A 57,671-nucleotide genomic window follows, 5' to 3' on the forward strand; every position below is an offset into this window, starting at 1 on the left:
ATCCGTTGAACCTACCCCGCTTCAAGGCGAGGCTTACAGTGCGGCGCCCCGGGATGGTGCTGCCCTCAACGGACACAAGCCGCAACTCATGGACGCTGAACGGTTCCACGATGCCAGCGAACGCATCCTCAACTCCATCAACACAGTGATTGACGGCAAAGCCGATGCCGCCAAGCTGGCCCTCACGGTGTTGCTGGCCCAAGGACACCTTCTGCTGGAAGATGTACCCGGCGTCGGCAAGACGCTGCTGGCAAAGACGCTGGCACGTACCGTGGACTGCACTGTCTCCCGCATCCAGTTCACTCCCGATCTCCTTCCATCCGACGTCACAGGCGTCTCCATCTACAACCAGTCGTCCCGCCAGTTCGAATTCCGGCCCGGCGCGGTATTTGCCAACATCGTGATCGGCGACGAAATCAACCGGGCATCTGCCAAAACCCAGTCCGCACTCCTGGAATGCATGGAAGAGCACCAAGTCACGGTGGACGGCCATTCGTACCAGCTGGGATTGCCTTTTATGGTGGTAGCCACCCAGAACCCCATCGAGATGGAGGGCACATACCCGTTGCCCGAGGCCCAGCGCGACCGATTCATGGCCAGGATTTCCATGGGCTACCCGGACAAGGAAGCCGAGATCGAGATGTTGGAGACGCATCAGGCGTCCTCGCCGCTGGTCAAGGTGACGCCTGTGGTCACGGCCAGTGATGTGGCTGCCATGATCGCCACTGTGCAGCAGGTTTATGTGTCCACGGCGATCAAGGAATACACGGTGGCCATAGGACGCGCTACCCGTGACAGCGCGCGCCTTCGCCTTGGCGCGAGCCCGCGGTCGTTGCTGCAGTTGTTGCGCGCGGCCAAAGCGACGGCCGCACTGGATGGCCGCGACTTCGTTCTTCCGGACGACGTCGTGGACGTGGCGGAATCCGTGCTGGCACACCGGATCATCCTGGACCGCAAAGCGGCGAGCTCAGGTGATACGCCGCAGAGCATCCTCCGTGGCATCCTTGCCTCCCTGCCGGTAGCCCAGGAACCGCCTGGCGCCTGGCGCAGGGACAGGCACACCGCATAGGAGGCAGGCAGTCATGGCGCTGGTGGATCGGCTCCCCAAGCATCTGTTTACTACCCGCGGCTGGGGATTGCTGGCGGCGGGGGCGATCTCCCTCGGATGCGCCTACGTCACGGGAAGGCGGGATCTCCTCAGCTTGGCCGTGCTGTTGCTGGTCCTCCCGTTGGTGGCCCTGGCTGGAGTCCGGGTGCTCAAGCCCAAGTTCCAGGTGTACCGGGAGTTCAATCCCTCAACAGTGGAAACGGCCAGTACCACCACTGTCCGGCTCGCCGTGGCGCGCTCTTCCTACTCCACCGGCCACGTGATCATGGAGGAGCAGTTGCCTCCACGCTTCGGGGAGCCTCCCGCTTTCCGTTTCCCGGCCAGGTCGGCATCCGGAGGCACCAGCCGCTATGAGTACCATTTGCGGTCCGGCAAGCGCGGGCAGTTCCGGATCGGTCCGGTCACAGCGGAGTTCAGTGACCCTTTCGGCTTGTCGCTGCGGCGGCATTCAATCGACGACGGCGACATCCTCACCGTGACGCCGGCCGCCGTCGAGCTTCCCGTCACTGGACTGGCCGGCGCGCGCGGCAACGACGGCGTGACAGCGACACGTATCCGCGCCAACCCCAGCGACGACGACATCATGACCCGCGAGTACCGGCACGGCGATCCCATGCGCCGGGTTCATTGGGCGGCCACTGCGCGCCACGGGCAGCTCATGGTGCGCCAGGAGGAATCCGTCACCACGCCGGAGGCCACCCTGGTCCTTGACCAGCGTTTCACCGCCTTCGCCGGCGGAACGGGGTCCGTGTTCGGCGGCCATGACGAAGACTCGGACCTTGTGACCAGTCCTTCGTTTGAGTGGATTGTCACGGCAGCCATGTCCATCACGTCCCATCTGGCAGAACGCAATTATTCGTTGCGGGTCCTGGACGCTTTTGGCAGCCCGGCGTTCAGCCGTTCCCGCTCGGCACCCGAGCCGGATGCGGAGGAATTCGCGGGCGCTGGTGGTCTGCAGGTCATTGCGGAGGGACTGGCGGCCATTGAACTCAGCGGCCCCAGGCATGCCCGGGGTGAGCACCACCGCACTGACCACGGCACCGAGCACCGGGAGACCGGAACCGGAACGTCCACCGCGGACTCTGCCGATTCTGCCTTTGACGACCGGCTCATGGACAAGCTCGCAGCACACCGGCTCCGCGGCCCGCTCCTTGCCTTGCTGGGATCCTTGACGCCCGCAGAAGCCAGGGCTCTGGCCCCTGCCGCCGCGTACGGAGCCAATGCTTTTGCCCTTGTGGTTGCCGATGCTTCACGGAACAACGAGGAAGTGCTGGAAATTCTCCGCCTGGCCGGGTGGCGCGTGGCCGCAGTGACCCCCAAGACCCACCTGACGGCTGCCTGGTCTTCCTTTGATGAAGGTGGAATCGTGGCCGCTGCCGGAGCAGCCATGGATGTCCGTCGTGGAGCGGCGGTACCACGATGACCGCAACGTCCCACCGTGGCTCCCCCGGTGCCCCCAGCCAATCCGGTGGAACGCCGGGCCACAAGCAGGCCACCGGATCAGTGCGGTCCCAGGCTCCCGGGCCGGGTCCCTATCCGTGGGCCATGGCAGGGTCCATCACGGTGGCCGTCCTCGGTTCCGCTCTGTCCTTGAACGGTGTCCTCAGGGGCTGGGCCTGGTTCATGCCGCTGATCACCACTGTGGTGGTGGTTGCGCTGACGTTGGCTGTCCTGCGCGCACTGCGTGCCCAGCCGCTGATTGCTACCCTCGGGTCCTTCGCCGCTCTGGCCGGCGTGCTCAGCTTCATCTTCTGCCGCCAGGACAGCCTGGCGGGTTTCATCCCCACCACCGGAACCTTTACCGCCGTCGGGCGCCTCATCAAACGTGCCGCCGAGACAGTGGTGTCGGAGAGCGCGCCAGTGGCGCCCAACGCCGGGATCGTTTTCGTCGTGTGCGCCTGCCTGGGTTTGCTGGTGATTCTGATCGATGCCTTGGCCGTCCCCCTGTCCATGCCCGCCGCCAGCGGCATTGGACTCCTGGCGGTCATGGTGGTTCCGGCCACCATCAAACCCCAGAGCGTGGGAGTGGCCGGATTCATCGGTGCCGCGGTGGGCTATCTGCTCATTCTGGGCTGCAGCCACTGGTTTGCACCCGATGCCCGGCTGCAATCCGGGGCAGCGCGGGGCGTCGGCCAGTTCAGGCGGTCAGTGGTCACAGGTGGGCTGGCACTGGCCCTGACCATGGTGGTCCCGTTGGCAATCCCCGGTTTCGAGACCGGGACTTTCCCCCAAGGTTCACGGCTGAGTCCGTGGGGCACCTCCAACGGACTCAATCCCATGATCACCCTGGGCAACAGCCTCCGGAGTCCCGTCGGCTCGGGCCGCATCACCTACGCCACCAGTTCCAGCTCTCCCCTGTATCTACGATCCGTCACCATCGATCATTTTGACGGCGAAACCTGGGCCCCGGACGATCGCGCGGCAGAGCGGCGCGTCGGTGCCGACAGGATAGAGACGGGCTACGCCGTGCAAGGCGAGGTGGTCAACGCCGTGACGTCCGTCAACGCCGGCCTGTTCACCAGCCCCTATCTCCCCGCGCCGTTCGCGCCGGCGTCGGTGAACGGCCTCAACGGCCGCTGGACCTGGGATCCGGCCACGCTGAGCATTATGAGCACCGAAACAACCACGCGCGCCCAGCGGTATGTGGTGTTCTCCGCCGCGCCCAAGGTGACGGCGCAGTCCCTGGCACAGGCCACAGCGGTTCCGCAGGGCATCCCGGAAGACTTCCTGCGCATTCCCGGCAACCTGCCGGATATCGTGCGGCAAACCGCGGATTCCGTCACGGCGTCGGCGAACACCAACTACGGCAAGGCCCTGGCACTCCAGAAGTACCTGCGCTCCGGCGAGTTTACGTACTCCCTGCAAGCGCCGGTCCAGAACGGCTATGACGGCAACGGCCTCTCTGTCCTGGCCGATTTCCTTGCCGTCAAGAGCGGCTACTGTGTCCATTTCTCCTCGGCGATGGCCGTCATGGCCCGGGCTGAGGGCATTCCCAGCCGTATCGCTGTGGGCTACGCGCCGGGCCGCCTCACGGGTGAGTCAGTGGCCTTGGTGGGTCAGGGATCGTTCCCGGAGTACGAGGTAGATGCACGCGATGCCCATGCTTGGCCGGAGCTCTATTTCGAGGGCCTCGGCTGGGTTCCGTTTGAGCCCACGCCTTCGCGCGGCGTGGTTCCCGAGTACGCGACGGAATCTTCTGTTCCCGGCAATCTGAGCACCAACGCCGATGAGAAAGAGGTGCTGACCACTCCGGCGCCGGCAACCCCCGCTCCTGTCCCGCTCCCAGGTGTGGACACACCGGCCGGAGGGTCCGCCAGCGTGAACCCCCTCCCCGCCATCGGTGCCGCCGCGGGTGGCGTGCTTCTCCTGGTGGGCTTCCTGTGGTCCCCACGGCTGAGCCGGTCCGTCCTTCGTCGGCGCCGCCTGAACCGCAAGCCCGTTGACGACGCCGAAACAATCCTGCCCGGCTACAAGGATCCCGCCCCCGAACTGGCCTGGGCTGAGTTGCAGGACCTCGCCACCGATTACGGGCTGCCGTCGACGCCCAGCGAAACTCCGCGGCACTTCTCGGCCAGGCTCCGTTCCAGTACCGCCCTGGGCGATGCCAACGGAATCGACGACGCCGCCCACAACGCCGTGGCGTCCCTCACCTCGGACTTCGAACGCCAGCGCTATGGCCGCCCGGCGGTGGCGTCCCAAGCAGCGGCGTCGCGCATCGCCGTCGTGCGTGAAGCGTTGCGGAACAACGCCCGCTGGTTGGTCCGCTTCCGCGCGGACTGGCTGCCGCCGTCGATGATGCACCGTTGGGTCCATGCCCTCGGCGCGCCGTTCCGGGCTCTGGGAGCGTTCATGAAATCAGTCGGATGGGCTGTGGCAAGGGTGTGGCGAACCGTCCGTGGTCTGCTACCGCAGCGCCGCTGACCATCCGCAAACGTTGCTAACCATCCCCCAGCGCAGAAAGCAAAGGGCCCGACGCCGGAACTTGTGGTTCCGGAGCCGGGCCCCTGCATGTGTCAACCGTTCTTGTTGCGAGAGCGGTGGACCGGATCCTGCGCAGCCTAGTCGGCGTACGGGTCCGCGATACCTACGTACTGGGTGTACAGGTACTCTTCGATGCCTTCGGAGCCGCCTTCGCGGCCCAGGCCGGACTGCTTGACGCCACCGAACGGGGCGGCCGCGTTGGAGATCACTCCGGCGTTCAGGCCCAGCATGCCGGTCTCGATCCGCTCGCTGATGCGCAGGCCACGGTTGAGGTCCTTGGTGAAGACGTAGGCAACCAGGCCGTATTCGGTGTTGTTGGCCAGGCGAACGGCGTCGTCTTCCGTGGAGAAGGTGATGATCGGCGCTACCGGTCCGAAGATTTCTTCCTGCAGGATACGGGCGTCGGCGGCGACGTTCTTCAGCACGGTGGGCTGGTAGAAGTAGCCGGGGCCATCCACGTGGGCACCGCCGGTGACGGCGGTCGCGCCACCCTCCACAGCTTCGGTGACCAGGGCGTGCACGCCGTCGCGGGCCTTGCCGTCGATCAGCGGTCCAACCTTGGACTCAGGCTCGGTGCCACGGCCAGTGGTCAGTGCACCGATCTTGGCGGCGAACTTCTCTGCGAAGGAGTCGGCGATGGACTCGTGCACAATGAAGCGGTTGGCTGCGGTGCAGGCCTCGCCCATGTTGCGCATCTTCGCCGCGATGGCGCCTTCAACAGCCTTGTCCAGGTCAGCGTCTTCGAAGACGACGAACGGGGCGTTGCCACCGAGTTCCATGGAGGTGCGAAGGACCTTATCCGCCGCTTCACGGATCAGAGCCTGGCCCACCGGGGTGGAGCCCGTGAAGGAGATCTTGCGGAGGCGGTCGTCCTTGATCAGCGGACCGGTGACAGCGCCGGCCGTGGAGGTCTGGATGACGTTCAGTACACCGGCGGGGAGGCCGGCTTCCTGCATGACCTGGGCGAACAGCAGGCTGGTCAGCGGGGTCAGGTTGGCGGGCTTGAGAACCATGGTGCAACCGGCGGCGACGGCGGGGGCTACCTTGCGGGTGGCCATGGCCAGCGGGAAGTTCCACGGGGTGATCAAGAGGCAGGGACCAACCGGCTTCTTCTGCACGAGCAGGCGGTTCTTGCCGTCGGGTGCTGCGGAGTAGCGGCCCGAAACGCGGACGGCTTCCTCGGAGAACCAGCGCAGGAACTCGGCACCGTACGCGACTTCGCCGCGGGCTTCGGCCAGGGGCTTACCCATTTCCAGGGTCATCAGCAGGGCGAAGTCTTCGGCGCGCTCGGTGACCAGCTCAAAGGCACGGCGCAGGATCTCGCCGCGTTCGCGCGGCGCGGTGCGGGCCCAGTCGGCCTGGGCCGCGGCAGCGGCATCCAGGGCTGCGGCGCCGTCTTCAGCACCGGCGTCGGAGATGCTGAGCAGGACCTTGCCCGTAGCGGGGTCCTCAACATCAAAGGTCTTTCCGGATCCGGCCGGGCGCCACTGACCGTTGATCAGCAGGCCGGTGGGGACGGAAGCCAGCAGTTCGCTTTCGCGTTCAACCGTGACAGTCATGGCGACTCCTTCGTCTTGGGTGCTTTGGAGAATTGCACCACTGGGGTTCGTTGCCGGAAGTGGCTTGAATTACTGCCACGGTACTGCCACGCGAGAAGCAGTGTCTACGCCTTCACGCACTGCCAAGCAGACGCCAATTTGTGCAGCTGCACAGCGCCGGTCAACGGGCCGCAAGAACCGCCGAGTACAGCTCACGCTTGCTGACCCTGGCGTCCTCGGCCACGGCTGCCACGGCTTCCTTAAGGCGGATACCTTGTGAAATAAGCTCGTTCACCGCTGCGACGTGGTCTTCGGGCTTGCCGGGCTCCTGTTCAGGCGCACCGCCAACCACCACGGCGATTTCGCCCCGGACCTCGTTGTTCTCTGCCCACTCGAGCAGTTCACGCAACGTGCCGCGAATGACTTCTTCGTAGGTCTTGGTCAGTTCACGGCAAACGGCCACGCGACGGTCGGCCCCGAAGCGCTCATGCAGTGCACGCAACATCACTTCGAGCCGGTGAGGGGCCTCGAAAAAGACCATGGTGCGGCGCTCGTCGGCAAGATCGGACAAACGGGAGTTCCGATCCCCTGACTTACGCGGCAGGAAACCCTCAAAGCAAAAGCGGTCAGTTGGCAGGCCGGACAGGGCAAGCGCCGTCAGCACAGCGGACGGCCCGGGAACAGCAGTGACTGTCAGACCTGCAGCGACGGCCCCCTCCACCAAGCGGAAACCTGGGTCCGAGACCGCAGGCATCCCGGCATCGCTCACCATGAGGATGGTCTTGCCCGCACGCACATGGTCAAGGAGTTCCCCGGTCTTGGCCACTTCATTGTGTTCGTGATAGCTGATGACGCGGCCGGAGACCTCAACACCCAGGGCCGTGACCAGCCGGTGCAGGCGACGGGTATCCTCGGCTGCAACGATGTCCGAGGTAGCCAGGAGTTCAATCAAACGCGAGGAAGCATCCCCTACGTTTCCGATGGGAGTCGCTGCCAGCACAATCCTGCCAATGCCCGGGGTTGCGCCGGCACCAGCGGCAGGAGTTTCCTGGTACAGGTCATCGCTGAAGGAAGTCTGGTCCGGGGTGCTGCGTTGTTCGTCCACCTGCCAAGCCTAATGCCGCGCCGCCTTCAGCGCCGCACCTCAACGCTGCAGCAAGGATGGAAAGGTAGCATGGGCGGGTGAACCAGTCGCCCGTTCCTGCCACCACTTCCGGAACTCCTGTGGCGTCCCCTGCACCCACCGGAGCCGGTGATACTGTGCCGGGCAACAACACACCAGAGTCTGAACTACGGAGAGCAAGTGGCTCGCCGCAGGCCCGGCAGACCACGCTCGTGGACGATGACGCGCCCTTGCCTGGCCGGGGACTGGAGCGCCATGGGTGGGTGGCCAGGCCTGCCGAGGCATACACCGCCCAGGCGTTGAAGGAACGCCTGATTGGCAGCGTGCAAAGCTGGCGCGACTATCCACCCACTTTGCGTTTGTGGTTCTGGCTGATCCCCACCATAACGGCAGTCCTTGGCGGGATTCTCCGGTTCTTCCGGCTGGAGGCCCCCCACAGCCTGGTTTTCGACGAAACCTACTACGTCAAGGATGCCTATTCCTACCTGGTAAGCGGCTACGAACGCAGCTGGCCCGCCAACGCCAACGACTCCTTCAACGCCGGAAACCCGGACATCCTCCTGAACACTCCGGAGTATGTGGTCCATCCTCCGGTGGGTAAGTGGATGATCGCCTTCGGAATGTGGCTGTTCGGGGCTGACAACCCCTTTGGCTGGCGCTTCGGGGCCGCACTCATAGGCACGCTGTCCGTCTTCCTTGTCTCGCTCATTGCACTGAAACTGTTCCGCTCACACACTCTTGGTGCTGTTGCCGGGCTCCTGCTCGCCATCGACGGCCACCACTTGGTGCTGTCCCGGACTTCACTGCTGGATATCTTCCTGGCGTTCTGGATCCTCGCGGCTTTCGGTGCCCTGCTGATGGACCGCGACGACGGCCGTCGTCGTCTTGCTTCCAGGCTCGCCGCGCAAGCGGCTTCGTCGCCACGAGGCGTCCCCTCGCCCACGCAGCTGGTGGCCGGTCCCTGGCTTGGAATGCGTTGGTGGCGCCTGGTAGCCGGACTCTGCCTGGGCCTGGCCGTGGGAACCAAATGGTCCGCGCTGTTCTTCGTGGCTGCCTTTGGCCTGATGACCGTCCTGTGGGACCTGAGCGCACGGCGCATTGCCGGCATCCGCAGTTGGTTCAGCGCCGGCGTCATCAAGGACGGGCTGCCGGCATTCGTGACCATCATCCCTGTCGCTGCCGTCACCTACGTGGCCACGTGGACCGGCTGGTTCCTGTCCAAGGACGCCTATTACCGCCAATGGGCCGCCACCAATCCCGCCCCGGGGTGGGATTGGCTACCGAACTCCGTGCGGTCCCTGGCGCATTACCACTTTGAAGCGTTCAAGTTCCATCAAGGCCTGAGCTCCGACCATCCATACGAGTCAAGCCCCTGGACGTGGCTGGTCATGGGGCGCCCGACGTCGTTCTTCTATCAGTCCCCCAAGCAAGGCACCCCGGGCTGCGTCGTGGAGACTTGTTCCTCCGCCATCCTGCCGGTGGGAAATCCGGTGGTCTGGTGGGGTGGGACCATCGCCCTGGTCATCCTGTTGTTCTGGTGGGCAGGCCGCCGCGATTGGCGCGCGGGCGCCATCCTTGCCGGTGTCGCGGCCGGTTACCTACCGTGGTTCATGTATCCGGAACGCACCATGTTCATCTTCTACGCCGTATCCTTTGAGCCCTTCCTGGTGCTGGGCCTGACGTACGTGCTGGGGTTGGTCCTGGGCCGCAGCAGCGATCCCCCATGGCGGCGGCGGTCCGGGCTCTACGTTGTGGGCCTGGTCCTGGTGCTGGCTGTCCTCGCAACCGCATTCTTCTATCCGGTACTTACCGCTGAAGTGATCAGCTACCAGGAGTGGCGAATGAGAATGTGGATGCCATCGTGGATCTAGGAGGCAAGCAGTGAGGGAAGCGAGCACGGAGCTTCTGGTCGAGGCTGACCCCGATACCAACGTGACGGACCTCCTCTTGGAACGCTGTGCCAAGGATCCGTTCGGCACCCTGTACGCCCACAAGACGGCTAACGGATGGCTGAACGTTTCGGCTGCCAGGTTCCTTGCCGACGTCACGGCGCTGGCCAAAGGGCTGATTGCCGGCGGCCTTAATCCAGGCGACCCTGTGGCTGTGCTCTCCCGGTCAAGCTTCGAATGGACGCTGGTGGACTTCGCCATCTGGATGGCGGGCGGAGTAACCGTGCCCATCTACGAGACGTCGTCTGCAAGCCAAATCGAATGGATCCTGGCCGATTCAGGTGCCCGGCGCATCTTTGTGGAGGACACCGCTAAAGCGAGCCTCGTCCACTCCCTGGTGAACCGGTCCACGGCATTGGGCGACGACCCCGTAGCGATCATGCGGATGGAGCACGACGGCGACGCCCCCAACCTGACCAGCGTCTCCGCCGTCGGCGTCGGCATCATGGACGCCGAATTGGAGCGGCAGCGCAGTGTCGCCAAACTGGCCGACGTCGCCTCCATTGTTTACACCTCGGGAACCACGGGCAAGCCCAAAGGCTGCGAAATCACCCATGGCAACTTTGTCCTGGTGGCGCGCAACGTCATCCCGTTCCTCCCCGAACTGCTCATGCAGCAGGGTGCCCGTACGCTGATGTTCCTCCCTTTGGCGCACGTCCTGGCCAGGGCAGTGCAGGTTGTATGCCTCACCGCGGGAATCACCTTGGGACACAGCGCCGGTGCCAGCGGACTGATGGCGGATCTCGGATCTTTCAAACCCACCTTCCTGCTGGCCGTGCCCCGGATTTTCGAGAAGGTCTATGCCGGCGCCGGCCACAAAGCGGCCATGAGTGGGAAGTCTGCGCTTTTCGCGGCAGCGTCGGCAACAGCCGTGGAATATTCGACGGCGGTGGACCTCGCCGCGCGTGGCCGGGGCTCCGGTCCGGGTTGGCTGCTGGATATGAGGCACCGTTTGTTCAACAAGCTCCTGTACCCCAGGGTCCGGGAGGTGTTTGGCGGGGATGTGGGCTACACCGTTTCCGGAGCGAGTCCCCTCAGCCTCCGGGATAACCATTTCTTCCATGGTGCCGGCATTCCGGTGCTGGAAGGATACGGCCTCACGGAGACCACGGCCCCCTGTACCGTGAACACGCCCGGCATGACCCGGATCGGGACCGTCGGAATCCCGCTCCCCGGGACCACCATCCGGGTGGCGCCGGACGGCGAAGTCCTGGTCAAGGGCATCGGTGTCTTCAAGGGCTACCACGCCAACGCGGCCGCCACAGAGGCAGCCTTCGTGGACGGATTCTTCCGCACTGGTGACCTCGGCGAACTGGACCAGGATGGCTTCCTGACCATTACCGGCCGCAAGAAAGACCTTTTGGTAACCGCAGGCGGGAAGAACGTCGCACCGGCTCCTTTGGAGGAGAAACTGCGCGAACATCCTCTGGTGGGCCAGGCCGTCGTCGTGGGCGAAGGCCGGCCATTTGTCGCAGCGCTGGTAAGCCTGGACCCCGAGGGCCTGGCGAACTGGTGCGCGGAGAACAAGGCCGGTTCCCTGTCCCCCGCCGAGGCGGCAGCTGACGACCGGGTGAAGGCCGCGGTGCAGTCGGCAGTGGATGAGGCAAACACGCTCGTCTCTGCGGCTGAGTCCATCCGGAAATTCGAATTCATCACGGCTGAGCTAAGCGTCGAGTCCGGACACCTGACGCCGTCCCTCAAACTCAAGAGGGCCGCGGTGGTGGGCGATTTCTCGTCCGTCGTGGAAAAGCTCTACGAAAAGTAGCGGCGCCAGCGCTCCACCCGGGCGTCCCCGGATCACCACGTGGTGGCGCTACCTCGCGGTTCTACCGCTTGGCGTCCGTCGATTCCTTGACGTCGTGCTCGTGGGCAGTCAACCCGGCAGCTTCCTCCGGTTCCCTGGTGGTCTCGCCGTCTGATTCTGTGCCGGCGACTCCCCGGCGCCGCTTGGTGGGCCACGTCATTATGAAAGTCAGCGTTGCCGCAAGGAACACCAACGCGCCGATGACGATGCCTGCGTCAACCCAGAACTGCCCCGGGAAGAGGCGGATAAGAGTGTCCTCCAAAGAGAACGTCCACGTGCCGTTGGCGAAGAAGATCCGGTGGAACTCGGTGAAGAACTGCTGCCAGCTCAGGGCTGCCAGAACGGCAAGCCCAATGATGATGACCAGCGTGACGATGGAGCCGGCAAAGAGACCGCGACGGACCCCGCCGCTGCTCCGCTTACGAAGGTAGATGATGGCGATGATGCTGAGGATGATGAGCAACAAACCTGCGCCGAAAGATGAGAGGATCACCAGTTTGACGTCGGCCATGTGGGCTACTTCGCTGTCCTTAAACAGCTTTGCGCCGTCCTGGTTGACCAAGCCACCCAGGTAGCGGGGACCGGCCCAGTTACTCAGGTAGTCCACGGCATACGAGCCGTACGTCATGCGGTCGTCAGTGCTGAAGCCGTAACCGTCGCCGGGAAAACCGGGTCGGTTGTACTCCACCCAGAGGAAAAGGGGGCTGGTGACGGCCCTGACAGCCAGCACCAAGAGCACCACCGGGAAGAAAACAGCCAGGAGGACCTGGAATACCCGGGGCCCGATCGGCTTCACCTTTGCTGCCTGCTCGCGTTCGGCATTGCGTCTGGCCACTTCGTCTTCCGGCGGACGGACCTGGAGGGCCGACGTCGGCAATGGTTCCGAATAGTGCGACGGCTGCTTTTCTGTGGACGTACTGGCCAGCGTGTCCGCGAACAGCGGCGGCTCGGCCTCTGTGTCAGCGGCCTCCGCAGCCTTGCGATCCGCACGGCTTTCGGGCTGGCCTGTTCCTGCTGACGTTGTGCTTGCCGTCCCCGAGCTTGCTGAAGCCGCCGGAGTGGACCCCGTAGTGGTGGATGCAGGAGCTGCCGGGGACTGCTGGGCAGCCGCGGCTGTGGGTACGTCCTTGCCCGCAGGAGCTGCCGAGGAGGCACCGCTGGACGCCTTCGGCTTCATCCAGTCGAAGGCCGGTTCGTTGGGGTCCTCGTGGACGTCCGTGTCCGGTTCTTGTGGTTTCGGGCTCTTGTCGCTCACAGCGGGTTTCACTTCCGTAGGCATCCACCGGCGATTTGGGGTGCGGCCGGCTCTCTTGTCTGCATTCGAGCCTACCGCCCGGCAATACGCAGACACGCGGAGCCACCCCGGCTGCGACCAGATCGCAACGCAACTGTAAGGTCTCCGCGTCTGTCAGGTCTAGGCGGCGATGCTGCGATAACCGGCGTCGTGGGCTTCCAGGTCCCCCGTGACACCGGCACGGGCTGCCCGCCCGCCAAGAACCAGGGTGTACACCCAATAACCAGCCAGGACCAAGGCCCCAATGGTGATCTTGGCCCATACCGGGAGCGGACTCGGCGTCACGAAGCCCTCCACAATTCCGGAAATGAGCAGGACCAGCACCAAACCGAGGGCAATGGTGATCAAGGACCGTCCTTCATCGGCCACGGCCTGGATCCGTGTTCTGGGACCCGGACGCACCATGGCCCAAAAGATCTTGAGCCCGGCCGCGCACGCAATGAAGACCGCAGTGAGTTCCATCAGCCCGTGCGGAAGGATGTAGCTGAAGAAGACATCCACCTTCCCCGTCGCGATGAAGAGCCCCGCCGCCATTCCCGTGCTTTGCGCGTTCATGAAGAGGATGAATGGCACCCAGAATCCTGTGACGCCGAACGCCACCGCCTGCGCAGAGATCCAGGCATTGTTGGTCCACACGGCCCCGGCGAAGGACGCTGCAGGATTCTCCGAGTAGTAGTCAATGAAGTCTTCCTCCACGTACTGCTGCACTTTCGCATCACTGGCTACTGCCCTGAGCGCTTCGGTTGAGGTACCTATCCACAGTGCGTAGGCCCCTGCGACCAGCACGAACGCGATACCACACCATAAAGTCAGCCACCGGATCCGATAGAACGCGGCCGGGAGGGAGATGACGAAGAACCGTGCCAGGTCCTCCATGAAGTTCGACCTCGCTCCCGTGAACCGGGTCCGTGCCTGCGCCAGTGCAGCAGACAAGGAAGCCGACAAGCCGGTCTCGGGAGCCACCGAGCGAATCAGGGACAGATGGCTGGACACCGTTTGGTACAGGCGCAGCAGTTCGTCCGCTTCAGCTCCCGTCAGCCGCCGCTTGTGCGCCAGGAAATGAAGCCGGGCCCACTTGTCCCCATGTACGGCCGAGAAGGCATCGATGTCCACGGCACCACCCTAGCGCCTGTTCCAGCCACTGGGTCAGAGCCGCGGCTAGACTCGAGATGCGGGCACGCCGGGCGCCTGCATTGTTTGCGGGTCATGGGGGCGGAGCATGAGTTCAATCATCACGGGCGAGGCAGTGGTCCTTGAGTTGCGCCCTGCATCCTTTGCCGCCCGTGGCCTCGGCCTCATCATCGATGTCGTCTCCCAACTCGTCCTCGCGGTTCTCCTCATCATCCTGATCTCGGCAGCCTCCCGCGACCTCGACGATTCCGCCATCCGGGCCCTCATCCTCAGCAGTGTCGTTTTCTCCTTCGTCGTGGCTCCGGTTGCCGTTGAGACGCTCACCCGAGGACGATCCCTGGGCAAGCTCGCCACAGGTCTCCGCATTGTCCGCGACGATGGCGGTTCCATCCGCTTCCGGCATGCCCTCATCCGTGGACTCCTTGGCTTCCTGGAGATCTACATGACCTTCGGGGGCCTCGCCATTGGCGTTGCGCTGTTCAATGACAAGTCCAAACGGCTCGGTGACATCGTTGCCGGCACCTATTCGCTACGGCAACGGGTCCCTTCCAAGCCCCGGATCATGCCCGTAGCTCCCCACTATCTGCAGTCCTGGGCAGCAATGGCGGATATTGGGAGAGTGCCCGACGCCACCGCACGCCGGGCGGGTACGTTCGTGCAGCAGGCCTACCTCATGGCCCCCGCGTCACGGGTCACCATGGCTGTCTCCCTCGCCTCCGAACTCGCCCGGTACGTCGCCCCGCCGCCGCCCGCCGGGACCATCCCCGAGGACTACATAGGGGCGGTCCTCGGGGAACGGCGTAACCGCGAACTGGTCCGGCTTCGCCAAGCCGAGCAAAGGAACGCGAGCGTCGGTGAACGGCTGCGCAAGCTGCCGTTCACCAACCACTAGCGCCCCTACTCCCAGTGGTCCGGAGTGGTGATTCGTGGCGGCAGGAGTGTCCGCCTGTCACCTTCCGCAGCGTTGACCTGGGGTTGGGTCAGGTAGAGCGCCTTTGACAGGTCCGCTCCACTGAACTGCGTTCCCCGGAGATCTGCTCCCAGGAGATCTGCCGCCGTCAGGTCGCTGCTGCTCAGGTTTGCTCCGATCAGGTTGGCGCCGCGGAGATCGACTCCGCACCATCGTTGGTTCGCAAGGTCCGCCCCCATCAGGTCGGCGCCCGCGCAGGGCCCGCCGTCGGGTGCGTCCTTATCCTCTGCTGCATAGGCGGCGCGGACTTCCTCACTGACCTCCATCAGAAGTGTCCGCACCTCGGCATGCAAGCTTTCGACGTCGGTGCCGAGGATCGCTGAAGCGTCGCCCAGGGCGGTGGTGGCTATACGCCGGGAAAGACCGTCCGCCGCCACAGCGAGGTCCGGATCGAAGGTCCGCTGCTGGGCTTCAGCCAGGTACCAGAGCATCTCGTGCAATTGCCTGACCACCTTGAAGACGGCGAACATCGACGCTGCGGATGACGGGTCATCAACCCAACTGGTCCCGGCGAAGGTGCGTTGGGACACCACTTGGCCGGCCCCGAAGCAATCGAAAACAGTGCAGCCCCGGAAGCCCCGGGGCCGTAGGCGCTGGTGGATGGCACAGGAGAAATCCTCCGCCATGTTCGGGCAGGCTGTGGCAGCCGGTTTGTCTACTGCGAAGTCAGCTGAGCGGGCAAATCCGAGCGCTGTACAGCACAGCGCAAAGCAGTCACCGCACTCCGGGCGAAGAGTTGGTTTTGTGGTCATGGGTGCTCCAAGGGGTGAAGAGGGATCCGGGGGAAGGAGCCGGGGAACCCGCAAACGGGTTCCCCTCAGGGACACCCGGAATCACCACAGAGGGCAGCACAAAATAGAGGGCCAGCGCAGGGTCAGCACTCGAGGAATGGGTCAAAGCGTGCAGGAAATAATCACTGCTTCGATCCTAACCGCAGGATTACCGCTGGGCGTAGCTGGCCCAGGGAATGTTCCAGTCGCCAAAGCCTTCCAGCGGTTCCACCGCCGGCGCTCCAGTATTCAGGATCTGGACCACGTCACCGGTCTTCATATTGTTGAAGAACCACGCAGCGTCATCCGGCAACAGGCCCACGCACCCATGGGAAACGTTCACCCTCCCAATGGCACCCCAGGCGGACTCCAGTGCCTGGTGGACATAGACGCCGGACCAGGTGAGGCGGTTGGCATAGTCCACCACCATCGGGGCGTAGTAGCCCTTGTCCCCCGGCTTCAGGCCAATGCTGCCGGCGTTGAAGTTGGACTTGCGCTCCTGCTCCAGGATCACCGCGTACCCCGTAGGTGAGAGCCAGTCTTCGCCACCCAGCGACACAGGAGCGGTGTGGACGAGTTGCCCATCGGAGTACACGTTCATGGTCTTGGTGGTGTCATCCACCACGGCCACCCGCTGGGGGCCAGTGGTGAACGTGGAGACCACGTCCCCGTTTCCGATCATCTTGTTGCCAAAATCCACGCCCAGGAGTTTCATGTCCACGGTGACGGTGGTGCCGGAGGCCCAGAAGGCTTCTGGACGGATCCGGACTTTTTTGTCCGAATACCAGTGCCAGGCCACGGGTTGGCCGGAGGAAACAGTGATGGCAACCCGCTTTTCCATGGCGGCTTTGTCCACGATTGGTTCGCTGAAGTTGATTTCGATGGGTTGCCCGGAGCCCGCAGTGGTCCCGTTGCGGGGATAAATGGAGGCATCGGCCTCGTATGCTGCCGAGACCGTAGTGAAGGTCTGGGACTTCTTGGTTTCCTTCCCGGCGGTGTCAACCACAGTGAAGGAGTAGCTGTACTGGGTCTTGAACTTGAGCACATCGAGAGTGGTCCAGGTGCTGCCGTCGGGGCTGATTTTGCCCTGCACGGGAGTGCCGCCGTCTACGGGCGCCAGCACGACGTCCTTGACCTTGCCGTTGACAGCTTTGATCTGCGGACCAACCACCGGGTTCCATTCCACGGCGCCGTCAAGGGGGGTGATCCCCAGCTCAACGGGCTTGGCTTCCACTGTGGGAGTCGCTGAAGGAGCCGATCCGGCATCCTGGGTGGAGCCGGGCAACAATCCGGGCACCGTAGCCACCCCGATGCCGCCCACCACAATAGCGGCGCAGATCCCTGCGATGGCAAGGATCTTGCCCGTTTTCCGTTTGGCGACTTCCGTCATGGTTCCTGTCTTCCTGTCCCCCGGCAAGCAATACTGAACACCCAATTCTAGCGGAAAGGCCGGCCACGCTGGTCGCGTGTCCGGCCTTTCGCCATCGATTGGGGTAATCCGCTGCGCTTAGTAGCGGTAGTGCTCCGGCTTGTACGGCCCCGCAACGTCAAGGTCGAGGTAATCAGCCTGGTCCTTGCTCAGTTCCGTCAGTTCGACGCCCAAGGCATCCAGGTGGAGTCGGGCTACTTTTTCGTCCAGGATCTTCGGAAGGACGTAGACCTGCTTCCCGTATTCCCGCTCCCCGGCCGGCTGATCCTTCTTGGTCCAGAGTTCGATCTGGGCGATGGTCTGGTTGGCGAAGGAGTTACTCATCACGAACGACGGGTGGCCGGTGGCGTTGCCCAGGTTCAGGAGGCGGCCCTCGGACAGCACAATGATGGAACGCTCCGAGGCACTTCCGGAGTCGAACACCCACTCGTGGACCTGCGGCTTGATTTCCACCTTCTTGACGCCGGCAATCTTCGCGAGCCCGGCAATGTCGATCTCGTTGTCAAAGTGGCCGATGTTGCCAACAATCGCTTTGTTCTTCATACCCAGCATGTGCTCGGCCATGATGACGTCCTTGTTGCCCGTGGTGGTGATGAAAATGTCACCCTGGGCCAGCACGGATTCCAGCTTGGCAACCTGGTACCCGTCCATGGCGGCCTGCAAGGCACAGATGGGATCAATTTCGGTGACGATCACGCGCGAACCCTGGCCCCGCAGCGCCTCCGCTGCGCCCTTCCCAACGTCGCCATAACCGCAGACGACGGCCACCTTGCCCCCCATGAGGACATCCGTGGCGCGGTTGATGCCGTCCGGCAGCGAGTGACGGATGCCGTACTTGTTGTCGAACTTGCTCTTGGTGACGGAGTCGTTGACGTTGATGGCCGGGAACAGCAATTTGCCCTGTTCTGCCAGCTGGTAGAGGCGGTGGACACCGGTGGTGGTCTCCTCGGTAACGCCCTCAATGCGCGCAGCCAGCCGTGTCCATTTCTGCGGATCAGCGGCGAGGGTCCTGCGGAGGAGGTCCAGAATGAGGACGTATTCCTCGGGATCTTCCTCAGTGGCTGCGGGGACAGCGCCCGCGGCTTCGAAGTCGACGCCCTTGTGCAGCAGCAGCGTGGCGTCGCCGCCGTCGTCGAGAATCATGTTGGGGCCCAACTCCGGGTTGGTGTCGGCGCCGGGCCAGGTGAGGATCTGCTCGGCAGTCCACCAGTATTCCTCCAAGGTTTCACCCTTCCAGGCGAAGACTGGAACACCCTGCGGGTCTTCCGGGGTTCCCTTGCCCACCACGACGGCGGCGGCGGCTTCATCCTGGGTGGAGAAGATGTTGCAGGAGGCCCAGCGGACCTCGGCGCCCAAAGCCGTGAGGGTCTCGATGAGAACGGCGGTCTGCACGGTCATGTGCAAGGAACCGGCGATCCGTGCGCCCTTGAGCGGCTGCGAGGCACCGAACTCTGCCCGGAGGGACATGAGGCCCGGCATTTCGTGCTCGGCGAGACGGATCTGGTGGCGGCCGGCCTCCGCGAGGGTGATGTCAGCCACTTTGAAATCGAAAGTCATGAAATTCCTTAGGGGTACCGTGCGGGATTGATGAGGGAGGCTGATTAGGCCTTCGAATCGTGCTGACTGGATGAGGCTGCGTTGGCTGCGGCCAGCAGTTCCGGGCGAAGGAGCAACGGGATGCCGTCCTCGATGGAGTAGCGGAGCTTTTCACCGTTGTCGGCGGCCGTGGTGGCTACCAGCTCCTCGCCCTCCTGGACCAGCGGTGAACCCGTCACGGGGCAGCGCAGGATGGACAACAGTTCAGGACTGACCTTTGGCATGAATGATGCTCCCTGGGTGGCGCCGGCGTGGCGCCGCTGGCGGATTTATCTGCAGATTCCAGCCTACCGTGCAGGATCATGCCCTTCGGAGCACAGCGAAGAATTGAGTCCCGCAGCTGGTCAGGGCATCAACGCCAAGCCTCTGGGTCCCACGTTGCTGGGTCCCACGTTGCTGGGTTCCAGGCCGCTGGGTTTCAGGCCGCTAGGATGGTTCGCGCAGGATCCGCAAGTGCCCGCGGCGGGTTCCTTCGACGGCCACGGGCGGCTCCATCTGTGCGTGGCTGTGCCGGGCGGGTGCCTCCGGGGCTGCCGAAGCCGCCTCACGGACCGCGTTGGCCAGTGCCAGCAGGTCATCCGGGCCCGGTTCCGGCGGAGTGGTGGGCATCGCCAGACGCAGGACTTCCCACCCCCGGGGAACGGTGAGGCTTTCGGCGTGCTGCGAGCACAAGTCGTAGGCATGGGGCTCGGCATACGTCGCGAGCGGACCAAGGACGGCGGTTGACTCTGCGTACACGTACGTCAAAGTAGCCACCGCAGACTGGCGGCAGGCTGATCTTGAACACTGACGAATGGCACCCACAACATCCCAGATTAGCGCCATTTGGCATTCGCCATGCGCATTGGCGCCTGTGGCCCGCCAACTTTGCGTCCTCATCAACAGCTGCGGCGCGGTGTGGCCCATGATGTCGCGCTGTGGGTGCGCCGGGACTAAAGTCGATATATGCAGTCACAGCCACATGTTCCCGGGTTCAACATCCGGTGGACTGACGCCGATGGCGATCAGGCAGAGCAACACGCCGATTCGGGCGGGCGTGGTTTCCGGCGCCGGCGGCGCAACCGCCACGGACGCGGACTGCGTGGGGAACTCATGCTTCCCAACCTCCCCGGTTTCCGCACCCGTTCCGAAAGGTTCGATGACATGGTGCTGGACTCGGCGGAGCGGCTCCAGGATATGTGGGGCAAGCAACTCGACGGCGTTCTCTTTGCCGTCGATGAGATTCCTCCCAACCTCGAGCAGCTGGTCGCCACTGGCGAACGCGCCCCGATGGGTTCCTATACGCCCGGTGGACGGGGCGAGGCGCCCATGATTACTGTCTACCGGCGAGTGGTGGAGCAAGCCACCAACACCCGCGAAGAACTGCAGGACCTGGTCCATGACGTCGTGGTGGAGTACACAGCCGAAATGCTGGGAGTGCCGCCGGAGACGCTGGACCCGGTATACCGCCGTCGTTATCAATAACGACGACGGCACCCGGCTGCCGATTGCTGGTGCGGTGGGCTAGTAGCCCACCGAGACCGGAACCTTCTCCAGTCCCGCCGCGGCGTCCTGGATGGCAACGACCGAAACGTCGGACCGCCCCTGTTTGCCCAGGAGAAGCGCGCCATAAATGGGGTCTCCGGACGCCGACACAATGTAGCCCGCTACCAGCGCATCGCCTGACTTCGCAGGCAGCTCGATCAACGAGGTGGTGCCGCCCGACATGTCGACGTCAACGGCCTTGCCCACTGTGCCGTCGGCCGTCACCGGAGCGTAGCTGACAGTACCTCGCCCCTCGGGCACACCGAAGCTGAGGAATCGCTGGCCATCCCGGGGAACAGCCACCAGGTGCTGGCTGCCCAGCCGTGCCGACGACGGTGACCACGCGAAGTCGGTTGCTTCCTCCGCTTTGGCACCGCGTGTGATCCGGGTGGATGCCACGAAGGACACGTCCGAGCTCGCCTTCACCGTGTAGTTTCCTGCCGGAACGCCGTCGAGGTTCACAGTGGCCACGGACCCGCCCTTGACCGTGACTACTCCCCCGCTGGGAATCTTGCGCTCACCGTTGGCGCCGTAGAGGCTCACTTGCACCACGGCATCGGTGGAGCCGGGAACCGCGATCTGCAGAGCGGGCACAGCGTCGGCAAAACCGGACTTGCCGGCCAGTGCCTTGCTTGCCGCAGGGTCCTGGATATCGACGCCGGACATCACCTGCAGGTTGGACGGTCCGGTGCCCGGCGAAAGGTACTCCACCCCACCGGGAGCAAGCCCACGCAACACGCTCTGTTGGATGGTTCCGGCAACCGGACCGCCGGTGCTGCGGACGTGGACGGCGAGTTGCGATTCGCCCGGGGCCAGACCTGCGAGGTTGACGGAGCGGGTTGTGCCTGGAGCCACCAAGAGTCCCCGGGCACCCGGTGCCTGGATCTGGCCCTGGTACCCGAAGAGGTCCAGGTTTACCGTTGCCGGGGTCTCGGAAGCGTTGCTCAGATTCAGGACGGCAGTACGACCCACGGCCGTGTTGGCACCGAGAATCCACGCGTCGTTGCCGGGAGCCCGGCATTGGGCCGAAGCAAGGCCGCGGAGATCGCCGTCCGTGGCCGAGTAGCTGAGATTGGCTGCCAGGGAGGCCTGCTCATTTCCCAAAGGATCGGCCTGCACCACTGCCGGCGATGTCACCGGGCTAATGGATGCCACTCCTGCAGCCAACACTGGCGGGCCAGCGGTTGGCGTGGGGGTGCTCGTAGGTGCCTTGGCGATCTCAGCCACGGAGCCACCGCCCAGCGAGGTCACTTTGCTACCGGGTACGGTGCCCGCCGGGTTGCTGAGCACCACCGCGTTGAGGGCGCTGCTGGCGGTAGTGGATACCGGGCTGAAATCGGCATCCGTACCCACCACGGTGCCATTGACCAGCCGTGCGGGTTCCGGGCAGACGCCCACGGCGCGTCCCGCAGGAACATCGGCCTGCCGAATGTCCAACGTGGTGCCGCCAGAGGGCTCCGGCATCATTGACGTCGCCGCAACAGCGCCTCCACCGGCAGCGAGGATCACTACTGCCGAGAGGACGCCAGTGACGACGCCCCTGTTGGAGCTCCGTGAGCCCTTGCTGGTGCTGCGCGCCGTTTTCTCATCGACCTGCTGCTTCGGGTCGTCAGACACTGCTGTACTCCTTACGGAGGGAGACTTCATCCCTCGACATGCCGGTTCGTGTGCGGCGTGCGGGCATCGGAATGGCCAGCAATACTGTCAATCCGATCACCACGGCCTGCAGGATTCCGAACCACAGGGCCCAGGGGTTGGTGTAGCGAATTTCCAGGTCGCCGCCAGCGGCCGGGAGCTCAAAGGCCTGCGACCAACCGGCGGTGGTGCCTTTCAGCTGACGGCCATCCAGCCATGCGGACCAGCCGGGATCGGAGCGTTCGGCGAGGACAACTTTGCGTCCCTCCTCACCCGAGGGCACCGTGGCATCCACGGACACTTCCTCGGAAGGCAGCGTGCCCACTGTCGCATTCTTGGAATCGACAATCCGCACGCGGTGCGCAGCGTCCGCGGCAGTTGCCGCAGGCTGGTTCCGCGGCGTGACGCGCCACAGCCACCCGGCGTCGGTCTGGCCCACAGCAACCAGTCCGGGGACGGCGTCGATCCTGCTGGCAGTCAACTGGGCTGCGCTGTCTGCCGCCTTAAGAACCACGAAACCCGCACCGAGCTGCTCAAGGTCGGCACGAGGATCCACGCCCGTGCTCGCAACGATGGTTGCCACCGCCTTGCGGAGAGACGCAGTGGCAGCATCGTCTGTTGCAATCTCCTCGCGACCCGGTGCACCAATGATGGTTCGGGCAGAGGCGATGGTGGACAGGCCGTCCAGGGTTGTCCCGGCACCGCGCATGAGGGACGACGTAAAGGCGCCCTGCTCACCGCTGGTGATCACCAGAGTCCGCGTGCGCTCGGGGCCCTGGCCACGGTCGACGGCGGTAGCCGGCAACGTGCCGGAGTCCACCGGCCATACCTGCCGTTCGGAGCCAAGGGAGGACGCCTGCCCCGCTGGGTTAGGTGCCGGGCTCGCCCCTGGCGCTGGCGAAGTTTGGAGGACGTTCTGGGCCGCCCAGGCGCCCATGCTTGCCAGCGGGCCGGCAACCAGAAGCGTCAAGACCACCCCGGAAGCGACGCGCCGCAGCGGCAGCTTTGGCCGGTCCGAGTCGCTCGTCCGGCGGGGAGCCGTAAAGATCTTCTCGGCACCAATGACGGCCGCAGCCAGAAGCAACATGCCCGCGGCCGATACTGCGGGGCCTGTATAGGGTCCAACAATCACGTTGTTGTTCACACCGGTGGCCACGTGCCCCACCAGCCAACCACTCACAAGGATGGCCAATGCGGCGAGCCAGAAAACCCTGGCCAGGGCAGTGCGCTTACCGGGGAGGAACAAGGCCGTCACCGCAAGGATCAGGACTGGTGCGCTGACCAGCAATGCCAGCAGCAAAGCCCAAGGCATAGCTCCAGGACCGAAGAACGCCAATCCGGTCAGGCCGCCGTCGATGTCGAAGGCCAACGGCTGGCCCAACAGTTGCTGCCACAACGGCGATGCCTCAAAAGTGAGGGGGACGCCGGGATCAGCGAGCAAAGCGCGGGGCCGGTCCAGCACGGAAATGCCGTAGGGAAGGAAGATGGCAATGGTGGGCAGGAGGGACCACCACAATGTTTTGCCCCGTTGTCCAAGGATCACGGCGGCCAGGATCACGGCAACGGCGATCGGTCCCATCAATGATGGAGCCGAGGCTGTGACCACCGCCATGGCCAAGCCGGCTGCCGCTGCAGCTGTCCACGACGGCGTTCCGTTGATCCCCGGCTTCCCGAGAATCGGAGCGGGCCGTCTGCTCAGCGCCGTACCCACCTGGGAATGGCCCTGGCCGATGGCAGATCCCGAGGCCCGCAACAGGGAAAGGAGGAGCAGGGGCATCATCACGTGCGCGAAAAGCGCTCCCACCCGGCCATCGTTGATGGCAATCAGGAGCGCGGGCGCGGCGGACCAGGCGAGTGCGGCCACAGTCCGGAACCGGCGTTTGGTGGTCAGGGCCCCAGCGGCGAACCAGGCACCCAACGCTGACAAGGGCATGGCGAGGACCAGCAGCCACGCCATTGCCGAATTTCCGTCACCGCCGCCGAAGAGGGACAACAACCACAGCACGTATCCAAAGGGATCACCGTGCCCGGGCAGTCCTGCCCCGAGGGAGATCCACCACGTGGATGCGTTGGCCCAGATCTCTGCCGGCGCCGCGGACAACGGCAGTAATCCGCCACCGGCAACCGTGCCGGAGCGGACCAGTCCCAGCAAGCCAACCAAGGCGGCGGCAAGGGCCAGCAGGGCAGCAGCAACAGCGCCCGTTCCCACCCAGCCACGTTCATTGGTTGCCAGCGCTGCGAAGTCATCCGCAGCGTCTCCGCTGGGTTCAGGGGCCAGGAGATCAGAGACGGCGGCGTTGTCGTCACTGGGGCGGATCGCTTCCAGCAGCGATCGCCGGTTGGCCCGGACCTCACGGGTAGACGTTTGAAGGCCGCGGATCACGGATCGGTGGACACGTCGCGTCGCGGCCGCCACGCGACGGCCCTTGACGACTGCCAGCGGCCGGATGAGGGCGGCCACGGTAGCGGTGAACTGGGAGAAGCCATAGCCCGGTTCCTTGACCAGGATGCTCAATACCAGCCGGACAATGGCGCCGAACAGGGCTCCGATGGCCTGGAACGGCACATTCCACCACGGCGTGTGTTTGAGCCGCACGTGGATTTGGGCTTTTCGGGCCGCGGAGGAGGTACCCAATCCGTGGGGACGGTGCTCTACATGGAACATGCGGGCGCTGGGAACTACCACCACGCGATTGCCGGCAAGCCAGTTGCGCCAGCAGAAGTCCACATCGTCGCCACTTCCGGGCAACGCAGGATCAAAGCCCTGCAACTGTTCCCAGACGTCGCGGCGGATCAACATGCCGGCAGAATTCACGGCAAAGGTATCCGAGCGGGCGTCGTACTGCCCCTGGTCCACTTCGTCCGCGTCGATCAATGTCAGCCGTTCAGCCCAACGGCTCGTGGAAAGGCCTACGTCCACCAGGTGCCGCTCGTTATCCCAGCCGAGCTGCTTGCAGCCCGCCACCGTGACCGAGGGAGCCCGCTCCACTGCATGGAGCAGCTCGGCCAACGCATCCGGCGCCGGGGCCGCATCATCATGCAGGAGCCAGATCCACTGGACACTTTTGGTTTGGCTGGCTGGGCCGTCTGTCGCGGCCCCTGCCGGAGCCAGCTCTTGAAGGCCTGCCTGCACAGCTGCACCAAAGCCGGACTTAGCCTGCTGGAAGGTGGTGACGTTGCCTTGGCCACAGGCTTCGCGGAGCAAGTCCAGCGAATTGTCCGTGGACCCTGTATCAATGCCAATGGCGGCATCTGCCGAACGCGTCTGGTCCGACAGTGCCGCCAATGTCCTGGGGAGATAATCGCCGCCGTTGTGGGATACCACAACAGCAGTGACATGCACTTCCTTGAGAATTAGACCGCTCGCTTCCTTAGCCGACGACGTTCCCGCTCAGAGAGTCCGCCCCAAATACCGAACCGCTCGTCATTGGCGAGGGCATACTCCAAGCACTGCGAACGGACGTTGCACGCGCCGCAGACTTTCTTGGCGTCCCTCGTTGATCCGCCCTTTTCAGGGAAAAAGGCTTCCGGATCCGTTTGCGCACACAGCGCATCGGTCTGCCACCCAAGTTCGCCTTCGTCGTCGAAGTCGTCTTGGCCGGGAAGGCCGATCCACACCGGCTGCCCCGGCGTTTCCAGCTGACGACGCAACTCCATGGGAGGGTCATCCACATCTTCTTCCGGCCCGGCCGGCAAATCACCGATCAATGCCTCATGTGCAGCCAGGAGAGCAGTCGCCTGATCCTCCAATGACTCCTGCACATTCTGGTTGTATCGGTCTGCCGCTTCCGGATCCGCCGGGTCCACGTACCAATCCCCCGGCACTTCCCGCGAACGGTATTTCACCGACGCATGTTCTGCGACGACTGCATCTTCCTGGATACGCAACGCTTGCCCCATGGCGTCCCTCCTGAGTTTGCAGCTGCTGCTTGGATGTATTTCCGATTCCCGGTGGCGTTCCGGTCCTCTGTGCAGCGGCGTTGATTACTAATTACACGCGTGTAACTACCCACCAGTCAAGCCGCGCCGGGATAATAATCAAGAATCTGTAGAAACGTGGGATGCGCCACGCCCAACATTTTGGCCGCGCCGCCTTGCGCCCCCGCGGAAAATGGAAGTGCCGGATCGGATGAGATGAACTTTCATTGAATTTCCGCGGAAATTCGATCAGGGTCCAGCTGGGGCCCAACGATTGGACAAAATACCCTGTGGCACATCTCACAATCGAGGTACTGAGGCCCAAGACGGAGCTGGGTGACCGTGGCAAGATTGACGCATGAGCATCCCCGCAGCGAACCTGATGACAGCCCTGCGATCGGGCCATTCAACATCACCACGGCTCACGTGGTACGGGCCCGACTCCGAGCGGGTGGAGCTCTCCGGCCGTGTGCTGGACAACTGGGTGGCCAAAACCAGCAACCTGCTGCAGGACGAGCTGGACGCAGAACCCGGGATGGCTGTCCGGCTGGATCTGCCCGCGCACTGGAAGTCCTTCGTCTGGGCACTTGCGGCGTGGCAGCTGGGCATGGAGGTTGTCTTCGATGGCACTTCTGCCGATCTCCTGGTGACAGACAATCCCGACGACGGTGCCGGGGCCGCCTTCGACGCGGTGGTCGCCGTCCCGCTCGCGGCACTGGCGATGCGTTGGCCAGGTGAGCTGCCGTCCGGCGTCGTGGATTATGCGGCGGAAGTCCGCTCCCATGGCGACGTCTTCATGGCCCACAACGAGCCCGGCACGGAGTTGCCTGCCGTCCGGGGCGCAGCGGCGCTTTCGCATGAAGCCCTGATTGAGGGCTTTGCCTCCAACCAGGACCCCGGAGTCCGGCTTCTGGTACGCGCCACGGATGGGCTGGAGTCATGCCTGGCGGCGTCGTTGGGAGCCTGGAAAGAGGACGGGTCCGTGGTGCTGGTGCACCCGGACCTTGCGGTCACCGATCATTTGCTGGAAAACGAGCGCGTCAGCCGCCCGTAACCATCAAACGTTCTTGACGGAAGGCGCCTCGCCCGTGGCAGGGTTGCTGGAGCCTGGCTCGGCGGCAATCTTGGCCTTGTGATGCAGTTCGATGATCTCGTGGTCGTGCGAGTACTCGGGCTCGGCGTCCAGCTCTTCGTTGAACACCCAGAAGCGGTAGGCGAAGAAGCGGAAAATGGTACCCAGAATCAGGCCCACAACGCTGCCGGCGATAAACAGTGACGGCTTGTCGTTAAGGTCAAGGATGTACTTGGCGAACCATACACAGCCCGAGGCAATGAGAAGCCCAACGAGGTTCATGACGGCAAAGAGGACCGCTTCACGGACCACGTTGGCCTGCTTGCGGTGGCGGAACGTCCAGAAGCGATTGGCAACCCAGGAGAATACACTTGCCACAATGGTCGCAATGGCCTTCGCCCACACTTCACTGCCGTGCATCGGACCGGAGAAAAGCCAGATGAAGACGGCCGAGTCAATGACAAAAGCAACACCGCCGACGGCGCCGAACTTGGCAACCTCGCGCCAGAAAAGCGAGGCAAGTCCGCGGATGCGATCTGCAAGTGTGGTGATCATGACCCTCCATGGCCGTTTGAAAAGTGGGCCGATGGGCCAAGCCCATTTTAGCGCCCATTTCCCGACGCTGCCCCTTAGGGAGCTGTGAGAACGCCGATAAAGGCCCCTCCTCAGGCGTTGAAAGGCGTTGCCTCCTGCCCAAAAAGCTGCCAAAAGAACGGCAGAATCAGTGATCCTGCCGCCGGTTCGGTAGGCTGAACATTGTGACTTTTCCAGTAATTGGCGTTGTTGGCGGCGGCCAACTCGCACGAATGATGGCTCCGCCCGCTACCGCCCTGGGCTTCGAACTCCGTGTTTTGGCTGAAGGCGAGGACGTTTCGGCTGTAGCTGTTGTGGCCCAAGCCCCCATCGGCGACTATAAGGATCTGGAGGCCCTCCTTGAGTTCTCCAAGGGCCTGGATGTCCTGACCTTTGACCACGAACACGTTCCCACCGGGCACCTGCAGGCATTGTTGGATGCCGGCGTCAACGTCCAGCCAGGCCCCGATGCCTTGGTCAACGCCCAAGACAAGCTGGTGATGCGCGCTGCGATCGACCGCCTCGGCCTCCCCAACCCGGAGTGGTCTGCCGTCCACAACGTTGACGAGCTGGTGGCCTTCGGCGACAGGATCGGCTGGCCCGTCGTCCTGAAGACCCCTCGCGGCGGTTACGACGGCAAGGGCGTCAGAATCGTGGACTCCGCGGACGAGGCCCTGGAAACCTCGGACTGGTTCCAGGCCATGAGCCCCTTGCTCGCTGAGGCAAAGGTTGACTTCAGCCGCGAGCTCTCTGCCTTGGTGGCACGTACACCCAGTGGCGAGTCCCGGGCTTGGCCCGTTGTCCACACCATCCAGGTGGACGGTGTCTGCGATGAAGTCATTGCACCTGCCCAGAATATTTCCCTCGATGTGGCTGCGGCCGCCGAGGAAGCTGCACTCCGGATCGCCAATGAACTCGGCGTCACCGGCGTCATGGCCGCCGAACTGTTCGAAACTCCCGGAGTTGGCGCCGGCTTCCTCATCAATGAGCTCGCCATGCGCCCCCACAACACCGGACACTGGACACAGGATGGCTCCATCACCAGCCAGTTCGAGCAGCACCTGCGCGCGGTGTTGGACCTGCCGCTGGGCGCAACGGACGCCTTGGCCCCGGTAACGGTCATGAAGAACTTCCTGGGTGGAGAGAACCAGGACCTCTTCAAAGCATTCCCCATGGCCCTTGCCTATGAGCCTGCGGCCAAGGTGCACTCCTATGGCAAGTCAGTCCGGCCCGGCCGCAAGATCGGGCACGTGAACCTCGTTGGCAGTTCGGTTTCCGACGTCGACTCCGTCCGCCAGCGCGCTACGGCCGTGGCCAACATCATCCGTGACGGCCGCCGGCCGGAGCAGACCACCCTTGAGGAGACCGCATGACATCAGAATCAACTGCCCCGCTGGTAGGGCTCGTGATGGGTTCGGACTCCGATTGGCCGGTCATGGAAGCCGCCGCGGACGCCCTGGCCGAGTTTGGCATTCCCTTTGAAGCCGACGTCGTCTCGGCGCACCGGATGCCCACCGAAATGATCCGGTACGGTCAGACCGCCCATGAACGCGGTTTGCGCGTCATCATCGCCGGAGCGGGCGGTGCCGCCCACCTTCCCGGCATGCTCGCCTCCGTCACGCCGCTTCCGGTCATCGGCGTTCCGGTTCCGCTGAAGACCTTGGACGGCATGGATTCACTCCTGTCCATCGTCCAGATGCCCGCTGGTGTTCCCGTGGCTACCGTCTCCATCGCCGGCGCCCGGAACGCTGGACTCCTCGCCGTGCGCATGTTGGCATCCGGAACCGATGAACTGGCCGCCAAGCTGCGCACCGACCTTCTGGCCTTCGCCCAGGAACTGAACGACGTCGCCACCAAGAAGGGCGAAAACCTCCGTCATAAGGTCGAGGAAGTCTTCTCCCCTGCCAACGCTTCGGCCCGGAGCTCCCGCTAGGAAGGCAGCGGTTGACTACCATGCACAAGACCTCGAATCAGCCCGGTTCTGCCCTGACTGATCCTGTCCGGTATCCGTCCGGGGCATCCGCTCCGGTGCGGACCAAACGCGCCTTCGTGCTGGTTCTCCTCACACTCTTCGTTCCCGGCAGCGCCCAGATCGTGGCGGGCGACCGCAAACTTGGCCGCAATGCATTGCGCGTCACGCTCACAGTCTGGGCATTGGCCCTGGTGACGCTCTTGATCGCCCTGGTCAACCGGACCATGCTGCTGAGCATCGCCACCCACCCGGTGGGATCGCTGGTGATCATCGTGGTCCTGGTGGCGTTGGCTCTTGGCTGGGCCTACTTGTTCCTCAATACTTTCCGGATTATCAGGCCCGCGCTTCTGGCACCGGGAATGCGCCCCATCATCGCCGTGGTGGTAGCAGTGTCCACAGTCCTGGCCAGCGGCTCGTTGGGTTACATCGCCTACGTCCTGAACGTGAGCCGCAACGCGATCGGCAGCATCTTCCAGGCGGGCCCGGCCATTGATCCTGTGGACGGGCGTTACAACTTCCTCATGATGGGTGGCGATGCCGGAGACGACAGGACAGGCCGCCGCCCGGACAGCCTCTCAGTGATCAGCGTTGATGCGAAAACGGGCGAGAGCGCCATCATCTCTGTGCCCCGCAACCTCCAAAACGCACAGTTCAGCGAGGGCTCGCCGATGCGCGGGATCTACCCCGAGGGCTATAACTGCGGCGACGAGTGCCTCATCAACGCCGTCAACACCGAAGTCACCAACAATTACAAAGATCTGTACCCCGGCGTCGCCGATCCCGGAGCCCAAGCAACGTTGGAGGCTGTGTCCGGCACCTTGGGCATCACCGTCCAGGCGTATGTCCTGGTGGACATGGACGGATTCGCCAAGCTCATCGACGCGATGGGCGGAATACGCATCAAGGCCGGCGGGTGGGTGCCCATCAGTGGTCCCGTTACTGACGAGGCCAACGGAATCCACGGCATGCCTGATGGCTGGATCCCGGCAGGCGACCAGCACCTGGATGGCTTTCACGCCCTGTGGTACGGCCGTTCACGCGAGTTCGTGGATGACTACGCGCGCATTGCGCGCCAGCAGTGTGTCCAGCAGGCGATGCTCAAGCAGCTGGATCCAGCTACTCTCCTGACCAAGTTCGAGGACATCGCCAACGCCGGCACCAAAGTGGTTGATTCCAACATTTCCTCCAACCAGCTCGGCAGCTTTGTGGACCTGGCACTGAAGTCGAAGAACCAGCCGGTCAAGCGCCTCACCATTGGGCCTCCGGACTTTGATGCCTCCTTCTCCACGGTCCCTGACTTCGACCTGATCCATTCCAAGGTTCAGGACGTCCTGGCGTCGTCCAACGCACCCAAGGCGAGTGACGCCGTCGTTTCCCATGACCGGGCAGCAGCCGGTACCGTCATGGCCGCCGGCCCAACGGCCGGGCTCCTGCCCGCAAGTCAGTTGCCTTCGCCGTCTGCCGATTTCACCCCGGTGACCACCACGCCCGATGGCACGCCCATCACCATCGAATTGTTGAACGGCCTCAAGGCGCAAGGTGACGAGCAAGGCATCCGCGACCTCGTGGCAACCAACGGACAGTGCGCACCGCTGTAAGCTGGCTGGTCGGCGTCACCCCACGTTCAGCGCAACGAATAAGGACTTTCTTTCGTGTATCAAATTGAGAATGTTTTGCGACCCTACGCGTGGGGTTCGACGACGGCGATCGCCGGTTTGCTGGGTCGGCCCGCTTCAGGTGGTCCGGAGGCCGAACTGTGGATCGGAGCCCACCCGGACTCCCCTTCCACAGCGATTCACCCCAACGGTGTGACCCAACCCCTCGATGCTCTGATCGCCTCTGATCCCGGCCACTTCCTGGGGTCAGAGAGCATGGCGGAGTTCGGACCCAGGCTCCCTTTCCTCACCAAGCTCCTCGCTGCCGGGAAGCCGTTGTCCCTGCAGGTGCACCCCAGCAGGGACCAGGCCCGCGACGGCTTCGCCAGGGAGAATGCAGCCGGGATACCCGCAGACGCCGCCGAGCGCAATTACCGCGATGACAACCACAAGCCGGAAATGATCTTTGCCCTCACGCCGTTCAAGGCACTCTGCGGATTCCGTTCACCAGCCGCTTCGCGGAGTATCTTCGAGCACCTGCGCGACGTACTGGATTCCGCCGCGGTTGAGGTTCCTGCGATCATCAACCACGTGATCTCGGATCTGGGCCAGTCCGATGCCAACGCAGCCTTGAAGGCCGCTTTCAGCCGCCTGATCCAAGGCGGGAGCCCGGTCTCCGACGCGATTAACGAGGTGGTCGCGGTGCTGTCGGCGGGAGCCCCGCTTGAGCCGCACCGCGAAGCCCTGACGGCCATGGTGGACATCAACGAGGCCTTCCCCGACGATCCAGGGGTCCTCATCTCGCTCCTCCTCAACCACCTGTCCCTGGAGCCCGGAGACGTCGTGTACTTGCCGGCGGGCAATGTCCACGCTTATCTGCACGGCCTCGGCGTGGAGGTCATGGCGTCTTCTGACAACGTGCTCCGAGGCGGTCTCACCCCCAAGCACGTGGACGTTGGGGAACTGCTGAAGACCATCCGGTTCGAAGCGCTCGGTGTGCCCCATGTCCAGGCCAGCGGCACCGAATTCGGGCAGGAGTTGTACCGCCCGCCGTTCAAGGAGTTCCAACTCCAGCGCATTGAACTTGGCCCCGGGGCTGAACCGGTGCCGTTGGCGCAAAGTGGCCCGGCCGTCGTCGTGGTGGTCGCCGGGTCGGTGATGCTCGACTCCCCCAAGAGTGACCTCCTGCTCAAGCGCGGTGCAGCAGCATTCATCCCGGACGCCGAAGCCCCCGTCAACGTCCATCCTGTCCAGGGCGCTACGGACACCAGCATCGCTTTCGCGGTAACCACAGGTCTGGGGAACTGATTCATGGAGTTTTTCCTGCAAACGCCCGCGTGGGCCGCTGTCCAGCGCTCTTTGGGCCGCCGCGTCCATGAACAGTCCGGCCCGGGCTGGAGTTTCCTTGCCATTGAGGAGAAAAACCCGGCGGGCAAGGTCATCTACGCACCCTACGGTCCGGTAGCCGAATCCGTAGAGGCTTTCGACGCCGCTACGGCTGCCTTGGTGTCTTTGGCGAAAGCGGAACGCGCAGTCTTCGTCCGCATGGAGCCGGCCGCGGCGGGCTTCACAGCGTCCGACGCCGGTCCCCTCCTGCGCGCGCGTGGCTTGCGACCAGCTCCGGTCAACCAGCAACCCGAGCTCAGCTGGGTGGTGGACCTGGACGGCGATTTCAAGGATGTCCTGGCCGGGATGAAGCCGACCAACCGCAACTTGTACAGGAACATCCATAAGAAGGGCGTGACCTTCCGCGCTTCCCAGGATCCTGCCGATATCTCGGTGCTCCTGAATTTCCTGCACCTGACCGCAGCGCGCAACGGGTTCAAGCCACAAAGCGACGAGTACCTCACCCAAGTAGCAGCCTCCCTGCTGCCCTCCGGTGCCGGAACGCTCTTCATTGCCGAACGTGAGGGCGAGCCGATCGCTGCCGCCTTCGCCTACGATTCCGCGGACACCCGTGTGTACGCCCACGCAGCCCTGGATGACACCCACCGGAAGCTCAGCGCGGGAATCCCCCTCCTGGTGACCCTGATGGCTGACGCCAAGGAAAAGGGCCTCAAGCACGTGGATCTTTGGGGCGTGGCGCCCGAGGACCAGCCTGATCACAAATGGGCGGGTTTCACGGCCTTCAAGAAGTCCTTCGGAGGCCGCGAGGTCTCCTACCCGGGCACCTGGGACCTCCCGGTGAACAAACTCCGCTACGGCGCCTACCAATTGGCGAGAAGCCTCCGGGACAAGCTCCGCTGATTCCCCACCGCTCCCGACACCCGTACCGCCAACACCGACTTTGAGCCCGCCGAGGCCCCGACACGCCGTGAATCACGGCGTGTCGGCAGGGTTCCAGCGTCAAAGTGAGTGAGGACGGAACACCCCCTCGCTCTGCCCTACCCACAACAGCGCGAAGCCGAACTTGGCAGGACACAGAGAAGGACGGCGAGTCTCGCGAAAGCGGCATCAAATCGACGAGGTACGAGGAGATAGCCGCCGAGCGATGCCCGCCGTCCTTCTGTTAGCTGCGTAGGGGTTACGGCTTGCGCGCGTACGTCTCCCACTTGGACGCGTGGTGTTCAGCCTCAACGAATCGCACAGTCCCTGACTTGGAGCGCATCACGATGGACTGCGTCATGACGCGGTCCTTCTGGTAGCGCACGCCGTGGAGCAGGTCACCGTCGGTGATGCCCGTTGCTGCGAAGTAGCAGTTGTCCGAGGTGACGAGGTCGTTGGTGGAGAGGACGCGGTCGAGGTCGTGTCCGGCGTCGATGGCCTTCTGCTTCTCTTCGTCCGACGTCGGCCACAGGCGGCCCTGGATGACGCCGCCGAGGGACTTGATGGCACAGGCCGCGACGATGCCTTCCGGTGTGCCGCCGATACCCATGAGGGCGTCCACACCGGTGCCGGAGCGGGCTGCTGCGATGGCGCCGGCCACGTCACCATCCATGATGAACTTGGTGCGGGCACCGGCTTCGCGGATTTCCTCCACCAGGGGGCGGTGACGGTCGCGGTCCAGGATCATGACGTTGAGCTGGTTGACCTTGACGCCCTTTGCCTTGGCAATGAGGTGCAGGTTCTGCTTGACGGGCAGGCGCAGGTCCACCATGTCGGCAGCTTCGGGGCCGGTGACGAGCTTCTCCATGTAGAAGACGGCCGAGGGATCGAACATGGAGCCACGCTCAGCCACAGCCAGCACAGCGAGGGCGTTGTTGATGCCGAGGGCGGTCAGGCGGGTTCCGTCGATGGGGTCGACGGCGACGTCGCACTCGGGACCGGTGCCGTCGCCAACCTGCTCACCGTTGAACAGCATGGGGGCTTCATCTTTTTCGCCTTCACCGATGACCACGACGCCGTTGAAGTGGACGGTGTGAAGGAACGAACGCATGGCATCGACGGCGGCGCCATCGGCCTTGTTTTTGTCACCGAATCCTACCCAGTGGCCACCGGCAATTGCCGCGGCCTCGGTGACACGGACGAGTTCAAGCGCAAGGTTGCGGTCGGGTTCGTCGATGCCGACGGCGAGCGACGGCGAAATCGTGGAATACTGCTGGGTCATTGGTGCAGGAGACACTTGAACCTCTTCTTCGAGTGACGATTCACGGGACCGGACATGGTTGCACGGGGCAACCCGGGGTTCCTCTATAACGATCATAGTCGCCGCACCGTCCGCGAGTCGTTGGATGACCACCTGCCGCAATACCGGTGGTGAGGTTGCAGGATGTGTGTTCCCTGCCGGGATAAGGGATCATGGTGTGGTGAGTGAAACGCAGGACAAGCCCGCAGCGGAGAACCAGTCAGAAGCTGCAGCGGCCAACCAGACCGGTACCCAGCCCCCCGTGAATGCCCCTTTTAAACCCGTCATTGCGGCGAAAGCTGCCAAGCGGGCCAATGCTTCGGTCATCGGCATGGTCATCGCGTTGCTGGTCTGTGTGCTGGCGTTCCTGCCCATCGTCTTGATGAACCCTGCGCCCAAGGGCGAAGGTTTCAGGCCGAACGTGGATGTGGCTGCCATCGCCCGCAACGCCACAGGTGTGGCAGGATTCACACCCGTCACTCCGGATACCGGCGACACATTCAAGCCGAACTACGCACGATGGGAGTCCGGTACGGGTTCAGGCGTACCCACGTGGGAAATCGGATTCCTGACGCCTAAAGAGGCCTTCATCGGCCTGACGCAGACCAACCAGGCCAACCCCACCTGGGTTTTGCAGCAGACGGGCAACCTCCCCGTCACAGGAACACGCAATGCCGGTGGCCAGGACTGGGAACTTCGGGACTCCGGCAAGGAAAAGCGCAGCATGGTCCTTGAATACCGTGGGACCACCCTCATCCTGAGCGGCACGGCAAGCCTTGATGAATTCGCAACGCTCGCCGCCGCCGTCGTTAAGTCCGCAGATCAGGCGCCGCTCCCCTCGGGTTCAGCCAGTGCATCCGCTTCGGCCCAGCCGTCCAGCTAGCCCAGCCGTCCGCCTCACCCGGCGCAACAGTTTCACAGACTGCATCCTCTGCGACGTAAAGTAAGGCTCGTGCCTACTTACCTGACTCCAGCCCTGGCGTGGCGCCGTCTCCGCGAGGGTAACGAACGTTTTGTCTCCGGCGAATCCCTGCACCCCAACCAGGATGCTTCGCGACGATCCTCCCTCATTGAGAACCAGAATCCCTTTGCCGTGATCTTCGGCTGCTCGGATTCCCGTCTCGCTGCGGAAATTATCTTCGACCTCGGACTGGGCGATGCCTTCGTGGTCCGGACCGCCGGCCAGGTCATTGACGATGCCGTTCTTGGCTCCCTCGAGTACAGCATCAGCGAACTTCGTGTTCCGTTGATCGTCATCCTGGGCCATGACAGCTGTGGTGCCGTGAAGGCCACCAAGGCCGCTGTTGAAACCGGCGAGATGCCTCCCGGCTTCATCCGCGACCTCGTCGAGCGCATTACACCGTCGGTATTGACGGCCAAGCGCAATGACCAGGACGACGTCAACGACATGGTGGTGGAGCACGTCAAGCAAACTGCGGCCCGCCTGGCTGACAGCTCGCGTGTGATTTCCGACGCCATCGACGACGGCCGCGTTGCTGTCATCGGCCTGTCCTACAAGCTCGATGAGGGCCGCGCAGCCCTCGTTTCCGGGATCGGCAAGCTCTAGGAGGCCGTGCTCCGGCCCCAGCGCCGGAGCACGTAGCACTCCCCTTCGGGTTTTCTGTGCGGCGCCCAATCGCCATAAGCTAGCCCCATGACTTCCACCACTGAGTTCCGTATTGAACATGACACGATGGGCGAAGTTCGCGTCCCCGTGAACGCCCTGTACCGCGCCCAGACGCAGCGTGCTGTGGAGAACTTCCCGATCTCCGGCAAGACGCTTGAGCGCACCCACATCGAGGCCCTTGCCCGCGTCAAGAAGGCAGCCGCACTGGCGAACGCCGAACTGGGGGTGCTCGATGGCGAGCTCGCCGAGGCCATCGCCGCTGCTGCCGATGAGGTTGCCACCGGCAAGTACGACGGCGACTTCCCGATTGACGTCTTCCAGACCGGCTCGGGTACGTCCTCCAACATGAACACCAACGAGGTCATCGCAGAGCTCGCATCGCGCGCCCTGGCCGCTGCCGGGAGTGACAAAGTTGTCCACCCGAATGACCACGTGAACGCTTCGCAGTCCTCCAACGACGTCTTCCCCACGTCCGTTCACGTTGCCGCCACCTCGGCCCTGATCAACGATTTGATCCCGGCGCTGGAGTACTTGGCTGCATCCCTGGACCGCAAGGCTGTGGAGTTCAAGGACGTCGTCAAGTCCGGCCGCACGCACCTCATGGATGCCACCCCCGTCATGCTGGGCCAGGAGTTTGGTGGCTACGCTGCCCAGGTCCGCTACGGCATCGAGCGCATCAATGCCTCCCTCCCCCGCGTCGCTGAGGTCCCCCTCGGCGGCACCGCCGTGGGCACGGGCATCAACACTCCGGCCGGGTTCCCGGAGCGCGTCATCGAGCTCCTCGCCGCGGACACCGGCCTGCCCCTCACCGAAGCGCGCGACCACTTCGAGGCACAGGCAAACCGCGACGGCCTGATCGAGGGCTCCAGCCAGCTGCGCAACATCGCAATCTCGTTCATGAAGATCAACAACGACCTCCGCTGGATGGGTTCGGGCCCCAACACGGGCCTGGGCGAAATTGCCATTCCGGATCTCCAGCCGGGCTCGTCCATCATGCCGGGCAAGGTCAACCCGGTTATCTGCGAAGCCTCGATCATGGCCTGCGCCCAGGTCATCGGCAACGACACCACCATCGCCTGGTCCGGCACCAACGGCGCGTTCGAACTGAACGTCGGCATCCCCGTCATGGCCGCCAACCTTCTTGAGTCCATCCGCCTGCTGGCCAACACCAGCCGCGTCATGGCCGACAAGATGATCGACGGCATCACCGCCAACGTGGAGCGCGCCCGCTTCCTGGCCGAGGCTTCCCCGTCCATCGTGACGCCGCTGAACAAGTACATCGGTTACGAAAACGCAGCAAAGATCGCCAAGATCGCCGTCAAGGAGGGCCTGACCATCCGCCAGGCCACCGAGAAGCTCGGCTTCGTCGGTGAAGGCGAAGGCCAGGTTTCCGAGGCCGATCTGGACAAGGCCCTGGACGTCACCACCATGACATCCCCGGCCCACAAGGCCTGACCTCTGGTCTAAAACTTAGAGCACGACGACGGCCGGTACCTTTCGCAGGAAAGGTACCGGCCGTCGTCGTACCCGGAACTATGAGCAACGGCACATTGCTATCTTTTTGCACTTTCCAGTTGAGAGTGCAAAACTTTACTTTGTGAGTAATAGTGCAAATATCGACGGCGGCCTCCGCGAGCGCAAGCGGGCTGCCACGCGGACGGCGATTACCGCCGTCGCGCGTTCCATGACCGCTGCGCATGGCCTTAGCGGTTTCACGGTTGAGGAGGTCTGCGAAGCGGCAGGGATTTCACGCCGGACCTTCTTCAACTACTTCCACTCCAAGGAAGACGCCGTCATCGGCTCGTTTTCGGACGAGTTGCCGGAAGAGGCGCTGGAAGCCTTCACCCGGAATCCTTCCCGCACACCGGACAGCATCTCCCATACGCTCCTGGCAGCATTGCATGTGCTCACTGTGACGCTGATGGAGCGTTCATCCATCAGCCGCACCGAGGTCCGGCAGTTCATAGCGGCCATCACGGCGGAACCACAACTACTGGCACGACTCACCCTTGAAGGGGAGGCCCGCGAACGCCAGTTCGCAGGGCTCGTGGCCACCCGCGAGGGCCTGGATCCGGAGCACCCTGAAGTCCTGACGGCGACTGTGTTGTTCGGGGCTGTCTCCAAGAAAACGGCACAGCAGTTCTTCTCCGAGGACAACACCCGCCCGTACCGCGGGATTCTGGAGCAGAACCTCAACGCCGCACGCAAACTCTTCGCCCAGCCGTTGGCCACGAACCATCAGCTGGGACCCAACCCCCTTGAAACCTCGAAGGACCCCGCATGAGTACACTCTCGAAGGCAGCTGAACCATTGCTGCTGACCCAGAAACGTATCTGGATCATCTTCTCGGCGCTGATCGCAGGCATGCTCCTGTCCAGCCTCGACCAAACCATCGTCTCCACCGCCATGCCCACCATCGTGGGCAAGCTGGGCGGCGTGGAGCACCAAGCCTGGATCACCACGGCCTACCTTCTGGCCACCACCATCGTGATGCCGATTTACGGCAAGTTCGGTGACATCCTGGGCCGGCGCAATCTGTTCCTAGTGGCCATCGCGCTCTTTACGCTCGCCTCCGTGGGTTGCGCGTTCGCCACCGATTTCTGGGGCTTCGTGATTTTCCGGGCCATCCAGGGCCTGGGCGGCGGTGGTCTCATGATCTTGTCGCAGGCAATCATCGCGGACATCGTTCCAGCCAAGGAGCGCGGCAAGTACATGGGCCCCCTGGGCGCCATCTTTGGCCTGTCCGCAGTGGCCGGGCCCCTGCTGGGTGGTTTCTTCGTTGACCATCTCACCTGGGAATGGGCCTTCTACATCAACATCCCCATCGGCATCGCCGCATTCATCACAGCCTGGTTCACCCTGACACTGCCGAACAAGAAGGCCGAGAAGAAGATCGACATCCTTGGTGTCCTGTTCCTCTCCGCTGCCACCACGTGCCTCATCTTCTTCACTGACTTTGGTGGCAAGAAGGACGAGGGCTGGGATTCGCCCCTCACGTGGGCCTTTGGTGCCGGCATGGTCCTGGCGGCCTTCGCCTTCGTGATGGTGGAACGGCGTGCCGAGGACCCCATCATTCCGCTGAGCCTGTTCAAGAACCCCATCTTCATCAACGCAACAGCCATCGGCTTCACGCTGGGCCTGGGCATGTTCGCTGCCATCGCCTTCGTTCCCACGTTCCTGCAGATGTCTTCCGGCACTTCCGCAGCTGAGTCCGGCTTGCTGATGCTGCCCATGATGGTTGGCCTGATGGGCACGTCCATCTACTCCGGTATCCGCATCTCCAAGACCGGCAAGTACAAGATGTTCCCCATCCTGGGTGCTGCCTTGACCATCGCTGCGATGCTCTGGCTGACCACCCTCGCAGCCTCCACCCCCATTTGGGTGATCTGCGTGCAGCTCTTCATCTTCGGCGCCGGTTTGGGCCTCATCATGCAGGTCATCGTCCTGGTGGTGCAGAACTCAGTCCCCGCTGACCAGATAGGTACGGCAACAAGTACCAACAACTACTTCCGCGAGGTAGGTGCATCATTGGGTGTCGCCGTCTTCGGTGCCATCTTCACAAACCGCCTGGCGGAGTCATTGACCGATGCCTTCACCGGAGCCGGCGCCTCTGCTGAACAAGCTTCCCAGTCCACCAGCACACTGGACCCCCAGGCCCTGGCCCAGTTGCCTGAACAGTTGCGCGACGCGATCGTCAACGCCTACGCCAACTCCTTGGCGCCAGTCTTCTGGTACTTGGTGCCCTTCATTGCCATCGCCTTGATCCTGGCTATCACCCTGAAGCAGATCCCGCTGTCCGATACCGCCGGGATGGTGGCACGTGGCGAGGCTGTGGGTGGCGAGGAAGCCGAACGGCTTGAGGCTGAGCGTTCAGAAATGGCGCAGCTGGTATCCGACGCCGAGGACCTCGACAAAGATCGTCCAACCGCTGACGCGGGACGTCCGTAGCTAGTCCTCCAGCTGGTATGCCACGGGGCCTTCGGGCTCCGTGGCAAGCCTGATGGCCTCAAGATTTCCGGCACTCATGTCCGGCAGGTCATCCAAGGCAAACCACCCTACGGCCAGTGATTCGTCGTCGTTCACCGTGGCTTCTCCCGATACGTACCTGCAGCGGAACGTGATGTCCAGGAAGTCGCACACGTCGCCGTTGGGGAAGGTCACCGGACCCACAACTCCGACGCCGATGATCCGCTCCGTTTCGGCCACCACCGCAGTTTCCTCAAAGATTTCCCGTACCAGCCCGGGCGCTGGGTGTTCGCCGGGCTCCAGCATTCCGGTGATGAGGGTCCAGTGACCGTTGTCGGCGCGTTGGCCCAGCAATACCCTGCCGTCGTCGTCGAAGACCACGCCCCGCACGGCAGGAAGCCACAGGGGGTCGTTACCGATCTTTTCCCGCAGTTTGAGCACAAAATCCGGTGCACCCATGGTCAGTTTTCCTTCAGTTCAATCGTTGCGTGTGAGTTGCTCAAGATGAGGGTATCGCCGTCGAGCTTCCACTGAACGGGCTGCTCGAAGAGCTTCTCCGTCCAGGCCTGGTAGCTGCCCGTTGGCTCCTCGCAGCCGCGGTCGGTGGCCGTCCGCCAGCCCGGCGTCAGGATGTCACCGCTGACCGAAACTTCCACCTGTAGATAGTTGCAGGGTGTCCCAACGTTCAAGATCCACTCTCCGTCGGCACGCGTCGAACTCACCTTTAGCGGATGCGTGCCGAGCCACGCTACATCTCCTGCAGCATCGCTCCCCCGCACGGAAGTGAACTTGGAGCAGCCCAGCGGAGTCCCGCAGGACATGACCGGTTGCTGGGCGGTGTTCGACGTGATGTCTGACGGCGCCGGCACGGAGGTGCCGCTGCCTGCCTGCGCGCATCCGTTCAGCAGGACGGTGCTGGCTGTGAGCACTCCCATGATGACCGTTATCCCGATCCGCTGCATCGCAACCTCTCCCGGCACCCTCAGGCTCGTCAGAACACTTCTGGGCCAAGCATGCCGCACCGCGGTGAACAGCGAGAATACGGGGAGCGTTGCAATTTGGCCGCAGTTGGTCCTGCAGAGGGAGCTACGCGGGCAGGAAGACCATCGCGGTCGCGGCGCCTGCCAACATGAACGGGCCGAACGGGATGGCCGAGCCTAACGTGCCTCTCCGGGCCACCAAGATGGCCAGGCTCCACAGTCCACCCAGCAGGAAGGCCGCGAACGTCCCTGCGAAAAGATGTCCCCAGCCCAGGTAGCCCAGGTACAGTCCCAACACTCCGGCGAGCTTGACGTCCCCGAATCCCATCCCCGGCGGGTAAATGAACCTCAGCACAAAGTAGAACAGCCAAAGGACTGCGCCTCCTGCAAGGACACCCAGGCCAGGAATGCCGAACAATGCGGCGCCAACCGGGGCAGCGGCATCAGCAAAAAACCCCACCAGCGCCGCGGCCAGAAGGAGCACCCCGGCCACCGCATACGACGGGAACACGATGCGGTTGGGCAGCAGGTGGCTCCGGACGTCGATGACCGTGAGACGGACCGCCATCACCAGAAAGTACAGGCACGCGGCCACCACCAGCCAGAAGCCCAGCGGGCTGGCATCCCAAAGGTCGGAGAGTCGTCGGATCACTCTCGGATGCTATCCCGCTTTGGCCGCCTAACCTGCTTGAAGGCGTAGGTAAACTGTGGATATGGGGCGCTACAGTGCAGGAGGACCGGCTTTCGACTTGTCCTCCACATTCCGGAATCTTTGCCGTTCTTCACCATGGAAATGGACGAGTCTCCGCTTCGAGTACCTTGAGCGGCCAGGGACTGGCGCCAGCATGGTACGCGCATGGCTTCGCCGACCGGGAGCGCTCCGCCTGGAAACACCGGACGGCCAGTTGCTGCACAGCACCACCGGTATCAACGACTCCCGGGACGATCTGTACGTCAGTGCCACACGGCGTTCGTGGTTGCTTCCGGCGCACTTGGTAACCCCGGTCTATGACGATGCCGGCCTGGTCCGCCGACGCCCGGAGGCGGCCTACGGGGAGCCTTCCTTCGGCAACGGCCGGCTGGCTGCGGCATTGGATCCGGTGGAACTCGCCGGCAACGCACCTGTGCCTTTGGAATTCCCGGATACCAACCGCGTGTTCCTGGAGCAGCCCCGGGAAGTTGACCATGAAGGCCGCCTTGCCTTGGAAACGATCGTCACGCCCAGCCGAACATACGTTGCCTCTGATCCGGCAGAGCCTCTGGCCCATCCCGGCAGGACCCTCATCAGGATCGACGCCGGTACTGGAGTTTGCGTCGCCAGCCAGAGTCTCGATGGGGACTCGTCCGGCAAAGGCCACTGGCTCAAGATCCTGGGCGTTGACGAGTACATGCTGGACGACCTTTTCCTGGCCGATTCCATGAACCTGACGGACGTCCGCCGCCACATCTCCTGGGATATAGGCCCGGCCGCCTAGCACGAGGCCACAGACGCGCTGGGACCGGCCTGTGACTCGCCTGAACCCAGCCTCCGGGCTAAGCTACGGCGATGACATCGCTGGCAGAAATCTGGCCCCCGTTCGGACTCACCCTCACCACCCCGAGGTTGACCATCCGTCCCATTCTTGACGCCGACATCCCGGCCGCCGTGGCCGCAGCCCGTTCCGGGGTCCATGAGCCGGGGAAGAGCCCGTTCAGCACGCCGTGGACAGAGTTGCCGGAGGACGAGCTGGCTCCCAACATGGCCCAGTGGTACTGGCGCTGCCGGGCGAACTTCACGCCTGAATCCTGGACGCTGCTGTTGGCCATATGGCATCACGACGAGTTCCTGGGAGTCCAGGACATCGCGGCCAAGAACTTCCAGACGCTCAAGACAGTCGGGACGGGCTCGTGGCTCAAGCAGTCCGCACAAGGCCAGGGCTTCGGCAAGGAGATGCGCGCCGCCGTCGTGAGTTACGCCTTCGATTACCTGAACGCTGAGGTGGCCGAATCCGAAGCGGCCGTCTGGAACCGGCAATCCCTGGGCGTCTCCACCAGCCTGGGCTACGAACCAAACGGCATCTTCCGCGACGGCTGGGGCGGTACCGTCCAAGACGTCCAAAAAGTCCGCCTCACCCCCACCACCTTCAAACGCCCGGACTGGACCCTCCAAGTCCAAGGCCACGAAGCCTTTTCCTCCTACCTCGGAATCGGGCACCTTCCGGCGGGTGACTGAAAGGCGAAGGCCAGGCATCCGGCAGCGTGCGTCAAAAGCGAGGAACGAGCTAGCACGCAGAGGATGTCTGGCCTTCGCCTTTGGGCGGGCAGGGCGTCGACGGAGTTAGATTTCAGCCCCTTCGAGCAACTCTGTCACCAGGGCAGCAATCGGCGATCGCTCGGACCGGGTCAGGGTGATGTGCCCAAAGAGCGGGTGTCCCTTGAGTGTCTCCACCACTGCCGCGACGCCGTCGTGCCGCCCCACCCGGAGGTTGTCGCGCTGTGCAACATCGTGGGTGAGGACGATCTTGGAGTTCTGTCCGATGCGGCTCATGACGGTCAGCAGGACGTTCTTCTCGAGGGACTGGGCTTCGTCCACAATCACGAACGCGTCGTGCAGCGACCGTCCGCGGATATGGGTCAGAGGCAGGACTTCGAGCATGCCCCGGTCCATGACTTCTTCCACGACTTCCTGGCTTACCAGCGCACCCAATGTGTCAAAGACTGCCTGCGCCCAGGGGTTCATTTTTTCGGATTCGGATCCGGGGAGGTAGCCGAGTTCCTGGCCGCCGACGGCGTACAGAGGACGGAAGACCACCACTTTGCGGTGTTCGCGCCGTTCCAGGACGGCTTCGAGGCCTGCGCAGAGGGCCAGTGCGGATTTGCCCGTGCCCGCACGGCCGCCGATCGAGACGATGCCGACGGACGGGTCCATGAGCATATCGATGGCTAGCCGCTGTTCGGCAGAACGTCCGTGGAGTCCGAAGACGTCCCGATCGCCCTTGACCAAGCGGACCTGCTTGTCAGCCCCTACCCGGCCCAGCGCGGAACCGCGGTTGGAGAGGAGCACCAGCCCTGTGTTGACGGGAAGTTCAGCGGCCGCAGGGATGAACACTGGTTCATGGCCGTACAGGGTGGTGATTTCGTCGTCGTTGGCTTCCACCTCGGCCATGCCGGTCCAGCCGGAGTCCTTAACCAGTTCGTTGCGGTACTCGTCAGCCTGCAACCCCATGGCAGATGCTTTGACACGCATGGGGAGGTCTTTGGAGACGACCGTGACGTTGTGGCCCTCGTTTGCCAGGTTCTTTGCAACGGCCAGGATCCGGCTGTCGTTATCGCCTCCGCGGAATCCGGCGGGCAGGACTTCCGGTGAGATGTGGTTCATTTCCACCCGGAGGATTCCGCCGTCCTTTCCGATGGGGATGGAATGGTCCAAACCGCCGTGTTCAATCCTCAGGTCGTCCAGGAGCCGCAGTGCTTTCCGGGCGAAGTAGCCCAGTTCGGGGTCGTGGCGTTTTCCTTCCAGTTCGCTGATGACAACGATGGGGACAATGACCTCGTGCTCGGCGAAGCGCAACAACGCGTGGGGATCGGACAGCAGGACGGACGTATCAATCACGTAGCTGCGGCCTGTGGCGGACGTTGAGGTCCGGCCTTTTTGTGAGACCCGCTTGGTGCGAGAGGTAGCTGCACTTTCCCCGTCGGAAACCATTGCGGGCAGTTGCTCAGAAATAGCCACATCGACTCCAGCCCCGGGCAGTTCGCCCGGCCTAATGGTGAAGCGGCTCGGCCGGAAGGCCGGGCGTGGCCTCCCATGTAACTGGTGCGATAGTTCGCTCCATGTACTGGCCTCCCCGATCAGCGGGCGGTTTTGCCTGCTGATGGGATTAACGTAATCCCCGGCACATTCATTTCCGCAATCCGTCGTCGGCAAGTCGTATGTCCGGATCGTTAAATTTTGATGAACCGGAGCGCTTCTAGGTTCCGTACCGGCGCTGGCGTCCGGCGTAATCCCTGAGCGCCCGCAGGAAATCGACTTTCCGGAAGGCGGGCCACAGGGCTTCGCAGAAGTAGAACTCGCTGTAGGCGCTTTGCCACATGAGGAAGCCCGAGAGCCTCTGCTCGCCTGAGGTCCGGATGACGAGGTCGGGATCCGGCTGGCCCCGGGTATAGAGGAAACGCGAGATGTCGTCCACCGAAAGTTCATCTGCGACGTCGGACATGGTGCGCCCTTTGTCCACGGCGTCGTGCAGGAGTTCCCGCACGGCGTCGACGATTTCGCGCCGGCCACCATAGCCCACCGCAACGTTCACGTGGATCTTTTCGTGGACCGGGGTGCGCGCAGTGAGTTTGTTGAGCCGGTCGGCAAGGTAATCGGGAAGGAGCTCGGGTGCGCCCATGGCGTGGACTGAGACATCCTCGTCTTCGTCCAGGCGGTCCATGGTGTTGGCGATGATGCCCATGAGCAGGTCCAGCTCCTCACCGGAGCGGTTCATGTTGTCCGTGGAGAGCATGTAGAGCGTCACTACTTTGACGCCGAGCTCCTGGCACCAGCCGAGGAATTCGTGGATTTTGTCGGCGCCGGCCTGATGTCCCTGGCTGGTGGGGGCATTGAACTGCCGGGCCCACCGACGGTTGCCGTCCACCATGACGCCGATGTGCCGTGGGATCTGGTCCTGCTTGAGGGAGCGCAGGAGTTTGCGCTCGTAAAAGCCATAGAGGAAACCGGGCAGCTCCACCGGACTCTCACCTGACTTCCTTGCTTGATACGACGACGGCGCACATCCAAGGCTACCTTCCCAAGCTGTCGAGCCGGTGCAGTAGGCGGTCAAATTCCCACGGATGCTTGTTACCGCTCAGTAACTTACCGGAACGTAGGTTATTCTTGAACCATGGCCGAGCTCCTTGAAACCAAGCCCCTCTGGCGCGGATGGATCCACGCTGTTGCCGCTCCTTTCGCACTCGCTGCAGGCATTGTCCTGGTCACAGTTGCCCCCACCACAGACCGCAAAATCACCTCTGCCATCTACGCCTTGACAGGTTTCCTCCTGTTCGGGGTAAGCGCCGTTTACCATCGTGGAAACTGGTCCCCCAAGGTCCGGATGCTGCTCAAACGCCTGGACCACACCAACATCATGCTGGTGATCGCCGGCAGCTACACGCCCTTGGCCTGGTCCCTTTTGGACCGGTCCTCGGCCATCACCCTGTTATGGCTCATTTGGTCTGGTGCCATCCTTGGCGTGCTGTTCCGGCTGCTCTGGACGCATGCACCACGCTGGCTGTACGTCCCGGTCTACATCGCCTTGGGCTGCGGCGCGTTGTTCTACCTGCCCCAGTTCTTCGCCGCCAACGCTCCCGCTGCGATCCTCATCTGCGTCGGCGGCGCCCTGTACATCGCAGGCGCAGTGTTCTATGCCCTTAAGAAGCCAAACTTCAGTGTTCAGCACTTCGGCTTCCACGAGCTGTTCCATGCGTTCACCGTGCTCGCCTTCGCGGCACACTTCATAGCGATCATGATGGCGGTCCTGAGCTAGCTGTACCTGCCCGAGCTCACTGGTTCGGCTAAAAGCCGCCAGAGGCCATGGCCGATAATTGGGACAGCACCTCAGCCACATCACCCAACGGCCGCTCACACACCATGCCCCGGCACAGGTAGACCTGCGGTGATCCGTCCGGCGAACCTGACCTGTGGAGCAGCAGCGGTACCTCTCTTTCCGCGGCCGGGGACCCGCCGTCGTCGGTTTGCAGGGCCACCACCAGCCCAGGGCTGGGCGATGCCAACAGGGCCTTGTGCAGCGCGTTGCGCGCAGGCGAATCGGGTCCAACTACAGCAGCCTCCACGGGACCGGCAAGGGCCGCTTGGGCCGTGGCCAGGAGCCAGCCTGCGACGCGGGGCGCACGTGTGGCGAGCGGCGGAAGCAAGCCGAGAATGTTACCGGCCATGAGTCTATGCTCGTGCGATCCCGAGTAGGCGGAGTACGTCAGCAATGCCCCGGCGAACGCGGCAGCACCGCTCGGCGTGGCATTGTCGAACGGGTCCAGAGCTGCATGTTGGCCCTGCGCGTTGAAGACCTGGGCGGATTCCCCTGCCGAGTCGGCCAACTGCCCGTTGTCCACAAAGTGCGTGCAGGCGACACGAATGAGCTCTTCGGCCAGCCGATACCAACGCTTGGTACCCGTCACTGCGTACAGCGCCAGCAGGCCATCGGCGCAGAATGCGTAGTCCTCCAGCAGGCCGCCGATGCCGCGGGCCCGCGAGTCGTGCGAAACCCGGATGAGCACGTGTGAACCCTGGTCCCAGTGGACGTCCTTGAGATACCCGGCCACCTCTTCCGCAGCCCCCACCAAGTCCGGTCGATCCAGGACAGCCCCGGCCTCAGCAAGGGCGGCCACCGCAATGCCGTTCCAACCAGCCACCACTTTGTGATCCCTTGCCGGCAGGCTTCGGAGGTTGCGGGCCGCACTAAGAATGGGGCGGACCCGGGCCCACAGCGTAGCTTCGGCGTCCGTCAACGTCCGCGCAGGATGCAACGGCGACCCGAGCTCCGAGACCGTCCCTTCAGAACGGATATTCATCATGCCGGCTACTGCCCCAGCATCTTCGGGGCCGAGTGCTTCCACCAACGATTCCGGGGTCCACAGGTACGTGGCGCCCTCGTGATGCACGCCTTCGACCACGGAATCGGCATCCAGGGAGGAGGCCAGACCACCGCTGTGGAGCCGCAACGAGTCCACCATCCAGTCCGCGCACCTGGACGCCACAGCGGCGGCCTCACCGGCAGGGAAGACCACGTTGCCGCCGAGCCGCACCCAGTGGGTGTAGACGCGCAGCAGCTGCGCATTGTCGTACAGCATTTTTTCGAAGTGGGGCACAGACCAGTCAGCCGTCACCGAATAGCGGGCGAATCCGCCGTCGAGCTGGTCACACAGCGCCGAACGCGCCATGCCCGCCAGCGCACGCCCTGCCATGTCCCGCGCGGCGTCAGCCGTCTGGGACGGCGCGGCAGCGTGACGGATGAGGAACTCAAGAACGGCCGACGGCGGGAACTTGGGGGCGGCGCCGAACCCACCGGCGTCGGGGTCTTCGGAGCGGGCAAGAAGCGCAACCGCGTCCGGCAGGAGGTTCGCGTCCAACAGCTCCGGCGGGCCGTCAAGCCTGACCGCCCCTGACAGCTGCGCAGCGCCCATGCTGGCCGCCAGTCCCCTGGCGTTGTGCTCCACACCTGCCCGGCGCTCCACCCAGGCCTCGTGAACAGCTTCCAGAACATTGCGGAAGGACGGCCGGCCAGGCAAGGGAATCGGCGGAAAGTACGTTCCCGCATGGAAAGCAAGACCATCGGGCGTCAGGAAAACGGACATTGGCCAGCCGCCCTCGCCACTGATCGCCTGCGTGGCGGCCATATACACCGAGTCCACGTCCGGGCGTTCCTCGCGGTCCACCTTGACCGGGACAAAATGTGCATTCAGGTAGTCCGCGGTCTCCTGGTCCTGAAAAGATTCGTGGGCCATGACATGGCACCAGTGGCACGCAGCGTAGCCAATGGACAGAAAAACGCGAACGTCCCGCTCAGCGGCGAAGCCAAAGGCCTCATCACCGAAGGGACGCCAAAAGACAGGGTTGTCAGCGTGTTGCCGCAGATACGCGGACGGCTCCGAACCCAGGGCGTTGCTTGCCCCGGGCCAATCGCCTGAACTGGCCGGGTTGGGAATGCCGGCCGAGTTGGGAGTGCCGGGCTCAGCGGGTTCCGGAACCCGCATCGTCGTTCTCGTCCGGGGTACCGCCTGCACCGGCAGGTTCCCCCGACTCCGCCGCCAGGCGGGCTTCCTCCACCTGCGCCCGGTACCGGACCCGGCGGATGCGGCGAACCATGTCCACGATCAGGAAGGTGGTCAGAATGACGATGAAGGCCGTGAGGACGAAACCCCACGTACCGGGCGTCACCTGGTCCTCGGACAGGCCGGGCCGCAGCGTGCCCGTGGGATCAGGCGACGGGGTGACGGTCAGGGCGAGAATCAAGTGGTGCACGTTCAAACCTTCTATGGGAGCTGATGCGTGCCGATTGGCAGCGCGTAGCCGGAAGCTGGTTGGCCGCCGGGCAATTTCTACGAGCGATAGAAACTGTCGGCGTTCCTATCTTATCCCTGCGAAGAGGTCCTTCTCCGGCAGCTCGGACTGGACCAAGGACTTGACCAGCGTGTAGTCCTCCCAGGGCCACGCTGTCCGCTGCAGGTCCGGCGAGACGGCGAAGAAGAACCCCAGTGGATCGATCTGCGTCCGGTGTGCCCGGAGGGCGTCGTCCCGCGCTTCGAAGAAGTCGCCGCAATCCACCTGGGTAGTTGTCTGATGTGCGGGCACAGGCGGCGTGTGACCCTCCGCGTCGGCCTCCAGCCACGCCGCAAGCCGTTCAGCATAGGGAGACTGCAGGCCGGCGTCCTCCAGCGCAAAGTGCAGCGCACGGAAGCGTTCCGGGCTGAAGGCACGGTCGTAGTACAGCTTGCTGGGAGCCCACGGCTCCCCCATCCCGGGGTAGCGCCCGGCATCACCGGCAGCCTCGAACGCCTCAACGGCCACCTTGTGGGCCATGATGTGGTCCGGGTGCGGGTAACCGCCGTTTTCGTCGTAGCTGAGGATCACATGGGGCTTGAAATGCCGGACCAGTCGCACCAAGGGAGCCGTGGCGCGCTCCAGTGGCTGCAGCGCGAAGCAACCCGGCGGCAGCGGCGGGAGGGGATCTCCTTCTGGAAGACCCGAGTCGACGAAGCCGAGCCAGCGCTGTTGGATGCCCAGGACCGCAGCCGCGTTCGCCATCTCTGAGCGCCTGGCCCCGGCCATATCGCGTTTGGGATGCGGCGCGTCTTCCATGGCGGGATTCTGAATATCACCGCGTGATCCATCCGTGCACGTGGCGACCATCACGTCGACTCCCGCGGCGGCGTACATCGCCATGGTTGCGGCACCCTTGCTGGACTCATCATCCGGGTGGGCGTGGACGGCGAGCAGCCGCAGCTGCTGCTCGGAACTGCTGGACGCTGTCACGTGACGGCTCCTCTTTCGTGTATCAAGCTCTGGGGGCGGTGATGGGGCGCCGGGATCGGCACTAAACTGGACGGGTGACTTCAGAGGACCTTTCGGCCACCCAAGTACCGGCAAGCACCAGCCTAGCCAATCGCTACGGCGGTCAAAAGCGCGCCATGACCCGCAAAACCAAGCGGAACATCATCATCGCTGCCCTGGTCATCGGGATTGCCTTCGCTGCCTACGTGGCAACGGGGTCCGCGCAAGCTCCGGTCACGTTCAAGGACATCGGCTACAGCACGGTTGACGACACCCAGGCTGAAGTGGACTACCAAGTCACCAAAAACCCCGGGGCTACCGCCAAATGCGCCATCAAGGCCCTGGATTCCAAGTTCGCTGTTGTGGGTTGGAAGGTTGTGGAGATCGGGCCGAACGATCCCCAGGACGACCCCGACGGCGGCCGGACCACCGTTCAGCGCACAGTACTTCGGACCGAGTCGCCCTCCGTCTCCGGGGTCGTGGACGGCTGCTGGATAGTGGACAGCGGTAAATAACAATCGTGTGACCCACGACTCAACCGGTTTGGGTTCGTCCAAAGGATTTACTACAATGGATGAAACCTTCACCCCGTTAAGTTGGTTACTGAGTTTTACGAGTGGCCACCTCGGCGGGGTCTTTTGCATTGTCAGATCTAGAGGAGAAATCCGTGTCTACCACCAACAGCGCCACTGCGGCTTGGCTTACCCAGGAAGCTTTCGACCGCTTGAAGGCTGAGCTGGACCACCTTTCCGGCGCTGGCCGGGCGGAAATCGTCCAGAAGATCGAAGCTGCCCGCCAGGAAGGCGACCTCAAGGAAAACGGCGGTTACCACGCAGCCAAGGAAGAGCAGGGCAAGATCGAGGCCCGCATCCGTCAGCTCACGGCCCTCCTGCGCGATGCCCAGGTGGGCGAAGCGCCGGCCGATGACGGAATCGTTGAGCCCGGCATGCTGGTTGTTGCCCGCATCGCAGGCGACGAAGAGACCTTCCTGCTCGGCTCCCGCGAGATCGCCGGAGATTCCGATCTTGACGTCTTCAGCGAAAAGTCCCCCCTGGGTGCCGCAATCATCGGCCACAAGGAGGGCGACAAGCTGAGCTACGTCGCTCCCAATGGCAAGGAAATCCCGGTGGAGATCGTTTCCGCCAAGCCGTACGTCGCCTAAACAGCAGCCCATCGGCCTGAAATACACGACGCCGGCCCACCCCTCCGCGGGGCGGGCCGGCGTTTTTTCGTCTCCGGCTGCAGGTTAGGCCGTGAGCTGTGACTTGGGGCGCAGCAAGACAGCGGCAACGATGCCCCCCAAGGCGCCTCCGAGGTGCGCCTGCCAGGACACGTAGCCCATCACCGTGGGCAAAACCCCAAAGAGGATGCTGCCGTAGGCCATGAAGAGCACCACGGAGAGCAGGATCTGCCACCAGTTCCGGTTGAAGAAGCCCCGTACCAAGAGGAATGCAAAGAATCCGAACACCAACCCGGATGCCCCCACTGTCACTCCTCCCCCGCCAATCAGCCACACCGCCAGTCCGGAACCCAGCCAGCTGAACGCCAACGCGGTGATGAACACGCGGATGCCGGACAGGAACACCAGAAAGCCAAAAATGATCAGCGGCAGCGTGTTGGAGAGCAAGTGATTGAAGTTCGCGTGCAGCAAGGGGAACGTCAGGATGTCCAGCACGCCGTCCAGGGAGCGGGAGCGAAGGCCAAACGTGGAGTTCAGGCCATGGCGCATCAACGTATTGAGGATCTCGATGACGTAGAGCAGAATGACGAAGCCGCCCATGAAGAGCAGGCCGCCCTTCGCCCGCCCAGCCAAGGACTCCCGGGCCTCTTCCTTTGAACCTTCAGGTGTTCCAAGCACCATGGGCGCCCCTCCCGTCAGTGCACCACGATCGGCTGGAACCCCTCGGCCCGCAGCGCGCCGAGAACCTGTTCGCCGTGTTCGTGGCCTTTGGTTTCCAGGTTGATGGTGATGGAGACATCGCCCATGCTGATGGAACCACCCAACCGTGTGTGGTCCAGGCCCGTGACGTTGGCATCGTTCTCGGCGATGATGCGCGCGATCGTGGCCAAGGAGCCGGGGCGGTCGTCCAGCATCATGCGGACGGTCATGAACCGGCCAGCGGCCGAAAGACCGCGCTGGATGACTTTGAGCATCAGCATCGGATCGATGTTGCCACCGGAAAGCACGACGGCGGTGTTCCCGGGGTTTTCGATCTTGCCGTCCATGAGTGCGGCTACTCCCACGGCGCCCGCAGGCTCAACCACCATCTTGGCCCGCTCCAGGAGGAAGATCAGCGCCCGCGCCAGTGAATCCTCGCTGACAGTGACAACATCGTCCACGAGTTCGCGAATGATGCTGAAGGGCAGCTGTCCCGGCCGTCCAACGGCAATACCGTCGGCCATGGTGGTGACCTTCTTCAGCGGGACCAAGGCGTCTGCGGCCAGGGACGGCGGGTAGGCTGCGGCGTTCTCAGCCTGTACGCCGATCACCCGAATCTCGCGGCCAAGCTCCTTTGCCCTTGCTTTGATGGCTACTGCCACGCCGGCCAGCAATCCGCCGCCGCCGACGCCCATAAGGATAGTGTCCACGTTGGGGATCTGGTCCAGGATTTCCAGCCCGATGGTGCCTTGCCCGGCCACCACGTCCACGTTGTCAAAAGGATGCACAAAGACAGCACCGGTTTCATTGGCGTAGCGCTGTGCTTCCGCCAGGGCCTCATCCACGTTGTGTCCGTGGAGAATGACCTCGGCGCCGTGGCTGCGCGTGGCTGCCAGCTTGGGCAGTGCCACGCCAAGGGGCATGTAGATGCGGGCGTTAATGCCCAGGCTCTTTGCGGCCACAGCCACACCTTGGGCGTGGTTGCCTGCGGACGCCGCTACCACTCCGCGCTTCTTCTCATCCTCGGTCAGGCGGGCCATGCGGACGTAGGCGCCGCGGACCTTGAAGGAGCCTGCACGCTGCAGGTTTTCGCACTTGAAAAAGACGTTGCCGCCCACGAGGCTGCCAAGAGCACGGGACGACTCCACCGGAGTCTTGGTAATAATGCCCTCGAGCAGCTCCTGCGCCTTAAGGACATCGTCCAGGGTGACGGGCAGGGTTTCGAGGGTATTCACTGACTATTCTCCTTTGTTGGTGTCGGCTGCAGGGCCCTCAACGGAGGAGGTCCCTGAAGCCTTGTTCTTGCCTGCGGCGCCTTTTCCAAGGCGTGACTCAGGCCGTGGAAGGTGGACATCCTTGAAGTTGGTGTCTTCGCCCGACCCCGCCGAAGCGGCCGCCGGCTGGAGTTCCACGCCGCCCAATCCTTCATCATGTTCCCACGTCCTGCCCGCAATGTAGCGAACTGCCGTGTTTACTACGGCGAGCAGCGGGACGGCGAACAGTGCCCCCGGGATGCCGGCAAGGTAGGAGCCCGCGGCGACGGAGAGGATCACGGCCACCGGGTGCAACGCCACGGCCTTGCCCATCACCAACGGCTGCAGGATGTGGCTTTCCAGCTGCTGCACCAGCAGGACGATTGCCAGCATGATGAGCGCGTTGATGGGTCCGTTGGCCACCAATGCGAGCAGCACTGCGATGGCACCGGTAACCAGCGCACCTACTACCGGAATGAAGGAGCCGATGAACACGAGGACGGCCAGGGGAAGTGCGAGCGGTACCTGGATGATGGCCGCACCAACTCCAATGCCCACTGCGTCAACGAAGGCAACGAACATTTGGATCCGCACGTAGCTGACCATTGAGGTCCAGCCACGACGCCCCGCGCCGTCGGTTGCCCTCCGCGCTGTCTTGGGCAGCAACCGCACCAGGAACGCCCAGATCCGGCTTCCTTCCAGCAGGAAGAAAATCAGGATGAAAAGCGCCAGGACCAACCCGGCCGCGAAGTGTCCCGCTGTGCTGCCAAAGGAGAGAGCGCCACTGAGGATGCTGCTGCTGTTGTTCTGCAGGGCGTTGGCGCCATCGGCGATGTACTGGTCGATCTGGTCTGCTGTGAGGTGGAGTGGACCGTCCGCCAACCACGTCTGAATCTGTTGGATACCGGCCAGCGCTTCCTGCCAAAGCTCCCCGAAACCGGAGACCAGCTGCCTTCCCACCAGGGCCAGCGCTCCCGCGATCACACCGATGAAGCCGACTACCGTGATGGCCACCGCGGCACCGTTGGGAATCTTGCGGTGACGCAGCCACACCACCACCGGGTAGAGGAGGCCCGCCAAAAGCGCAGCCACCATCACGGGAATGATGAGGAAGCTGACCTTGCCCAGAAGCCACACCAAGGCCCCGATCATGAGCAGGATCAGTCCTGCCCGCCACGACCAGGCAGCAGCAATGCGGACCCCATACGGGATGTCCTCGGCAATTTGGCGGTCTGAACGTGTTTTGGCGTCCGATGTTGGCGTCATAAACCCATAATTCCGTAGCCCACGCCGTATGGGAAACCGACCCGCTCCCCCATGGACAAACACGGGGCACAAAGCCTAGAGGGAAGCCGCGATGCCCCAGGTCATGGTGAAGGCTTCACCGGGCTCCAGCCACCGCAGGCCATCGCCGCTGTTGAATGCATTGGCGGGGCCCGTCATGGGTTCGATCGCCACTGCCTTGGAACGTCCGGGGAAGGTGTCAGTGACAAAAACATGGACGTACTGACAGCTTTCGTCCTGCTCCAGGCTCACACTGCGGCCATCAGGTGCCGTCAGCGTGTGGCGCGCTGTGCCGGCGTCGTACGTTAGATCCGTCAAGGCGACATCAATCAGGAGGTGGCCAACCGCACCCCCTGCCGAGAGGTCGTACTCGCCGTCCGCCGCGGCGGTGCTGCGGGGAATCAAGCGTTCGTCTGCCACCAACCGGGTTGCAGCCCGCACCGTCAGGACAAGGTCCTCCGGGGCAACGTCACCGAGGCGCAGGTATGGATGGGCTCCCAGCACAAAGGGCGCCGTGCCCTGGGAGTCGTTGACCAAGGTCTGCCACACGCGCAGGTCCAGCGAATCGTCCAGTTCATACCGCACCCGGTGCCTCACCAGGAACGGGTACCCGTGCTGCGGGAAGACGGTGGCTTCGAGCGTCACGGAGAACTCCGACTCGTCCACCAGCGTGTAGGCCGTGTTCCGGAGCAGGCCATGGCTGGCGTTGTTGCGCGATACCTCGGTGATGTCCAGCTGTTGCTTCTTGCCGTCGAGGTACCAGGTCCCGTCCTCCACACGATTTGCCCAGGGCGCCAAGGTGATGCCGGTTGCGCCGGGCGAAATTTCGTCGTCGCCGTAGCTCTCGGTCAACTGGACGCCGCCACGGGAGTAGAGGCGCAGACCTGCCGCGAGCTCGGTGACGACGGCGAGCGCGTCGCCCCTGCGAAGTTCGAATTGGCGGCCGGTGGCGAAGCGGCGGGGCTCAGACTGAAGGCCGTTTTCGGCGGATGATGGCGAGACAGACATGGCAATACCGTACTGCATCGTGGAGCAGGCTTCCCCAGCTGGATGTTTGCTTTTGTTAGAAACTATGCGTTTTTGGTCACTTGTGGAATGATGGATTCATGAGTCGCATCACCAGCACCCGCCTTGCGGACAGCCGCGAGCTGATCTACTTCGACGACCCCGCAACTCCGGAACGCACACCGGAATCACTGGTGGACCACCGCGAACTTCCGGCACGTGGTGAACCCGGCGAGGTCAGGTATGACGCCCTGTCCGGCGACTGGGTAGCAGTGGCCGCGCACCGTCAGGCCCGGACCCACCTTCCGCCTGCTGACCAGTGCCCCATTTGTCCCACCACCCCGGCGAATCCTTCGGAAATCCCGGCTTCCGATTACGACGTCGTGGTCTTCGAGAATCGCTTCCCGTCATTGGGGCCGGCCGTGGGCGACATCCCCCCGCTTCCAGCGCCGGGCCACAGCGGCCACGGAACCACCGGACCCGCGTTTGGCCGCTGTGAGGTGGTGGCGTTCACCCCGCAGCACACCGGTTCGTTCGCAGAACTGGGCGAGACCCGGGCCCGCACGGTCATTGAAGCGTGGGCCCAACGGACCGAAGCCCTGAGTGCCCTGCCCGGCATCAAGCAGGTGTTCCCTTTCGAAAACCGCGGGGCGGACATCGGTGTCACCCTGCACCACCCGCACGGCCAGATCTACGCCTACCCCTACGTCACTCCCCGCGCCGCCCAGCTCGGTGCTGTGGCACGGAAGTACTACGACGACGTCGACGCGAAGGAAACGCTGGCGGCCTCACTCCTGAAGGCCGAACGTGAGGACGGCAGCCGCATGGTGTTGGAGGCAGAACACTTCAGCGCCTACGTACCCTTCGCAGCGCGCTGGCCCCTGGAGATCCATCTGGTCCCACACCGCAGTGTGCCCGATCTGGCTGCGCTCAGCGGCGGGGAGCGCGATGAACTCTCGCACGTCTACCTGGACCTGCTCAAACGGCTGGACTCCCTTTACCCGACCCCCATGCCCTACATCTCCGCCTGGCACCAGGCGCCGCTGGACCCCAGCCTCCGGCCGGCAGGTCAACTGCACCTGCAGTTGACGTCCCCCCGCCGCGCGGCCGATAAGCTCAAGTACCTGGCTGGCTCCGAGGCCGCCATGGGAGCGTTCATCAACGACACCACACCCGAAGCGGTGGCTGAGCGGCTACGGAATGCCGCTGCACCGGCTTCCTCCAAGACACTGGAAGGCACCCGAGCATGACCACCACCACCGATACCAGCGTCCTCGCCACCCGCTTCCAGGAAACGTTTGGCGCAGATCCCGACGGCGTGTGGCAGGCACCGGGGCGGGTCAACCTCATCGGCGAGCACACGGACTACAACGAGGGCTTCGTGTTGCCCTTTGCCATCGACAAGACAGCGAAGGTGGCCCTGCGCGTCCGCGACGACTCTGCAGTCCGGATGTTGTCCACCTTTGGCGGACACGGCGTGGTGGAGGCCGACCTCGCGGACTCGGAACCCGGCTCCGGCGAGGGCTGGTCCCGTTACCCCCTCGGTGTGGCCTGGGCTTTGAAGGAACGTGGCATCGAGGTGCCCGGCTTTGACCTGCTGCTCGATTCCGATGTCCCTTCAGGGGCCGGCCTGTCGTCGTCACACGCGATTGAGTGCGCCGTCATCAGTGCGCTCAACGAATTGACCGGAGCCGGCCTCGCTGCCGAGGACCTGGTACTGGCAACTCAGCGTGCCGAGAACGTTTTTGTTGGCGCGCCCACCGGGATCATGGACCAGTCAGCCTCCCTGCGGGGCGCGAAAGGGCACGCCGTCTTCCTGGACTGCCGTGACCAGCACGTGGACCTTGTCCCCTTCGATGCCGAAGCCTCGGGCCTGGTGCTGCTGGTTATCGACACCAAGGTGTCGCATTCACATGCCGACGGCGGTTACGCCTCCCGTCGCGCGTCCTGCGAGCTGGGTGCCGAGATCCTCGGCGTCAAGGCACTCCGCGACGTCGGTGTCGAGGCTTTGGAGGAAGCGTCCGGGCTGCTGGACGACACCACGCTTCGGCGCGTGCGCCACGTTGTCACCGAAAATGACCGGGTGCTCCAGACAGTGGAAA

Annotated in this window: 51 protein-coding genes (2 of these 51 only partly in view); 25 read left to right on the forward strand and 26 right to left on the reverse strand. The window is 63.7% G+C overall.

The annotated features are described in order from the left end of the window. The 3 genes in view from BMY91_RS05810 to BMY91_RS05820 are tightly spaced (at most 13 nt apart) and all read left to right on the forward strand, a layout consistent with a single transcriptional unit that may run on beyond the window. Positions 1 to 1,069 carry the 3' portion of an AAA family ATPase gene (locus BMY91_RS05810; protein ID WP_090820653.1) on the forward strand. It extends 20 nt beyond the left edge of the window, so 1,069 of the gene's 1,089 nt are visible here — the last part of the coding sequence; its start codon lies off the left edge, out of view; the stop codon is at positions 1,067 to 1,069. A 13-nt stretch (positions 1,070 to 1,082) separates the two neighbouring features. Continuing rightward, positions 1,083 to 2,531, forward strand: a complete 1,449-nt coding sequence (locus BMY91_RS05815; protein ID WP_090819739.1) for a DUF58 domain-containing protein — start codon at positions 1,083 to 1,085, stop codon at positions 2,529 to 2,531. Continuing rightward, entirely contained in the window at positions 2,528 to 5,029 is a 2,502-nt protein-coding gene (locus BMY91_RS05820) for a transglutaminase TgpA family protein (RefSeq protein ID WP_090819742.1), read from the forward strand. Before BMY91_RS05815 ends, BMY91_RS05820 begins: the two co-directional genes overlap by 4 nt. Positions 5,030 to 5,166: 137 nt before the next feature. On the opposite strand, the gene BMY91_RS05825 is transcribed toward BMY91_RS05820, so the two are convergent. Together BMY91_RS05825 and rsmI are read right to left on the reverse strand one after the other, a co-directional pair. After that, complete coding sequence (locus BMY91_RS05825; RefSeq protein ID WP_090819745.1) at positions 5,167 to 6,648, reverse strand: NAD-dependent succinate-semialdehyde dehydrogenase; 1,482 nt, start codon at positions 6,646 to 6,648, stop codon at positions 5,167 to 5,169. Between the two features lie 160 nt (positions 6,649 to 6,808). Then, positions 6,809 to 7,684, reverse strand: a complete 876-nt coding sequence (gene rsmI, locus BMY91_RS05830) for a 16S rRNA (cytidine(1402)-2'-O)-methyltransferase (protein ID WP_177179868.1) — start codon at positions 7,682 to 7,684, stop codon at positions 6,809 to 6,811. A gap of 278 nt (positions 7,685 to 7,962) precedes the next feature. On the opposite strand from rsmI, the gene BMY91_RS05835 reads away from it, so the two are divergent. Next, positions 7,963 to 9,621 carry a dolichyl-phosphate-mannose--protein mannosyltransferase gene (locus BMY91_RS05835; RefSeq protein WP_371261026.1) on the forward strand — a complete coding sequence of 553 codons (1,659 nt, stop codon included), beginning with the start codon at positions 7,963 to 7,965 and terminating at the stop codon, positions 9,619 to 9,621. A 10-nt stretch (positions 9,622 to 9,631) separates the two neighbouring features. Then, positions 9,632 to 11,464, forward strand: coding sequence for an AMP-dependent synthetase/ligase (locus BMY91_RS05840; protein ID WP_090819751.1), 1,833 nt, complete (start codon positions 9,632 to 9,634; stop codon positions 11,462 to 11,464). 61 nt (positions 11,465 to 11,525) lie between these two features. Here the strand turns inward: BMY91_RS05840 and BMY91_RS05845 are convergent, their stop codons facing one another. Further along, complete coding sequence (locus BMY91_RS05845; RefSeq protein WP_256212613.1) at positions 11,526 to 12,758, reverse strand: TIGR01906 family membrane protein; 1,233 nt, start codon at positions 12,756 to 12,758, stop codon at positions 11,526 to 11,528. A 159-nt stretch (positions 12,759 to 12,917) separates the two neighbouring features. Continuing rightward, complete coding sequence (locus tag BMY91_RS05850; RefSeq protein WP_177179853.1) at positions 12,918 to 13,910, reverse strand: stage II sporulation protein M; 993 nt, start codon at positions 13,908 to 13,910, stop codon at positions 12,918 to 12,920. A 106-nt stretch (positions 13,911 to 14,016) separates the two neighbouring features. On the opposite strand from BMY91_RS05850, the gene BMY91_RS05855 reads away from it, so the two are divergent. Then, positions 14,017 to 14,820: an RDD family protein gene (locus BMY91_RS05855; RefSeq protein ID WP_090819754.1), complete on the forward strand. Its 804-nt coding sequence runs from the start codon at positions 14,017 to 14,019 to the stop codon at positions 14,818 to 14,820. Between the two features lie 5 nt (positions 14,821 to 14,825). On the opposite strand, the gene BMY91_RS05860 is transcribed toward BMY91_RS05855, so the two are convergent. The 5 genes from BMY91_RS05860 to BMY91_RS05885 form a co-directional block, all read right to left on the reverse strand. After that, entirely contained in the window at positions 14,826 to 15,650 is an 825-nt protein-coding gene (locus tag BMY91_RS05860) for a pentapeptide repeat-containing protein (protein WP_090819757.1), read from the reverse strand. A gap of 187 nt (positions 15,651 to 15,837) precedes the next feature. Continuing rightward, entirely contained in the window at positions 15,838 to 17,058 is a 1,221-nt protein-coding gene (locus BMY91_RS05870) for a L,D-transpeptidase (protein WP_090819764.1), read from the reverse strand. Between the two features lie 117 nt (positions 17,059 to 17,175). Continuing rightward, positions 17,176 to 18,654: an adenosylhomocysteinase gene (gene ahcY / locus BMY91_RS05875; protein ID WP_090819767.1), complete on the reverse strand. Its 1,479-nt coding sequence runs from the start codon at positions 18,652 to 18,654 to the stop codon at positions 17,176 to 17,178. A 44-nt stretch (positions 18,655 to 18,698) separates the two neighbouring features. Then, the gene (locus BMY91_RS05880) at positions 18,699 to 18,917 is read right to left on the reverse strand and encodes a Trm112 family protein (RefSeq protein ID WP_090819770.1); all 219 of its coding nucleotides are present in this window, start codon (positions 18,915 to 18,917) and stop codon (positions 18,699 to 18,701) included. A 202-nt stretch (positions 18,918 to 19,119) separates the two neighbouring features. Then, positions 19,120 to 19,518: a DUF3499 domain-containing protein gene (locus BMY91_RS05885; protein ID WP_090819773.1), complete on the reverse strand. Its 399-nt coding sequence runs from the start codon at positions 19,516 to 19,518 to the stop codon at positions 19,120 to 19,122. A 120-nt stretch (positions 19,519 to 19,638) separates the two neighbouring features. Between BMY91_RS05885 and BMY91_RS05890 the strand changes: the two genes are divergently transcribed. Continuing rightward, positions 19,639 to 20,157, forward strand: a complete 519-nt coding sequence (locus BMY91_RS05890) for a metallopeptidase family protein (protein WP_090819776.1) — start codon at positions 19,639 to 19,641, stop codon at positions 20,155 to 20,157. 39 nt (positions 20,158 to 20,196) lie between these two features. Here BMY91_RS05890 and BMY91_RS05895 read toward each other — a convergent pair whose 3' ends face one another. The 3 genes from BMY91_RS05895 to BMY91_RS05905 are packed head-to-tail and all read right to left on the reverse strand — an operon-like array spanning position 20,197 to position 25,752. Beyond that, complete coding sequence (locus BMY91_RS05895) at positions 20,197 to 21,834, reverse strand: DUF5719 family protein (protein WP_256212614.1); 1,638 nt, start codon at positions 21,832 to 21,834, stop codon at positions 20,197 to 20,199. Next, on the reverse strand, positions 21,827 to 25,195 hold the full coding sequence (locus BMY91_RS05900) for a glycosyltransferase family 2 protein (RefSeq protein ID WP_090819782.1): 3,369 nt from the start codon (positions 25,193 to 25,195) through the stop codon (positions 21,827 to 21,829). Before BMY91_RS05900 ends, BMY91_RS05895 begins: the two co-directional genes overlap by 8 nt. 11 nt (positions 25,196 to 25,206) lie before the next feature. Beyond that, positions 25,207 to 25,752 (reverse strand): WhiB family transcriptional regulator, encoded by a 546-nt coding sequence (locus tag BMY91_RS05905; protein ID WP_090819785.1) that lies wholly within the window; start codon positions 25,750 to 25,752, stop codon positions 25,207 to 25,209. A gap of 376 nt (positions 25,753 to 26,128) precedes the next feature. On the opposite strand from BMY91_RS05905, the gene BMY91_RS05910 reads away from it, so the two are divergent. Continuing rightward, positions 26,129 to 26,824: a TIGR03089 family protein gene (locus BMY91_RS05910; RefSeq protein WP_090819788.1), complete on the forward strand. Its 696-nt coding sequence runs from the start codon at positions 26,129 to 26,131 to the stop codon at positions 26,822 to 26,824. 3 nt (positions 26,825 to 26,827) lie between these two features. Here the strand turns inward: BMY91_RS05910 and BMY91_RS05915 are convergent, their stop codons facing one another. After that, positions 26,828 to 27,397 carry a GtrA family protein gene (locus BMY91_RS05915; protein WP_090819791.1) on the reverse strand — a complete coding sequence of 190 codons (570 nt, stop codon included), beginning with the start codon at positions 27,395 to 27,397 and terminating at the stop codon, positions 26,828 to 26,830. A gap of 203 nt (positions 27,398 to 27,600) precedes the next feature. Here BMY91_RS05915 and BMY91_RS05920 point away from each other — a divergent pair, with 203 nt between their 5' ends. Genes BMY91_RS05920 through BMY91_RS05940 form a run of 5 tightly spaced genes read left to right on the forward strand, consistent with a single transcriptional unit; the run spans position 27,601 to position 33,229 of the window. Continuing rightward, the gene (locus tag BMY91_RS05920; protein WP_090819794.1) at positions 27,601 to 28,788 is read left to right on the forward strand and encodes a 5-(carboxyamino)imidazole ribonucleotide synthase; all 1,188 of its coding nucleotides are present in this window, start codon (positions 27,601 to 27,603) and stop codon (positions 28,786 to 28,788) included. Continuing rightward, positions 28,785 to 29,348, forward strand: coding sequence for a 5-(carboxyamino)imidazole ribonucleotide mutase (gene purE, locus BMY91_RS05925; protein ID WP_090819797.1), 564 nt, complete (start codon positions 28,785 to 28,787; stop codon positions 29,346 to 29,348). The genes BMY91_RS05920 and purE overlap by 4 nt, the downstream gene beginning before the upstream one ends. 20 nt (positions 29,349 to 29,368) lie before the next feature. After that, entirely contained in the window at positions 29,369 to 30,985 is a 1,617-nt protein-coding gene (locus BMY91_RS05930; RefSeq protein ID WP_090819800.1) for an LCP family protein, read from the forward strand. A gap of 54 nt (positions 30,986 to 31,039) precedes the next feature. Continuing rightward, complete coding sequence (gene manA / locus BMY91_RS05935; protein ID WP_090819803.1) at positions 31,040 to 32,290, forward strand: mannose-6-phosphate isomerase, class I; 1,251 nt, start codon at positions 31,040 to 31,042, stop codon at positions 32,288 to 32,290. A 3-nt stretch (positions 32,291 to 32,293) separates the two neighbouring features. Beyond that, entirely contained in the window at positions 32,294 to 33,229 is a 936-nt protein-coding gene (locus BMY91_RS05940) for a lipid II:glycine glycyltransferase FemX (RefSeq protein WP_090819806.1), read from the forward strand. Positions 33,230 to 33,506: 277 nt separating this feature from the next. Here BMY91_RS05940 and glpX read toward each other — a convergent pair whose 3' ends face one another. Continuing rightward, positions 33,507 to 34,529 carry a class II fructose-bisphosphatase gene (glpX, locus tag BMY91_RS05945; protein WP_011774031.1) on the reverse strand — a complete coding sequence of 341 codons (1,023 nt, stop codon included), beginning with the start codon at positions 34,527 to 34,529 and terminating at the stop codon, positions 33,507 to 33,509. Between the two features lie 199 nt (positions 34,530 to 34,728). On the opposite strand from glpX, the gene BMY91_RS05950 reads away from it, so the two are divergent. The 5 genes from BMY91_RS05950 (at position 34,729) to BMY91_RS05970 (ending at position 40,122) form a co-directional block, all read left to right on the forward strand. Then, the gene (locus BMY91_RS05950; protein WP_256212615.1) at positions 34,729 to 35,430 is read left to right on the forward strand and encodes a DUF4245 domain-containing protein; all 702 of its coding nucleotides are present in this window, start codon (positions 34,729 to 34,731) and stop codon (positions 35,428 to 35,430) included. 69 nt (positions 35,431 to 35,499) lie between these two features. Next, entirely contained in the window at positions 35,500 to 36,114 is a 615-nt protein-coding gene (locus BMY91_RS05955) for a carbonic anhydrase (RefSeq protein WP_090819809.1), read from the forward strand. A gap of 87 nt (positions 36,115 to 36,201) precedes the next feature. Beyond that, positions 36,202 to 37,629 carry a class II fumarate hydratase gene (locus BMY91_RS05960; RefSeq protein WP_090819812.1) on the forward strand — a complete coding sequence of 476 codons (1,428 nt, stop codon included), beginning with the start codon at positions 36,202 to 36,204 and terminating at the stop codon, positions 37,627 to 37,629. Positions 37,630 to 37,771: 142 nt separating this feature from the next. After that, positions 37,772 to 38,458, forward strand: coding sequence for a TetR/AcrR family transcriptional regulator (locus BMY91_RS05965; RefSeq protein ID WP_090820660.1), 687 nt, complete (start codon positions 37,772 to 37,774; stop codon positions 38,456 to 38,458). Next, entirely contained in the window at positions 38,455 to 40,122 is a 1,668-nt protein-coding gene (locus BMY91_RS05970) for an MDR family MFS transporter (protein WP_090819815.1), read from the forward strand. Before BMY91_RS05965 ends, BMY91_RS05970 begins: the two co-directional genes overlap by 4 nt. Here BMY91_RS05970 and BMY91_RS05975 read toward each other — a convergent pair whose 3' ends face one another. The 3 genes from BMY91_RS05975 to BMY91_RS05985 all read right to left on the reverse strand — a co-directional run bounded on the left by BMY91_RS05975 (position 40,123) and on the right by BMY91_RS05985 (position 41,772). Beyond that, positions 40,123 to 40,599 carry an NUDIX hydrolase gene (locus tag BMY91_RS05975; protein ID WP_090819819.1) on the reverse strand — a complete coding sequence of 159 codons (477 nt, stop codon included), beginning with the start codon at positions 40,597 to 40,599 and terminating at the stop codon, positions 40,123 to 40,125. A 2-nt stretch (positions 40,600 to 40,601) separates the two neighbouring features. Continuing rightward, positions 40,602 to 41,102 (reverse strand): META domain-containing protein, encoded by a 501-nt coding sequence (locus tag BMY91_RS05980; RefSeq protein ID WP_090819822.1) that lies wholly within the window; start codon positions 41,100 to 41,102, stop codon positions 40,602 to 40,604. Positions 41,103 to 41,226: 124 nt separating this feature from the next. Further along, on the reverse strand, positions 41,227 to 41,772 hold the full coding sequence (locus BMY91_RS05985) for a prepilin peptidase (RefSeq protein ID WP_090819826.1): 546 nt from the start codon (positions 41,770 to 41,772) through the stop codon (positions 41,227 to 41,229). A gap of 61 nt (positions 41,773 to 41,833) precedes the next feature. Here BMY91_RS05985 and BMY91_RS05990 point away from each other — a divergent pair, with 61 nt between their 5' ends. Together BMY91_RS05990 and BMY91_RS05995 are read left to right on the forward strand one after the other, a co-directional pair. Next, on the forward strand, positions 41,834 to 42,595 hold the full coding sequence (locus tag BMY91_RS05990) for a hypothetical protein (protein ID WP_090819828.1): 762 nt from the start codon (positions 41,834 to 41,836) through the stop codon (positions 42,593 to 42,595). Between the two features lie 71 nt (positions 42,596 to 42,666). Further along, positions 42,667 to 43,332 (forward strand): GNAT family N-acetyltransferase, encoded by a 666-nt coding sequence (locus tag BMY91_RS05995; protein WP_090819831.1) that lies wholly within the window; start codon positions 42,667 to 42,669, stop codon positions 43,330 to 43,332. A gap of 105 nt (positions 43,333 to 43,437) precedes the next feature. Here the strand turns inward: BMY91_RS05995 and BMY91_RS06000 are convergent, their stop codons facing one another. Continuing rightward, positions 43,438 to 45,027, reverse strand: coding sequence for a PhoH family protein (locus BMY91_RS06000; protein WP_371261020.1), 1,590 nt, complete (start codon positions 45,025 to 45,027; stop codon positions 43,438 to 43,440). 43 nt (positions 45,028 to 45,070) lie between these two features. Beyond that, positions 45,071 to 45,832 (reverse strand): isoprenyl transferase, encoded by a 762-nt coding sequence (locus BMY91_RS06005; protein WP_090819837.1) that lies wholly within the window; start codon positions 45,830 to 45,832, stop codon positions 45,071 to 45,073. Positions 45,833 to 45,985: 153 nt separating this feature from the next. On the opposite strand from BMY91_RS06005, the gene BMY91_RS06010 reads away from it, so the two are divergent. After that, entirely contained in the window at positions 45,986 to 46,627 is a 642-nt protein-coding gene (locus tag BMY91_RS06010; protein WP_090819840.1) for a PAQR family membrane homeostasis protein TrhA, read from the forward strand. Positions 46,628 to 46,655: 28 nt separating this feature from the next. On the opposite strand, the gene BMY91_RS06015 is transcribed toward BMY91_RS06010, so the two are convergent. From BMY91_RS06015 to mca, 3 genes are all read right to left on the reverse strand, one after another. Then, positions 46,656 to 48,851, reverse strand: a complete 2,196-nt coding sequence (locus BMY91_RS06015) for a thioredoxin domain-containing protein (protein ID WP_090819844.1) — start codon at positions 48,849 to 48,851, stop codon at positions 46,656 to 46,658. Beyond that, positions 48,829 to 49,119 (reverse strand): hypothetical protein, encoded by a 291-nt coding sequence (locus BMY91_RS06020; RefSeq protein ID WP_090820662.1) that lies wholly within the window; start codon positions 49,117 to 49,119, stop codon positions 48,829 to 48,831. Before BMY91_RS06020 ends, BMY91_RS06015 begins: the two co-directional genes overlap by 23 nt. Before the next feature lie 105 nt (positions 49,120 to 49,224). Continuing rightward, positions 49,225 to 50,130 carry a mycothiol conjugate amidase Mca gene (gene mca, locus BMY91_RS06025; RefSeq protein ID WP_090819847.1) on the reverse strand — a complete coding sequence of 302 codons (906 nt, stop codon included), beginning with the start codon at positions 50,128 to 50,130 and terminating at the stop codon, positions 49,225 to 49,227. Between the two features lie 74 nt (positions 50,131 to 50,204). On the opposite strand from mca, the gene BMY91_RS06030 reads away from it, so the two are divergent. Together BMY91_RS06030 and greA are read left to right on the forward strand one after the other, a co-directional pair. Then, positions 50,205 to 50,663, forward strand: coding sequence for a DUF4307 domain-containing protein (locus tag BMY91_RS06030; RefSeq protein ID WP_090819850.1), 459 nt, complete (start codon positions 50,205 to 50,207; stop codon positions 50,661 to 50,663). A gap of 152 nt (positions 50,664 to 50,815) precedes the next feature. Then, complete coding sequence (greA, locus tag BMY91_RS06035; protein WP_090819852.1) at positions 50,816 to 51,310, forward strand: transcription elongation factor GreA; 495 nt, start codon at positions 50,816 to 50,818, stop codon at positions 51,308 to 51,310. An 84-nt stretch (positions 51,311 to 51,394) separates the two neighbouring features. Here greA and BMY91_RS06040 read toward each other — a convergent pair whose 3' ends face one another. The 4 genes from BMY91_RS06040 to BMY91_RS06055 form a co-directional block, all read right to left on the reverse strand. After that, on the reverse strand, positions 51,395 to 52,009 hold the full coding sequence (locus BMY91_RS06040; protein ID WP_090819855.1) for a rhomboid family intramembrane serine protease: 615 nt from the start codon (positions 52,007 to 52,009) through the stop codon (positions 51,395 to 51,397). A 14-nt stretch (positions 52,010 to 52,023) separates the two neighbouring features. Next, entirely contained in the window at positions 52,024 to 53,262 is a 1,239-nt protein-coding gene (gene ilvA / locus BMY91_RS06045) for a threonine ammonia-lyase (protein ID WP_089594164.1), read from the reverse strand. A 3-nt stretch (positions 53,263 to 53,265) separates the two neighbouring features. Beyond that, complete coding sequence (locus tag BMY91_RS06050) at positions 53,266 to 54,546, reverse strand: AI-2E family transporter (protein WP_090819858.1); 1,281 nt, start codon at positions 54,544 to 54,546, stop codon at positions 53,266 to 53,268. A 75-nt stretch (positions 54,547 to 54,621) separates the two neighbouring features. Then, complete coding sequence (locus tag BMY91_RS06055) at positions 54,622 to 55,572, reverse strand: aldose 1-epimerase family protein (protein ID WP_256212616.1); 951 nt, start codon at positions 55,570 to 55,572, stop codon at positions 54,622 to 54,624. Between the two features lie 98 nt (positions 55,573 to 55,670). On the opposite strand from BMY91_RS06055, the gene galT reads away from it, so the two are divergent. Further along, on the forward strand, positions 55,671 to 56,819 hold the full coding sequence (gene galT, locus BMY91_RS06060) for a galactose-1-phosphate uridylyltransferase (protein ID WP_090819864.1): 1,149 nt from the start codon (positions 55,671 to 55,673) through the stop codon (positions 56,817 to 56,819). Next, a protein-coding gene (galK, locus tag BMY91_RS06065) for a galactokinase (protein ID WP_090819866.1) crosses the window boundary here: on the forward strand, positions 56,816 to 57,671 show its 5' portion. It continues 305 nt past the right edge of the window; 856 of the gene's 1,161 nt are visible here — the first part of the coding sequence; the start codon lies at positions 56,816 to 56,818; the stop codon falls past the right edge of the window. The genes galT and galK overlap by 4 nt, the downstream gene beginning before the upstream one ends.

Source organism: Arthrobacter sp. yr096, assembly GCF_900108925.1.
In the GTDB taxonomy this organism is placed as follows: Bacteria; Actinomycetota; Actinomycetes; order Actinomycetales; family Micrococcaceae; genus Arthrobacter.

Bases quoted from the DNA above. Each gene is read 5' to 3' on its own strand.
- BMY91_RS05815 (WP_090819739.1), top strand. From the start codon at position 1,083: ATGGCGCTGGTGGATCGGCTCCCCAAGCATCTGTTTACTACCCGCGGC.
- BMY91_RS05820 (WP_090819742.1), top strand. From the start codon at position 2,528: ATGACCGCAACGTCCCACCGTGGCTCCCCCGGTGCCCCCAGCCAATCC.
- BMY91_RS05825 (WP_090819745.1), bottom strand. From the start codon at position 6,648: ATGACTGTCACGGTTGAACGCGAAAGCGAACTGCTGGCTTCCGTCCCC.
- BMY91_RS05855 (WP_090819754.1), top strand. From the start codon at position 14,017: ATGAGTTCAATCATCACGGGCGAGGCAGTGGTCCTTGAGTTGCGCCCT.
- BMY91_RS05860 (WP_090819757.1), bottom strand. From the start codon at position 15,650: ATGACCACAAAACCAACTCTTCGCCCGGAGTGCGGTGACTGCTTTGCG.
- BMY91_RS05870 (WP_090819764.1), bottom strand. From the start codon at position 17,058: ATGACGGAAGTCGCCAAACGGAAAACGGGCAAGATCCTTGCCATCGCA.
- ahcY (WP_090819767.1), bottom strand. From the start codon at position 18,654: ATGACTTTCGATTTCAAAGTGGCTGACATCACCCTCGCGGAGGCCGGC.
- BMY91_RS05880 (WP_090819770.1), bottom strand. From the start codon at position 18,917: ATGCCAAAGGTCAGTCCTGAACTGTTGTCCATCCTGCGCTGCCCCGTG.
- BMY91_RS05885 (WP_090819773.1), bottom strand. From the start codon at position 19,518: ATGGCGCTAATCTGGGATGTTGTGGGTGCCATTCGTCAGTGTTCAAGA.
- BMY91_RS05890 (WP_090819776.1), top strand. From the start codon at position 19,639: ATGCAGTCACAGCCACATGTTCCCGGGTTCAACATCCGGTGGACTGAC.
- BMY91_RS05905 (WP_090819785.1), bottom strand. From the start codon at position 25,752: ATGGGGCAAGCGTTGCGTATCCAGGAAGATGCAGTCGTCGCAGAACAT.
- BMY91_RS05910 (WP_090819788.1), top strand. From the start codon at position 26,129: ATGAGCATCCCCGCAGCGAACCTGATGACAGCCCTGCGATCGGGCCAT.
- BMY91_RS05915 (WP_090819791.1), bottom strand. From the start codon at position 27,397: ATGATCACCACACTTGCAGATCGCATCCGCGGACTTGCCTCGCTTTTC.
- purE (WP_090819797.1), top strand. From the start codon at position 28,785: ATGACATCAGAATCAACTGCCCCGCTGGTAGGGCTCGTGATGGGTTCG.
- BMY91_RS05930 (WP_090819800.1), top strand. From the start codon at position 29,369: ATGCACAAGACCTCGAATCAGCCCGGTTCTGCCCTGACTGATCCTGTC.
- BMY91_RS05940 (WP_090819806.1), top strand. From the start codon at position 32,294: ATGGAGTTTTTCCTGCAAACGCCCGCGTGGGCCGCTGTCCAGCGCTCT.
- glpX (WP_011774031.1), bottom strand. From the start codon at position 34,529: ATGACCCAGCAGTATTCCACGATTTCGCCGTCGCTCGCCGTCGGCATC.
- BMY91_RS05960 (WP_090819812.1), top strand. From the start codon at position 36,202: ATGACTTCCACCACTGAGTTCCGTATTGAACATGACACGATGGGCGAA.
- BMY91_RS05970 (WP_090819815.1), top strand. From the start codon at position 38,455: ATGAGTACACTCTCGAAGGCAGCTGAACCATTGCTGCTGACCCAGAAA.
- BMY91_RS05975 (WP_090819819.1), bottom strand. From the start codon at position 40,599: ATGGGTGCACCGGATTTTGTGCTCAAACTGCGGGAAAAGATCGGTAAC.
- BMY91_RS05980 (WP_090819822.1), bottom strand. From the start codon at position 41,102: ATGCAGCGGATCGGGATAACGGTCATCATGGGAGTGCTCACAGCCAGC.
- BMY91_RS05990 (WP_090819828.1), top strand. From the start codon at position 41,834: ATGGGGCGCTACAGTGCAGGAGGACCGGCTTTCGACTTGTCCTCCACA.
- BMY91_RS05995 (WP_090819831.1), top strand. From the start codon at position 42,667: ATGACATCGCTGGCAGAAATCTGGCCCCCGTTCGGACTCACCCTCACC.
- BMY91_RS06010 (WP_090819840.1), top strand. From the start codon at position 45,986: ATGGCCGAGCTCCTTGAAACCAAGCCCCTCTGGCGCGGATGGATCCAC.
- BMY91_RS06015 (WP_090819844.1), bottom strand. From the start codon at position 48,851: ATGCGGGTTCCGGAACCCGCTGAGCCCGGCACTCCCAACTCGGCCGGC.
- BMY91_RS06040 (WP_090819855.1), bottom strand. From the start codon at position 52,009: ATGGTGCTTGGAACACCTGAAGGTTCAAAGGAAGAGGCCCGGGAGTCC.
- BMY91_RS06050 (WP_090819858.1), bottom strand. From the start codon at position 54,546: ATGACGCCAACATCGGACGCCAAAACACGTTCAGACCGCCAAATTGCC.
- BMY91_RS06055 (WP_256212616.1), bottom strand. From the start codon at position 55,572: ATGTCTGTCTCGCCATCATCCGCCGAAAACGGCCTTCAGTCTGAGCCC.
- galT (WP_090819864.1), top strand. From the start codon at position 55,671: ATGAGTCGCATCACCAGCACCCGCCTTGCGGACAGCCGCGAGCTGATC.